Source organism: Kitasatospora sp. NPDC057198, from assembly GCF_042670125.1.
Lineage (GTDB): Bacteria > Actinomycetota > Actinomycetes > Streptomycetales > Streptomycetaceae > Kitasatospora.
In genome coordinates this window covers 1-56,563 of sequence record NZ_JBHUWH010000001.1, presented here as the reverse complement: position 1 = coordinate 56,563, position 56,563 = coordinate 1, and the positions used below count along the sequence as shown (strand labels likewise).

General features: G+C 74.5%; 53 protein-coding genes, 1 tRNA gene and 1 pseudogene (1 of these 55 cut by a window edge). 15 read left to right on the top strand and 40 right to left on the bottom strand.

All coding sequences use genetic code 11. The features are described from left to right. Positions 1-532, top strand: the 3' end of a protein-coding gene (locus ACFUEL_RS00275; protein WP_380233599.1) for a lysylphosphatidylglycerol synthase domain-containing protein. It extends 1,886 nt beyond the left edge of the window; only the last 532 of its 2,418 coding nucleotides appear in the window; its start codon lies off the left edge, out of view; the stop codon is at positions 530-532. A gap of 11 nt (positions 533-543) precedes the next feature. On the opposite strand, the gene ACFUEL_RS00270 is transcribed toward ACFUEL_RS00275, so the two are convergent. From ACFUEL_RS00270 to ACFUEL_RS00255, 4 genes are all read right to left on the bottom strand, one after another. Beyond that, positions 544-777, bottom strand: a complete 234-nt coding sequence (locus ACFUEL_RS00270; RefSeq protein WP_380233598.1) for a hypothetical protein — start codon at positions 775-777, stop codon at positions 544-546. 84 nt (positions 778-861) lie between these two features. Continuing rightward, positions 862-1,689, bottom strand: a complete 828-nt coding sequence (locus ACFUEL_RS00265) for an ABC transporter ATP-binding protein (RefSeq protein WP_380233597.1) — start codon at positions 1,687-1,689, stop codon at positions 862-864. A gap of 122 nt (positions 1,690-1,811) precedes the next feature. Beyond that, entirely contained in the window at positions 1,812-2,837 is a 1,026-nt protein-coding gene (locus ACFUEL_RS00260) for a FecCD family ABC transporter permease (protein WP_380233596.1), read from the bottom strand. A 100-nt stretch (positions 2,838-2,937) separates the two neighbouring features. Continuing rightward, entirely contained in the window at positions 2,938-3,966 is a 1,029-nt protein-coding gene (locus ACFUEL_RS00255; RefSeq protein WP_380233595.1) for a FecCD family ABC transporter permease, read from the bottom strand. Between the two features lie 173 nt (positions 3,967-4,139). Between ACFUEL_RS00255 and ACFUEL_RS00250 the strand changes: the two genes are divergently transcribed. From ACFUEL_RS00250 to ACFUEL_RS00240, 3 genes are all read left to right on the top strand, one after another. Beyond that, a complete protein-coding gene (locus tag ACFUEL_RS00250; protein WP_380233594.1) occupies positions 4,140-5,195 on the top strand; it encodes an ABC transporter substrate-binding protein in 1,056 nt (351 codons plus the stop codon). 11 nt (positions 5,196-5,206) lie between these two features. Further along, a complete protein-coding gene (locus tag ACFUEL_RS00245) occupies positions 5,207-6,049 on the top strand; it encodes a siderophore-interacting protein (RefSeq protein ID WP_380233593.1) in 843 nt (280 codons plus the stop codon). 157 nt (positions 6,050-6,206) lie between these two features. Next, positions 6,207-6,809 carry a superoxide dismutase gene (locus ACFUEL_RS00240; RefSeq protein WP_380233592.1) on the top strand — a complete coding sequence of 201 codons (603 nt, stop codon included), beginning with the start codon at positions 6,207-6,209 and terminating at the stop codon, positions 6,807-6,809. A gap of 320 nt (positions 6,810-7,129) precedes the next feature. Here the strand turns inward: ACFUEL_RS00240 and ACFUEL_RS00235 are convergent, their stop codons facing one another. Continuing rightward, a complete protein-coding gene (locus ACFUEL_RS00235; RefSeq protein WP_380233591.1) occupies positions 7,130-8,644 on the bottom strand; it encodes an MFS transporter in 1,515 nt (504 codons plus the stop codon). 64 nt (positions 8,645-8,708) lie between these two features. On the opposite strand from ACFUEL_RS00235, the gene ACFUEL_RS00230 reads away from it, so the two are divergent. The 4 genes from ACFUEL_RS00230 (at position 8,709) to ACFUEL_RS00215 (ending at position 12,083) form a co-directional block, all read left to right on the top strand. Then, a complete protein-coding gene (locus tag ACFUEL_RS00230) occupies positions 8,709-9,482 on the top strand; it encodes an ArsR/SmtB family transcription factor (RefSeq protein ID WP_380233590.1) in 774 nt (257 codons plus the stop codon). Continuing rightward, complete coding sequence (gene sigJ / locus ACFUEL_RS00225; protein ID WP_380233588.1) at positions 9,479-10,447, top strand: RNA polymerase sigma factor SigJ; 969 nt, start codon at positions 9,479-9,481, stop codon at positions 10,445-10,447. Before ACFUEL_RS00230 ends, sigJ begins: the two co-directional genes overlap by 4 nt. 27 nt (positions 10,448-10,474) lie before the next feature. After that, a complete protein-coding gene (locus ACFUEL_RS00220) occupies positions 10,475-11,281 on the top strand; it encodes an SDR family oxidoreductase (protein WP_380233587.1) in 807 nt (268 codons plus the stop codon). Positions 11,282-11,675: 394 nt separating this feature from the next. Continuing rightward, positions 11,676-12,083: a DUF6907 domain-containing protein gene (locus tag ACFUEL_RS00215; RefSeq protein ID WP_380233586.1), complete on the top strand. Its 408-nt coding sequence runs from the start codon at positions 11,676-11,678 to the stop codon at positions 12,081-12,083. Positions 12,084-12,613: 530 nt separating this feature from the next. Here the strand turns inward: ACFUEL_RS00215 and ACFUEL_RS00210 are convergent. The 14 genes from ACFUEL_RS00210 to ACFUEL_RS00145 all read right to left on the bottom strand — a co-directional run bounded on the left by ACFUEL_RS00210 (position 12,614) and on the right by ACFUEL_RS00145 (position 19,543). Next, on the bottom strand, positions 12,614-12,802 hold the full coding sequence (locus ACFUEL_RS00210; protein WP_380233585.1) for a hypothetical protein: 189 nt from the start codon (positions 12,800-12,802) through the stop codon (positions 12,614-12,616). Next, complete coding sequence (locus tag ACFUEL_RS00205; protein WP_380233584.1) at positions 12,799-13,038, bottom strand: hypothetical protein; 240 nt, start codon at positions 13,036-13,038, stop codon at positions 12,799-12,801. The genes ACFUEL_RS00210 and ACFUEL_RS00205 overlap by 4 nt, the downstream gene beginning before the upstream one ends. A gap of 179 nt (positions 13,039-13,217) precedes the next feature. Continuing rightward, positions 13,218-14,057 carry a helix-turn-helix domain-containing protein gene (locus ACFUEL_RS00200; protein WP_380233583.1) on the bottom strand — a complete coding sequence of 280 codons (840 nt, stop codon included), beginning with the start codon at positions 14,055-14,057 and terminating at the stop codon, positions 13,218-13,220. Continuing rightward, positions 14,054-14,593 (bottom strand): DUF6879 family protein, encoded by a 540-nt coding sequence (locus ACFUEL_RS00195; RefSeq protein WP_380233582.1) that lies wholly within the window; start codon positions 14,591-14,593, stop codon positions 14,054-14,056. Before ACFUEL_RS00195 ends, ACFUEL_RS00200 begins: the two co-directional genes overlap by 4 nt. 2 nt (positions 14,594-14,595) lie before the next feature. Further along, positions 14,596-14,799 (bottom strand): hypothetical protein, encoded by a 204-nt coding sequence (locus tag ACFUEL_RS00190; RefSeq protein WP_380233581.1) that lies wholly within the window; start codon positions 14,797-14,799, stop codon positions 14,596-14,598. Positions 14,800-14,997: 198 nt separating this feature from the next. Continuing rightward, complete coding sequence (locus tag ACFUEL_RS00185; RefSeq protein ID WP_380233580.1) at positions 14,998-15,168, bottom strand: hypothetical protein; 171 nt, start codon at positions 15,166-15,168, stop codon at positions 14,998-15,000. Between the two features lie 212 nt (positions 15,169-15,380). Further along, on the bottom strand, positions 15,381-15,938 hold the full coding sequence (locus ACFUEL_RS00180) for a hypothetical protein (protein WP_380233579.1): 558 nt from the start codon (positions 15,936-15,938) through the stop codon (positions 15,381-15,383). After that, entirely contained in the window at positions 15,935-16,129 is a 195-nt protein-coding gene (locus ACFUEL_RS00175) for a hypothetical protein (protein WP_380233578.1), read from the bottom strand. Before ACFUEL_RS00175 ends, ACFUEL_RS00180 begins: the two co-directional genes overlap by 4 nt. Next, complete coding sequence (locus tag ACFUEL_RS00170) at positions 16,104-16,286, bottom strand: helix-turn-helix domain-containing protein (protein WP_380233577.1); 183 nt, start codon at positions 16,284-16,286, stop codon at positions 16,104-16,106. Before ACFUEL_RS00170 ends, ACFUEL_RS00175 begins: the two co-directional genes overlap by 26 nt. Positions 16,287-16,497: 211 nt before the next feature. Then, positions 16,498-16,854, bottom strand: coding sequence for a hypothetical protein (locus tag ACFUEL_RS00165; protein ID WP_380233576.1), 357 nt, complete (start codon positions 16,852-16,854; stop codon positions 16,498-16,500). 336 nt (positions 16,855-17,190) lie between these two features. Beyond that, positions 17,191-18,255, bottom strand: a complete 1,065-nt coding sequence (locus ACFUEL_RS00160; protein ID WP_380233575.1) for an AAA family ATPase — start codon at positions 18,253-18,255, stop codon at positions 17,191-17,193. Then, positions 18,252-18,539 carry a hypothetical protein gene (locus ACFUEL_RS00155; RefSeq protein ID WP_380233574.1) on the bottom strand — a complete coding sequence of 96 codons (288 nt, stop codon included), beginning with the start codon at positions 18,537-18,539 and terminating at the stop codon, positions 18,252-18,254. The genes ACFUEL_RS00160 and ACFUEL_RS00155 overlap by 4 nt, the downstream gene beginning before the upstream one ends. Positions 18,540-18,552: 13 nt before the next feature. After that, positions 18,553-19,197 carry a hypothetical protein gene (locus tag ACFUEL_RS00150; RefSeq protein ID WP_380233573.1) on the bottom strand — a complete coding sequence of 215 codons (645 nt, stop codon included), beginning with the start codon at positions 19,195-19,197 and terminating at the stop codon, positions 18,553-18,555. A gap of 151 nt (positions 19,198-19,348) precedes the next feature. Then, on the bottom strand, positions 19,349-19,543 hold the full coding sequence (locus tag ACFUEL_RS00145) for a helix-turn-helix domain-containing protein (RefSeq protein ID WP_380233572.1): 195 nt from the start codon (positions 19,541-19,543) through the stop codon (positions 19,349-19,351). Between the two features lie 135 nt (positions 19,544-19,678). Between ACFUEL_RS00145 and ACFUEL_RS00140 the strand changes: the two genes are divergently transcribed. Both ACFUEL_RS00140 and ACFUEL_RS00135 read left to right on the top strand, forming a co-directional pair. Next, positions 19,679-20,242: a hypothetical protein gene (locus ACFUEL_RS00140; RefSeq protein ID WP_380233571.1), complete on the top strand. Its 564-nt coding sequence runs from the start codon at positions 19,679-19,681 to the stop codon at positions 20,240-20,242. Between the two features lie 68 nt (positions 20,243-20,310). Beyond that, entirely contained in the window at positions 20,311-21,552 is a 1,242-nt protein-coding gene (locus tag ACFUEL_RS00135) for a tyrosine-type recombinase/integrase (RefSeq protein ID WP_380233570.1), read from the top strand. Positions 21,553-21,633: 81 nt separating this feature from the next. On the opposite strand, the gene ACFUEL_RS00130 is transcribed toward ACFUEL_RS00135, so the two are convergent. From ACFUEL_RS00130 to bldG, 12 genes are all read right to left on the bottom strand, one after another. Beyond that, a tRNA-Thr gene (locus tag ACFUEL_RS00130) sits at positions 21,634-21,707 on the bottom strand. A gap of 126 nt (positions 21,708-21,833) precedes the next feature. Next, on the bottom strand, positions 21,834-22,484 hold the full coding sequence (gene leuE, locus ACFUEL_RS00125) for a leucine efflux protein LeuE (RefSeq protein WP_380233569.1): 651 nt from the start codon (positions 22,482-22,484) through the stop codon (positions 21,834-21,836). Positions 22,485-22,682: 198 nt separating this feature from the next. Next, positions 22,683-24,302 (bottom strand): alpha/beta hydrolase, encoded by a 1,620-nt coding sequence (locus tag ACFUEL_RS00120; protein WP_380233568.1) that lies wholly within the window; start codon positions 24,300-24,302, stop codon positions 22,683-22,685. 257 nt (positions 24,303-24,559) lie between these two features. Beyond that, complete coding sequence (locus ACFUEL_RS00115) at positions 24,560-25,645, bottom strand: hypothetical protein (RefSeq protein WP_380233567.1); 1,086 nt, start codon at positions 25,643-25,645, stop codon at positions 24,560-24,562. A 182-nt stretch (positions 25,646-25,827) separates the two neighbouring features. Further along, positions 25,828-27,033, bottom strand: a complete 1,206-nt coding sequence (locus tag ACFUEL_RS00110) for a DNA polymerase III subunit delta' (RefSeq protein WP_380233566.1) — start codon at positions 27,031-27,033, stop codon at positions 25,828-25,830. A 201-nt stretch (positions 27,034-27,234) separates the two neighbouring features. Then, entirely contained in the window at positions 27,235-30,378 is a 3,144-nt protein-coding gene (tmk, locus tag ACFUEL_RS00105; RefSeq protein WP_380233565.1) for a dTMP kinase, read from the bottom strand. 78 nt (positions 30,379-30,456) lie between these two features. Next, complete coding sequence (gene topA / locus ACFUEL_RS00100; RefSeq protein WP_380233564.1) at positions 30,457-33,333, bottom strand: type I DNA topoisomerase; 2,877 nt, start codon at positions 33,331-33,333, stop codon at positions 30,457-30,459. Positions 33,334-33,669: 336 nt separating this feature from the next. Continuing rightward, a complete protein-coding gene (locus tag ACFUEL_RS00095; RefSeq protein ID WP_380233563.1) occupies positions 33,670-34,167 on the bottom strand; it encodes a DUF3592 domain-containing protein in 498 nt (165 codons plus the stop codon). A gap of 422 nt (positions 34,168-34,589) precedes the next feature. Continuing rightward, positions 34,590-36,095, bottom strand: a complete 1,506-nt coding sequence (locus ACFUEL_RS00090; RefSeq protein ID WP_380233608.1) for a methyltransferase — start codon at positions 36,093-36,095, stop codon at positions 34,590-34,592. Between the two features lie 157 nt (positions 36,096-36,252). Further along, positions 36,253-36,981, bottom strand: a complete 729-nt coding sequence (locus tag ACFUEL_RS00085) for a small secreted protein (RefSeq protein ID WP_380233562.1) — start codon at positions 36,979-36,981, stop codon at positions 36,253-36,255. Positions 36,982-37,321: 340 nt separating this feature from the next. Continuing rightward, on the bottom strand, positions 37,322-37,741 hold the full coding sequence (locus ACFUEL_RS00080; RefSeq protein ID WP_380233561.1) for an ATP-binding protein: 420 nt from the start codon (positions 37,739-37,741) through the stop codon (positions 37,322-37,324). A gap of 158 nt (positions 37,742-37,899) precedes the next feature. After that, positions 37,900-38,241 (bottom strand): anti-sigma factor antagonist BldG, encoded by a 342-nt coding sequence (bldG, locus tag ACFUEL_RS00075; protein WP_014136695.1) that lies wholly within the window; start codon positions 38,239-38,241, stop codon positions 37,900-37,902. A gap of 222 nt (positions 38,242-38,463) precedes the next feature. Here bldG and ACFUEL_RS00070 point away from each other — a divergent pair, with 222 nt between their 5' ends. Then, complete coding sequence (locus tag ACFUEL_RS00070) at positions 38,464-40,824, top strand: DEAD/DEAH box helicase (protein WP_380233560.1); 2,361 nt, start codon at positions 38,464-38,466, stop codon at positions 40,822-40,824. 114 nt (positions 40,825-40,938) lie between these two features. Here ACFUEL_RS00070 and ACFUEL_RS00065 read toward each other — a convergent pair. The 7 genes and pseudogenes from ACFUEL_RS00065 to ssd all read right to left on the bottom strand — a co-directional run. Then, a pseudogene (locus tag ACFUEL_RS00065) lies at positions 40,939-41,163 on the bottom strand (Rv3654c family TadE-like protein); the annotation flags it as partial. A gap of 135 nt (positions 41,164-41,298) precedes the next feature. Then, complete coding sequence (locus ACFUEL_RS00060; RefSeq protein ID WP_380233559.1) at positions 41,299-41,637, bottom strand: TadE family type IV pilus minor pilin; 339 nt, start codon at positions 41,635-41,637, stop codon at positions 41,299-41,301. 22 nt (positions 41,638-41,659) lie between these two features. Further along, positions 41,660-41,932, bottom strand: coding sequence for a DUF4244 domain-containing protein (locus ACFUEL_RS00055; protein ID WP_380233558.1), 273 nt, complete (start codon positions 41,930-41,932; stop codon positions 41,660-41,662). A gap of 89 nt (positions 41,933-42,021) precedes the next feature. Then, the gene (locus tag ACFUEL_RS00050) at positions 42,022-42,819 is read right to left on the bottom strand and encodes a type II secretion system F family protein (RefSeq protein ID WP_380233557.1); all 798 of its coding nucleotides are present in this window, start codon (positions 42,817-42,819) and stop codon (positions 42,022-42,024) included. A gap of 195 nt (positions 42,820-43,014) precedes the next feature. Next, the gene (locus tag ACFUEL_RS00045; RefSeq protein WP_380233556.1) at positions 43,015-44,085 is read right to left on the bottom strand and encodes a type II secretion system F family protein; all 1,071 of its coding nucleotides are present in this window, start codon (positions 44,083-44,085) and stop codon (positions 43,015-43,017) included. A gap of 94 nt (positions 44,086-44,179) precedes the next feature. Then, the gene (locus ACFUEL_RS00040) at positions 44,180-45,532 is read right to left on the bottom strand and encodes a TadA family conjugal transfer-associated ATPase (RefSeq protein ID WP_380233607.1); all 1,353 of its coding nucleotides are present in this window, start codon (positions 45,530-45,532) and stop codon (positions 44,180-44,182) included. Positions 45,533-45,925: 393 nt separating this feature from the next. Continuing rightward, positions 45,926-47,026 carry a septum site-determining protein Ssd gene (ssd, locus tag ACFUEL_RS00035; RefSeq protein ID WP_380233555.1) on the bottom strand — a complete coding sequence of 367 codons (1,101 nt, stop codon included), beginning with the start codon at positions 47,024-47,026 and terminating at the stop codon, positions 45,926-45,928. 639 nt (positions 47,027-47,665) lie between these two features. Between ssd and ACFUEL_RS00030 the strand changes: the two genes are divergently transcribed. Continuing rightward, positions 47,666-48,466, top strand: a complete 801-nt coding sequence (locus tag ACFUEL_RS00030) for an HAD family hydrolase (protein WP_380233606.1) — start codon at positions 47,666-47,668, stop codon at positions 48,464-48,466. A gap of 393 nt (positions 48,467-48,859) precedes the next feature. On the opposite strand, the gene ACFUEL_RS00025 is transcribed toward ACFUEL_RS00030, so the two are convergent. Then, positions 48,860-49,741, bottom strand: a complete 882-nt coding sequence (locus ACFUEL_RS00025; RefSeq protein ID WP_380233554.1) for an oxidoreductase — start codon at positions 49,739-49,741, stop codon at positions 48,860-48,862. A gap of 202 nt (positions 49,742-49,943) precedes the next feature. Here ACFUEL_RS00025 and ACFUEL_RS00020 point away from each other — a divergent pair, with 202 nt between their 5' ends. Then, positions 49,944-50,930 (top strand): ATP-binding protein, encoded by a 987-nt coding sequence (locus tag ACFUEL_RS00020; protein ID WP_380233553.1) that lies wholly within the window; start codon positions 49,944-49,946, stop codon positions 50,928-50,930. Between the two features lie 333 nt (positions 50,931-51,263). After that, entirely contained in the window at positions 51,264-53,600 is a 2,337-nt protein-coding gene (locus ACFUEL_RS00015) for a SulP family inorganic anion transporter (protein WP_380233552.1), read from the top strand. A gap of 141 nt (positions 53,601-53,741) precedes the next feature. On the opposite strand, the gene ACFUEL_RS00010 is transcribed toward ACFUEL_RS00015, so the two are convergent. Then, positions 53,742-54,248 (bottom strand): hypothetical protein, encoded by a 507-nt coding sequence (locus ACFUEL_RS00010; RefSeq protein WP_380233551.1) that lies wholly within the window; start codon positions 54,246-54,248, stop codon positions 53,742-53,744. 311 nt (positions 54,249-54,559) lie between these two features. Between ACFUEL_RS00010 and acs the strand changes: the two genes are divergently transcribed. Next, positions 54,560-56,515 (top strand): acetate--CoA ligase, encoded by a 1,956-nt coding sequence (acs, locus tag ACFUEL_RS00005; protein WP_380233550.1) that lies wholly within the window; start codon positions 54,560-54,562, stop codon positions 56,513-56,515. The last annotated feature ends 48 nt before the right edge of the window (positions 56,516-56,563 follow it).

Genomic DNA, 56,563 nt, shown 5'->3' with positions numbered 1-56,563 from the left:
GGACGCCGCCGAGGCCGGCGGCGGGTCGTCCTCCCCGCTGGCCGGCGGCTGGGTGGTCTGGCTGGCCGGCGCGGCCACCGCCGTCATCGCGGTGTCGGTCGCCGCGGCGCCCTCGCTGCGGCGGCGCGCTCAGACCCTGCTGCGGCCGCTGCGCGCCGAGGTGCTGCCCCGGCTGCTCGACCTGGCCCAGCGGCCCGGCCGGCTCGCCACCGGCGTCGCCGGGCAGCTGCTGGTGTCGATGTGCTTCGTGCTCTGCCTGTACTGCTGCACCCGCGCGGTCGGCCAGCACCCGGGCTTCAACGCCGTCGCGATGACCTTCCTGGCCGGCAACGCGATGGGCAACGTGGTGCCGCTGCCCGGCGGCGCGGGCGGCGTGGAGGTACTGATGCCCCACCTGCTGGAACTGACCGGCGGCATCGACCTGGAGAGCGCCAAGGACTCCGTGATGCTGTTCCGGCTGCTGACCTTCGTGCTGCCGGTGCTGCCGGGCTGGGCCGCCTTCACCTGGCTCAAGCGCCGCGGACAGGTCTGAGGCCCGCCCGACTACTCGCGGTAGTCCTCGTCCTCCAGGGCGACCTCCCGGACCTGCTCCACCGCGTCCCCCTCGTCCGCGGGGTCGGCGCCCCGCTCGCGCCGCTGCCGCAACACCTCCAGGTCGTCCACCTCCGGCTCGACGGCCGCCCGCTCCTCGTCGGCGGCCTCCAGCACGGTCGGGGACTGCTCGTCCGCGTCCTCGGGGTACTCGGGGTTCTCGGGGTTCTCCGCATTGGCACGCATACCGCCAGTATCCGACCGAACCCGCGGGAACCCGAGCCTTTCCGGCGGCGGGTCCCGCATCCGGGCCCGGCCGACCGGGCGGGCTCACGCCTTCACGGCCGACGCCTTCGCGGGGGCGCGGCGGTTGGCGGCGGGGACGACCAGCGGGGTGCCGGTCTCGGGGTCGGGGATGACCCGGCAGGGCAGCCGGAACACCTCCTCGACCAGCTCGGCGGTGACCACCTCGCCGGGCGGCCCGGCGGCGACCAGCTTCCCCTCGCGCAGCGCGACCAGGTGGGTGGCGTAGCGGGCGGCCTGGTTGAGGTCGTGCAGGACGGCGACCAGGGTGCGGCCCTGCTCCCGGTGCAGGCGGGCGCACAGGTCGAGGACCTCGATCTGGTGCGCGATGTCCAGGTAGGTGGTGGGCTCGTCGAGCAGCAGCAGCGGGGTCTGCTGGGCCAGCGCCATGGCGATCCAGACCCGCTGGCGCTGGCCACCGGAGAGCTCGTCCACCGGCCGGTCGGCGAGTTCGGCGACACCGGTGTCGGCCATCGCCCCGGCGACCACCCGCTCGTCCTCGGCCGACCACTGGCGCAGCACGCCCTGGTGCGGGTAGCGGCCGCGGGAGACCAGCTCGGCGACGGTGATGCCGTCCGGGGCGATCGACGACTGCGGGAGCAGGCCGAGGGTGCGGGCGACCTGCTTGGCGGGCAGCTCGGCGATCGACCGGCCGTCCAGCAGCACCTGCCCGGCGACCGGCTTGAGGGTGCGCGACAGCGCGCGCAGCAGGGTGGACTTGCCGCAGGCGTTCGGGCCGACCACCACGGTGAACGAGTGGTCGGGGACGTCGACGGTCAGGCCCTCGGCGATGGTGCGCTTGTCGTAGGCGAGGGTCAGGTCGCGGCCGGCCAGGCGCGGCTCGGGCTGGGCCATCGGGGGCTCCGTTCGGGACGACGGGACGGGCGGGGACGGGTGCGCGGGCGGATGTGCGGACGGATGCGGGGACGGGCGCGCGGACGGATGCGGGGACGGGCGCGCGGACGGGTCGGGGGCGTTCACAGGCGGCCGGAGCGGCGCTGGGTGGCCAGCAGCCAGACCAGGTAGCCGCCGCCGAGCACCCCGGTGACCACGCCGACCGGCAACTGGCGCTCGCCGAACAGGTGTTGCGCGGCGAAGTCGGCGGTGACCAGCAGCGCGGCGCCGGTGCACATGGACGCGGCCAGGTTCGGGCCCGGCGAGCGGGTGATCCGGCGGGCCAGCTGCGGGGCGGTCAGCGCCAGGAAGTTGACCGGACCGGCGGCCGCCGCGGCCAGCGAGGCGAGCAGCACGGCCGCGCCCAGCAGCACGATCCGCAGCCGCTCGGGGCGCACGCCCAGCCCGCTCGCCGCGTCGTCGCCGAGCTCCAGGGCGCGCAGCGCGGGCCCGCAGCCGATCAGCACCAGCGGGACGAGCACCGCCAGCGCGACCAGCAGCGGACGGGCCTGCTCCCAGCCGCGGCCGTCCAGGCTGCCGGTCAGCCAGAGCACCGCGCGGGCGGCGTCCATCAGCTGGGTGCGGGTCAGCAGGTAGCCGTTGACGCCGGTCAGGATCGCCGCCGTCCCGATGCCGACCAGCACCAGCCGGGCGCCCTGCACGCCGCCGCGCCAGGCCAGCGCGTAGATCAGCACGCCGGTCGCCAGGCCGCCCGCGACCGCACCGCCCGCCAGCGCGGCGCTGGACCCGCCCGCGACCACGACCAGCAGCGCGCCGGTGGCCGCGCCCTGGGTGAAGCCGAGGATGTCCGGGCTGCCCAGCGGGTTGCGCACCAGGGTCTGGAACAGCGCCCCGGCCAGCGCCAGCGCCGCACCGACCAGCAGCGCGGTGACGACCCGGGGCAGCCGCAACTGGTTGACGACGAAGTCCTCGGCGGGGCCGCCGTCACCGAACAGCGCCCGCACCACCTCGCCGGGCGCGATCGGATAGTCCCCGCGCCCGAGCGCGAACACCGCGACGGCCGCCGCCACCAGCAGCGCCCCCAGGCACACCGCCAACCCGCGCACCCGGTACCGCACCGAGAACCGCCCCACCCGCAACGTCCTCACGCCCGCACCTCCCCGGCCCGGCCCGCAGGCCGCACTCCCGATGCCCCCGCCTGGTCCGCCCCGGCACCGGCCGCAGGCCGCCCGGTCCGTGTCGTCGTCCTCATGCGCGGGCCTTCCCCCGTCGTGCGAAGTACAGGAAGAACGGGCCGCCGAGGACGGCCGTGACGATGCCGACCTGGAGTTCGCCGGGGCGGCCCAGGACGCGGCCGAGGACGTCGGCGCCGAGCAGCAGGACGGGCGCCAGGACGGCGCAGTAGGGCAGCAGCCAGCGCAGGTCGGGCCCGGTGAGGGCGCGGACCAGGTGCGGGACCATCAGGCCGACGAAGACGATCGGTCCGCAGGCCGCGGTGGCCGCCCCGCACAGCAGGGTGACGGCGACGATCGCGGCGGCCCGGACCGCGGCGGGCCTGGCGCCGAGCGCCCGGGCCGCGTCGTCGCCGAGCGCCAGCGCGTTGAGCGGGCGGGCCAGGCCGAGCGCGAGCAGCACGCCGGCGACGACGAACGGCAGGATGCCGAGCACGGTGGAGGTCTGGGCGCTGGCGAGCGAGCCGACCGTCCAGAAGCGCATCTTGTCGAGCGAGGCGGTGTCCAGCAGCATCACGGCGCTGACGTACGAGTAGAGGGTGGCGTTGAGCGCGGCGCCGGCCAGGGCGAGCCGGGCGGGGGTGGCGCCGCGTCCGCCGCCGACGGCGTAGACCAGGACGGAGACCAGGGCGGCGCCGGCCAGCGCCCACCAGACGTAGCCGGTGAAGGAGGTGACGCCGAGTACGGCGGCGGTGGCGACGGCGGCGGAGGCGCCCGCGTTGATGCCGAGCAGGCCGGGGTCGGCGAGCGGGTTGCGGGTGAGCGCCTGCATGACGCCGCCGGCCAGGCCGAGCGCGGTGCCGGCGAGCAGTCCGAGCAGGGTGCGGGGCAGCCGCATCCGGTGGACGACGGTGTAGCCGGGGGCGTCCGGGTCGAGGAGGCCGTGCCAGACCTCGGCGGGGCCGAGCTGCTTGGCGCCGAGGCCGAGGCTGAGCACCAGGACGGCGAGCAGCACGAGCAGCCCGGCGGCCAGGCCGAGCGCGCGGGGTGAGCCGCGGCGGGCGGGGGCGGCGCCGGGTATCGGGAGGGAGCCGGTGGTGCTCAAGGGTGCTCCGGATCGGTCGGGGAAGGGGTCGGCGGACCCGGGGGTCCTCCGTGCCACAACTTAGGTTAGGTTAACCTGCGTAATCCCGGCGGCTACCGCCGGGTACCGCGCCCCGGCTCCCCGCCGGCGTGCGGCTCCCCCCTGCTCCGAAGCGTTCGAACCGAGGTACCGCCATGCCGTCTTCCCCCCGCCTGACCCGCCGCGGCCTGCTCGCCGCGGGCGGGGCCACCGCCCTCGGCGCGGTGCTCGCCGCCTGCGGATCCTCCGGCGACTCCGGCGGCTCCGGCGGCAAGGCGTCCGGCGGGTCCGGGTCCGGGGGCGCGGCAGGCGGCGGCGCGTGGAGCTTCACCGACGACCGCCCGCAGACCGTCACCGCGAAGAGCGTCCCCGCCCGGGTGGTGGCCTTCACCGGCGCCGCCGCCGCGCTCGCCGACTTCGGCCTGGACAAGCAGCTGGTCGGCGTCTTCGGCGAGACCAGGACCGCCGACGGCAAGGCCGACCCGCAGGCCGGCAGCCTGGACGTCGACAAGGTCGAGGTCATCGGCAACGCCTGGGGCGAGTTCTCGATCGAGAAGTACGCGGCGCTGCGCCCCGAACTGCTGGTGACGCACATGTACGACCCGGGCGCGTACTGGTACGTGCCGGACGAGTCCAAGGACAAGATCCTCCAGCTCGCCCCGCAGGTGCTGGTCTCCACCGGCCGGGTCACCATCACCCAGCCGATCGAGCACTACGCCAAGCTCGCCGAGTCGCTGGGCGCGGACCTCGAGGCGCAGCCGGTCGTCGACGCCAAGGCCCGCTTCGAGAAGGCGTCCGAGGAGCTGCGGCAGGCGGTCAAGGCCGCCGGCGGCGTCAGGGTGATGGCCTGCTCCGGCAGCGCCGACCTGTTCTACGTCTCCAACCCGAAGATCTCCTGCGACCTGATCTACTTCGCCGAGCTGGGCGTCGAGTTCGTTCAGCCGGAGAAGACCGACGGCGGCGACTACTACGAGGGTCTGAGCTGGGAGAACGCCGGCAAGTACCCGGCCGACCTGCTGCTGCTCGACCAGCGCTCCACCGCCCTGCAGCCCGCGGACCTGACCGCCAAGCCCGCCTGGGGCCAGCTGCCCGCCGTCAAGGCCGGGCAGATCACCCCGTGGGACGCGGTGCCGCGCTTCTCCTACGCCGGGTTCGCCCCGCTGATCGAGCGGCTGACCGCCGCGATCCAGAAGTCCCGCAAGCTGAGCTGAAGGGCCGTCCGATGAGCGACCTCGCCCAGGAGTACGACTTCTTCCCGGCACACGTGGTGCGCACCCGGCGGCTCGGCCCGACCATGCTGCGGGTCACCTTCGGCGGCGCGGCGCTGCGCGGCTTCGCGAGCGGCGGGCGCGACCAGTCCTTCTCGCTGTTCCTGCCGCACCCCGGCCAGGACGAGCCGAACCTCCCGTACGCGGAGGGCGAGGGCTGGTTCGCGGCCTGGCGGGCGATCCCGGCCGGCGAGCGGGCCGTGATGCGCTCGTACACGATCCGCGCGCAGCGGGCCGAACCGCCGGAGCTGGACGTCGACTTCGCGCTGCACGGCAGCGGGCCGGACGCCGGACCGGCCACCGGCTGGGCCTCGGCCGCCGGGCCCGGCGCGCGGGTGGTGCTGCTCGGCCCGGCCGTCGCCGACAACCGCTCGGTATCCTTCCGGCCGCCCGCGGACGCCGACCACGTGCTGCTGCTGGCCGACGAGACGGCGCTGCCCGCGGCGGGCGGCATCCTGGAGTGGCTGCCGCCCGGCACCCGCGGCCTGGCCTGGATCGAGGTGCCGGACGCCGCCGACGTCCAGGACCTGGCCGCCCCCGAGGGGGTGCGGATCAGCTGGCTGGTGCGCGCCCCCGGCGCCCCCTCCGGCCTGCTGCCCGCCCTGCGCGCGGCCGAACTGCCCGGCGGCGCCCCGTACGCGTGGATCGCCGGGGAGTCCGGCACCGTCAAGGAGCTGCGCCGGCACCTGGTGCGCGAACGCGGCGTCGACCGGCGGGCGGTGGCGTTCTCCGGCTACTGGCGGCGCGGCGCGTCCGAGGACCGGCTGCGCGAGGAGGCGTACGCCGGGCAGTCCTGACCCCGTCCCCGCCGAAGGCCCGTCCGGTCCCACCGGGCGGGCCTTCGCCGTGCGGCGACACCGGACCTTAATGCCCCATCAGTGCTACTGCAATCAATGTGCAATAAGGTGGCTCTCGCAACTGACCCTCCGTCCGAACGAGAAGGGCTGCTCAGCCATGGGTGCCTACACGCTGCCTGACCTCCCGTACGACTACTCCGCCCTGGAGCGGGCGATGTCCGCCGAGATCCTCGAACTGCACCACTCCAAGCACCACTTGGCGTACGTCAACGGCGCCAACTCGACCCTCGACCAGCTCGCCGAGGCCCGCGACAAGGAGCAGTTCGGCGCCCTGGTCGGCCTGCAGAAGACGCTCGCCTTCCACCTCTCCGGCCACGTCCTGCACTCGCTGTTCTGGGAGAACCTCTCCCCCGACGGCGGCGACCGCCCCGAGGGCGCCCTCGCCGACGCCGTCACCGAGCACTTCGGCTCCTTCGACGCCTTCAAGCAGCAGCTCACCGCCGCCACCGTCGGCGTCCAGGGCTCCGGCTGGGGCATCCTCTCCTGGGAGCCGCTCGGCAAGCGCCTGATCGTCGAGCAGGTCTACGACCACCACGGCAACGTCGGCCAGGGCACCGTCCCGCTGCTCGCCTTCGACGCCTGGGAGCACGCCTACTACCTGCAGTACCGCAACGTCCGCCCCGACTACGTCACCCGCCTGTGGGACGTCGTCAACTGGCAGGACGTCAGCGACCGTTACACCGCCGCCACCCAGGGCTGACCGGCCCGGCAGCGCCCCCGCCGCCCGGTCGGCGGACGTCCGCGCCGGACGGTCCAGCACCCGCTCGACGTCCGGCCGGACCGCGGGCCCCTCCGGCCCGCGGCCCGCTCGGGGGTTCGCCCAGCACCTCGTCCCGCCGACGCGGGGGGACGGCTTCCACCTCGGCCGAACGCCCCGAACGCCACCCGCCGGTGCGCGCCAACTACCCTCGACAGAACGCATGTTGGGTGTGAACGGCCCGGCCGCCGAACCGCCCCGCCCACCGCGCCCACCCCGACCGCCCGGCAGGACCGGCACCCGCCCGCCGCCCGCGGCCGACCTCAGGACCGTCCGCCGCGCGCCGACCGCCGCAGGACCCGCAGCACCAGCAGCGCGCCGAGCAGGAAGGCGCCCGCCGCGACGAGCGCCGAGGCGTGCAACCCGGGCACCGGGCCCAGGCCGCCCAGCAGGGTGCCGAACAGCGCCACCCCGAGCGAACTTCCCACCTGGCGGGCGACGTTGAACACCGCCGAGGCCGTGCCCGCCGCGCCCGGCGGGGCCGCCTCCAGCACCGCGACGGTCGCCGCCACCACCGTCACCGGCGTCGCCAGGCCGGTCGCCACCAGCGCGAACAGCAGCACCGGGTACGGCGTGTCCGGCCCCGCCGCCAACCAGCCCAGGAACCCGGCCGCCCCCAGCAGCAGCGCCCCCGCCATCGGCCGGTACGGGCCGTACCGGGCCGACAGCCGGCTCGACAACGGGGCCGCCGCCAGACCCGCCCCCACCGAGGGCAGCAGCGCCAGGCCCGTCCCCAACGCGCCGTAGCCGCGCACCAGTTGGAAGTGCAGCGCCAGCACGTACAGCATCCCGTAGTAGCCCAGGCCGAGCAGCAGGCCGACGGCGTCCACCGCGGCGAGCCGCCCGTCCCGCAGCAACGCGGGCGGCAGCAGCGGCACCCGGCCGCCCGGACCCGCCGACCGCCGCTCCAGCCGCCACTCCAAGCCCAGCTCCACCCGGGCGAACCCGGCCAGTGCCGCCGCCCCCGCCCCGAACGCGCCCAGCACCCACGGCGAACCCCAGCCCCGCGTGCCCGCCTCGTTCACCGCCCCGACCAGCGCCACCAGGCCCACCGTGCCCAGCAGTTGGCCCACCGGATCGCCCCGCCGCCCCGACCCCCGCACCGACCCTCGACCCTGCCTCCGCCCCGACCCCCGCCCCGGCCTCCGCACCGTCCACCGTTCCGGCCCCCGCTCCGCCGACGCGGCGACGTGCCGGCGGGTCAGCACCGCCGCCAGCGCCGCGACCGGCAGGTTCGCCCAGAACACCCACCGCCAGCCCGGCCCGGCCACCAGCAGCCCGCCCACCGCGGGCCCCGCCCCGAACGCCACCGCCGAGACCAGCCCCCACACCCCCACCGCCCGGGCCCGCAGCGCCCCGTCCGGGTACGCCGCCCGCAGCAGCGCGAACGAGGCCGGCACCAGCAGCGCCGCCCCCGCCCCCTGCCCGAACCGGGCCCCGACCAGCACCGACCCCGACGGGGCCGCCGCGCAGAGCGCCGAAGCCGCCGCGAACAGCCCGAGCCCCGCCAGGTACAGCCGCCGGTGCCCGAACCGGTCGCCGAGCCCGCCGCCGAGCAGCAGCAGCCCCGCGAACACCGTGCTGTAGCCGTCCACCACCCACTGCAACCCCGCCGCCCCCGCCCCCAGCGAGGCCCGCACGGCCGGCACCGCGACGTTCACCACCGTCACGTCCAGCATCACCAGGAAGGAGCCCAGGCTCACCGCGACCAGCGGCGGCAGGGCGAGCCGCGCCGCCGGCGGCCGGACGGGCGTCCGCGTCATCAGTACGAAAGGCATGACGGCAGTCTCGGCGCGGAACACTTCGCCACCCGACGAACCGTGCCCGCCGTAGGCTGGCCCCGTGCCCGCTCCGCTCACCCCCTCCAGCGGCCAGCCCGACGTCGCCAGGGCCGCCGCGCTGCTCGCCGACCCGTCCCGGGCCCGGATGCTGAAGGCGCTCGGCGACGGCCGCGCCCTGTCCGGCGCCGTCCTCGCCGCCGAGGCGGGCATCGGCGCGCCCACCGCCAGCGCCCACCTGGCCCGGCTCCTCGACGCCGGGCTGATCACCGTCCGCAGCAGCGGCCGCAACCGCTTCTACCGGCTGTCCGGCCCCGAGGTCGGCCACGCCCTGGAGGCCCTCGCGCTGATCGCGCCCCCGCTGCCGATCACCTCGCTGCGCGAGAGCAGCACCGACAACGCGCTGCGCCGCTCCCGCACCTGCTACGACCACCTCGCGGGCCGACTCGGCGTCGCCCTGATGGGCGCCCTGCTCGACCGCGGCCTGCTCACCGGCCACGACGGCACCCACCGCCCGGCCGCCGCCGTCCGCGACCGCGCCAGCGGCTACGGCCACGACCACCACTACCGGCTCACCCCGCCCGGCCGGGCCGCCCTGCAACGGCTCGGCATCGACCTCGACGCCCTCCCGCCGCGCCGCCCGCTGGTCCGCTACTGCGTCGACTGGAGCGAACGGCAGCACCACCTGGCCGGCGCCGCCGGAGCCGCCCTCACCGCCCGCCTGCTCGCCCTCGGCTGGATCCGGCACGGCGCCGGCCCCCGCGTCGTCCACCTCACCCCGACCGGCGCCGACGGCCTCGCCGACTGGATCGGCCTGCGTCCTAGCATGGCTCCGTGAACGTTCGACAGGACGAATCAGCACGGGAGTTCGAGAGCCACCGGGGGCGGCTGTTCGCGCTGGCCTACCGGATGCTCGGGTCCGCCGCCGAGGCGGAGGACACCGTGCAGGACGCCTACCTGCGCTGGCACGGCACCGAACCCGGGCAGGTCGCCGCGCCCGGACCGTGGCTCAACAAGGTGGTCGCCAACCTCTGCCTGAACCGGCTCACCTCGGCCCGGGCCCGCCGCGAGGAGTACCCGGGCACGTGGCTGCCGGAGCCGGTGGCGAGCGGGGCGCTCGGGCCGATGGAACGGGCCGAGCAGCGCGAGATGGTCTCCTTCGCGGTGCTCACCATGATGGAGCGCCTCTCCCCGCCCGAGCGCGCCGCCGTCGTCCTGCGCGACGCGTTCACCTACAGCCACCGGGAGATCGCCGGCGTCCTGGACTGCACCGAGGCCGCCGCCCGCCAGCTCTACCACCGGGGCCGCAAGCACCTCGCCGCCGAGACCCAGCCCCGCGCCGCCGAAGCCCCGCACCCCGGCAGCACGGCCTCGCATCCCGGCAGTGTGGACGCCGAGCAGAACGCCGCCCTGCTCGGCCGCTTCCTGCGGGCCGCCTCCGAAGGGGCGCTGGACCAGCTCGAACAGCTCCTCGCCGAACAGGTCGTGGTCTGGTCGGACGGCGGCGGCAAGGTCCGCGCCGCGCTGCGGCCGGTGCACGGCCGCGACAACGCCGCCCGCTTCCTGGCCGGCCTGTTCGAACGGTTCACCGCGGGCGTCCGGTTCGAACTCGCCGAGGCCAACGGCACCACCGTCCTGCTCTGCTGGGAGGGCGACGCGCTCACCTCCGTCGGCGCGGTCGACGGCGGACCCGACGGCGTCACCGACATCCGGATCCTCCGCAACCCGGACAAACTCACCCACTACGCGCAGCGGCACCGCGCGCTGTCACAGAACGGCCGACCGCCCGGTTCCTCCTGGTGAGACCACCCACCGGAGAGGAACCCGACCATGAACCCCCAGGCCCCGAACTCCCCCGCCCCGGACACCGCCGCCTCCCACCCCCTGCTGGTGACCGGCGCGACCGGCGTCCTCGGCCGCGAGGTGCTGCGCCACGCCCGCGCCACCGGCCGTCCCGTCCACGCCCTCACCCGGCGCACCGCCCTCCCCGCCGGGGACGGCATCCACTGGCACACCGGCGACCTCACCACCGGCACCGGCCTGGACGCGGCACTGGCCGGCGCCGACGCCGTGATCCACTGCGCCAGCGACCCGCGGCACCCGAAGCACGACCTGCCCGCCCTCCGCCACCTGCTGGAGGCCGCCCGGCGGGCCGGGGTCCGGCACGTCGTCAACATCTCCATCGTCGGCGTCGACCGGGTCCCGATGCGCTACTACCGGATCAAGCTCCAGGGGGAGGAACTCCTCGCCGCGTCCGGCCTCGGCTGGACCAACCTGCGCGCCACCCAGTTCCCCCAGCTCCTCGACGGCATGCTCACCCCCCTCGCCAAGCTCCCCGTCCTCCCCATGCCCTCCCGCACCCCCGTCCAGCCCGTCCACCCCGCCGAGGTCGCCGCCCGCCTGGTCGAACTCGCCCTCGCCGAACCCGCCGGCCACGCCCCCGACTTCGCCGGCCCCGAGACCCGCCCCGCCACCGAACTCGCCGCCGACTGGCTGCGCGCCCGCGGCCGCCGCCGCCCGGTCCTCCCCCTCCACCTCCCCGGCCGCACCGGCCGCACCCTGCGCGCGGGCGCCCTCACCGCCCCCCAGAACGCGTACGGGACCCGCACCTGGGAGGACTTCCTCACCGAGAAGTGAGAGGCCCCCACCGGGGAGCACCACCCCTCCCTGAAAAGCGGGCCGGCCCGCAAGGTCCCCACCCAGCCGCCGGGAGAACACCAAAAAGGCCCAGGTCAGCGACTATCCGACCTGGGCCTTCACTGAGCCGCCTATGGGATTCGAACCCATGACCTACGCATTACGAGTTTCTCGGGCCAAAGGTCGCAACGGGTCACCAGAGACCGTATCACCTGGTCAGAGGGCTTTTCCGACCTCCCTGACCGTTCTCGACCGAGGACGAACCGCAACTACGAATGCAACTGCAACTGCTCGGGCTCCGCCCGGTCCTCCGCACAGACAGAACAGCGCCGCCCGGTGTGTCACCACCAGACAGCGCCTAGGACCGGACGCCTCTCACGTAGGAGCCCAACCCATGACGCACGACCCTACCCCCGCCCTGCCCGACCAGCGGCCCATCACCGTTCAGACCAGCGACCGCGGCCCCGTCGCGGTCACCTGCCCGTCCTGGTGCGCGGGCCGCCACGAGGACGGCGAGCAGCTGGTCGACCTCGGCCACGTCAGCGAGAACACCGAACTCCTCGTACACACCGAGCGCGGCCCGGCCGAGCTGGCGCACCTGCTGTTCGCCAGCTACCCGTTCGCCACGCAGGACACCGACCACGGTCCCGCAGTGGCGGTCAAGCTCGCGTACGACTACTTCAGCTTCCGGACGGACACGGCCCTGTACCAGCTCGCCGACGAGATCGCGGCTCACGCGGTCCGTATCCGAGCCATCGCCCGACAGCTGGCCGAGCTGCAGGCCGCAGAGGTCGACCGATGACCGCGGCGCCGATCAGTAGGGGCGGCCTCGCTGACGCCATCGCCCGGGTGCTGGCCGGGCCCTTCACCTGGCGCACGGTGATGCCGCCGCAGGGCGGGCCGGAGCTGGGTGAGTCAGGCAGGGTGAGTCAGGTGAGTCAGGCTCAACGAAGCCTTTCCACCGCCGCGCTGATCGTCTTGCATGGCTGCTGGCGACGTGGTGACTCGACGCGCCAAGCCGCAGCCAAGACGGGGGTGAGTCAAGCGACTGCATCCCGCTACTACCGTCGGTTCGAAGTTGGGTAGGTGTTGGCCTTGATGATGTCGAGGTGTTACTTCCCTGAGTAGCTGACGCGCGTTGAGGGGGCATGGCTACTCGTGAAGAACGTCTACGCATCCTGGGCCCAGAGGGTGTGGCGGCTGCCCGCCGTATCGCCGACGCCGCACCCCCGCCATCGCCTGAACTCTGCGCGATTCTCAGGCCGATCCTTGCCCCGGCGATGGCGCGGGTCCTCGCCGAGAAAGCTCGAAAAGCACAAGAAGCCGAACAGCTCAGCGATCAGTGCGATGCTGAAGCACCGGCCGATCATCAAGCTGGCAACCCGGGTGATTGCGGATCGCCTCCGCGTAGCTGTTGATCTGTCCGACGTACTCACCGCGGGTGTAGCTGCCGCACCGCAGGCAGTACCCAAGCGCCAATTCAGGCTCTGGCTCCGGCTCGACCTGCTGGCGGGCGGTCATACGGTGATTGCGAGATGCACCTCGCGGGTGCGGCCGTCGAGCGTGAACGCGAGCCGCTGCGGACCCCGGGCAAGGTGCATCTCCATCAGGCCGGGGTCGTGCAGCAGCACCCGGTACGCCTCGGCCTGATCCCAGCCCAGGGGCAGTGCCCGAAGTGTGGCCCACAGCGTTCGGCCGGCGGCCTCCACGGTGGGGCAGGTGCGCTCGGCCATGACGCCCGGGATCGACACGGTCACACCGGAGTTGGTCGGAGCCACCGGAGTTGCGGACGATAGCCGGGGCACGAGGCTGGGAAGCATGTGGAACCTCCGCTACGAATGGAACGGGATACCTGGAAGGTACCCGCGAGGTTCCGCGGCCGACCTGCGTGTTTCTCGCTGCTTCTCGTGCGGTTCGGCGGGTTTCTCGGCGCTTCTCACGCAGCCAGCAACAAGGCCACGGATGACAGCAGCCGATGGGCCTCGGTTCCGAACACGGCCACTGCCTGGTACATCTCCCAGGCCCGCAGATACAGGGCGACGTCCGTCGGGCTGTCGAGATACTGCTCGGCGCTGATGGTTTCGACGGTCACGTACTGGTCGTCCTGAATCCAGAACGAGTGCCTGAGCCCGAGGGTGAGTTGGGTTGCGAACGGGATGATCCCAAGAGAGACGTTCGGCAGGCCGATCGCGCCGGCCAGTCGGTAGACCTGGGCGACCATCGCCTCGCGCGGGCAGATCAGTGAGCGCAGCGCGGCTTCGGAGACGATGAACTCGAACCGCTTCCCCGGTTGGTACAGGGCTTCCTGGCGGCGCATCCGTTCCATGACCGCAGCGTCGGTGTCGCGCGGCGACTGGTGCAGTACCGCGTTCGCGGCGAACACCGCGCGTGCGTACTCCGGGGTCTGCAGCAGTCCGGGCACGGTGAGCGGCTCGTAGGCGCGGGTGTGCCCGACCACCTGCTCGGCCTTCCGGATCGCTTCCTGAATCGGTTGGTGGCCCTTCGCTAGCCGCCGGCGCCACGACTGGTAGTTCGTCTCCAGGCCCCGCAGGTCCGCCACCAGCGAGGCGGCGGCCCCGGGTTGCCCGGTGGCCTCCGCCCAAGCGGTCAAGTCGGCTGCGGTGGCGGTCTGCTGGCCGTTCTCTAGCTTGCTGATCTTCGAGTGCGCCCACCCGAGCGCGGCGGCGAGCTGGCGGCCTGTGAGGCCGGCTTCGCCGCGCAGTTGGTGCAGGCGCTTGCCAAGAGCCTCACGGGCCCGCTGGTAGTCGGTGCTCACGCCCCGGAGAGTACTCGGGCGGCGAACTCGGCGCGGACGACTGCGCGCGGCCACGCCAAGTCCCGGATCCGACATGCCTCCGCGACCGCGGCCGGGTCTTCGATCAGCTCGGTGCCGAGGTAGTTGTCCTGCTGGTCGAAGTGCAGCTCCAGGACGGTTGCGGAGTCGAACAACCAGAAGTCCCGCATGGGAAGACCAAGTTCGTCGGCAGCGGCGCGGGTCAGGTGCCTGATGTCCTCGCCGGCCAGGACGTTGGCCCAGCCGGTCGCCAGGAGGTACGCCTGCCCTTCGGCGATCGGCTCGTCGGCGATCCGCACCCGCCGGATCGCCTTGCCGACGGCGACCTGGGCGGAGATGTTCCGGCACCACGGCCGCCCCGGGTCGACGGCAGGGTCCTCGCCCCGGACCCACTGCTGGTAAGCGGCGTCCTCACGGTCCGAGGCGTACCCGCGGCGGCTCTCCAACCGCCATGCCTCGCAGGAGAAGCCGTCGCCGAAGAAGTGGTCGAACTGCTCGTCGGTGATGAACTCCGGCATAGTCAGTCCTTGGGCCCGTGGTCGGTCAGCAGGGCGCGTGGGACAACGACGAAGGTCTCGCCCGGCAGCACGTCCTTGAGCTGGTCGAGCGCCTCGGGGTCAGTGAGCCGGTAGCCCTGGACCACGATGTCGCCGGTCTCCTCTACCTCGTACAGGGTGGGGCACTTGCCGTCGCTGGAGGTGGTGCCGAGCATCCGCAGCTTCATCTCGCCGCTCTCCTCTGCTGGTTGGTGGACACAGCATGGCGCGGGCATACCCAGAGCCGCAGCGGTTCGCGGATTCCCAGCCGAACGGAAACTGGCAGCAACCGGTGTTGAGTTGATGAGTAGCGTGCGGGTGCGCGAGCTGGCCGGCGAGACCGGCCTGCCCCGGAAACCGCACCGAGAGCAGGCCGGTGGAGCCCGCTAGAAACCGTGGAGCTTGTTGCTCTGGGAAGCGCGCTTCTCGTCGCGGATGCGCTCGGCCGTGGCCTCCAGGCCCGGAAGCCGCTCTTCGAGGGCCTCGTGCCAGGTGCGGTGCCGGGCGTAGTTGTCGACCAGCGCGCCGCAGACGCGGCAGGTCGTGGGATCCGCCATGTACTTCCTCCTCCGGTTGGTGCAGGGCGCCACCGTAACGCTTCGGCCGCCAGGTGCGGCCGGGAACCCCGAGGCTCGCCGGGAGCGGGCCCGCCATGTAGTACCGGCCCGCCAGGCGCGGGCCCCGACGCTCCCCAGGAGGGCGCGACGGGGCCAACAGCAGCAATGCGCCCGGCCGCCGTGGTGGCAGCCGGGCGCGCATCGTCGGCAGATCAGCCCGTACGGCGGCCCTGGTCGGCGTACATGTGCCGGGTAGCGGCGCCATTCATCGCCCGGTCGACGATCGACTGCCCACCGATGGGCGCGTACACGGTCCCGTCGACGGTGACCGTGCCGTGTTCGTAGCTGCCGCTGACGGCAAGGTCGGAGTCGACGCACAGGTGGGCGGCCAGCTGCGGCACGGCCGCCTGGATGGCAAGGTTGCGCCGGTCGGCCAGCTGCAGCAGGTCGAACAGGGCCTCCTCGGCGCGCTTGGCTGCGGCCTGGATGGCCTCCGGGGTGCAGTCGGCGACGGAGGCGAGGAAGGCGTCACGGCGCCGCGCCGTCTCGGCGTTGGCCTCGGCCTTGCGGGCGGCCTCGGCCTTCCACTGGGCAGCCTCACGACGGAGTTGGGCGAAGCGACGCAGACCGCGGGCCCCCTCGACCTGCTCGGCGGTCACGCTCTCGTCACCGCCCCGCACGCGGTCTTCGAGGGCCGCGAGCAGCTGCTCGGCCTCGGCGACTTCCTGCTCGGCGACGGCAGTGATCTGGTCGGGCGTCTCGGTGCTCACGGGTTCCTCCGTGCTTCTCGGCGTGCCTGGACGATGGCGCCGACGGCCGCGGCGCCTTCCTCGCACTGCTTGCGGTACTCCGCGAGGGCTTCCTCGCGGTCTTCGGCGCGCTGGCGGGCGACTTCGAGGTCGGCCTCGATCTCGCGCTGGCGGGCGGCGAGACGGTCAGCCTGTGTGGGCGGGGTGGGCATGGTGTGCTCCGTGGCGGTAGGTGTCGAGGGAGTCGCGGTTGATGAGCCAGGCCCAGCCGGCGCGGCGGCCAACGAGCCGGCCGGTCCGGGCGAGGCGCCGCACGTACTCGGGGCTGCAGGCCAGGAGTTCCGCGGCCTCGGGTGCGGTCAGTTCCACCGTGGCAGGTACGGGTGCGGGAGTTCCGTCAGCGGAACTGGGGTGGTGCTCAGCGGAGTTGTGAAGGGCGTGCAGCAGGCGGACGGCACGCGGGCTGAGTGCAGTGCCGTCGGCCCGGCAGCGGGCCGCCAAGCCAAGCACCAGGGGCCGCAGCAGCTCCCGTGCGACGTCAGGCGGGACGAGGACGCTGCCGTCCGCCTGCAGCAGGCTGTCAGGCGGCGTCGCCACCGCGGGGCCCGTCGAACGGAGCCAGGTTCATCGGGCGCCCTTGGCGGGTGGCCTTACGCTGCAGGCGGGCGACGTTCGCTTCGAGCTTGCGCATCTCGGCCTGGTGAACGGCAGAGTTCTCCTGCGCCTTGCGGGCCTTGGCGGTGACGGCGTCGATCGCGGCGACGACCTCGGCGACCAGGTCGGCGGCCTTCGCGGATGTGGCGGGGTCGTGGTCGCGGAACACCTTGGCGATCTCGCGGCGGAGGCTGGCGTTCGCGCGGTCGAGGTCGTTGCGTCCGGGGTAGTGCCGGCCGCCACGGGACGGCAGGTTGGTGGGGGCGGTGGGGGTGTCGGGCATGAGGGTTGTCCTTCGTACATGTACGCGCGCCTACACGCGACGGGCGTCGGGACCGGTCGCGCGCACGAGGTGCCAGTTCGGTGATGGCTGGGAGTTGCGGTGGAACGCCCTGGCTGCTGGGCTCTGGATCCGCTGGCACTCGGGGGTTCTCTGGGGGTCGCTCACGCTCTCCCCCTCTATAGAGGGGGGAGAGATCGTGAACCTGGGCGTGTGAGCGTCGTGAACCTGGACGTGAAGCTGTGACCTGCCGTTTTGGCTCTGGCGTGAAGCTTGACGGCTGTGCGTGAGGCTTCACGGTCAAACCGGTGCGTGAACCTGTTCGTGAAGCTGCGTGAGCTACCTCCCGAGGTTGGCGAGACGGAGGAAGTAGCGGGCCGGGGTGTTCTTCGTCGTGCCGTCCACCCGGGTGAGGTACCCGGCCTCGGTCTGCTTCTCCAGCCGTCGGCGCGCTTTCTCTCGCTGGGCCGGGCTGGGGTTCTTGGTCTCGAAGAGGGTTTCGGCGGCCTGAGCTGCTGTCAGGCCGTTGACCCCGTTGGCCCGGATCAGGTCGAACAGGTCAGCCACCTGCGCGACCGTGGTTGTCCCGGCTGCATGGTCGTGGACAAGCCGCAGGGGGCCGACTTCGTCCATCGGCTGCTTGAGGTGCCGGAAGGTCACCACGGGGTCACCAGCCTCGCCCCACAGCAAGATCACAGAACCGGTGCCCGAGGTGATCCACGTCGACCCGTAGATGTCCGCCATGGTGTTGGGGGCGGCACCGTTTGGTCCCCGCTTCACCAGGTGGTGGTTCTCCAGCACCTGGACGCCTTCGGCGAGGGCCCTTTGTCGGGCCCTGTTGTAGCCAGCGCCGACAGCGTCGTCCGAGAGGCCGATGGCACCGTCCTTGATCGAGTCGATGACCACCGTGTCCGCGTCCGCCCTTGCACACATGAGCGCGAGGATGTCCGTGCGTTTGGCCATGTCGTACGGTGGCGGTCCTTCCCAGATGACCAAGTGCTCGTTCAGGAAGGCGAGATCGTCTTTGGCGAAGATCCGGCTTCCGGCACGCCGGGTCTGCGCGGGGCGGTCCATGGCCAGCAGGAGAACTCGCTTGCCGGGCTGGACGGGGTAGCCGAGCACGCTCTCCTGCAGGCCGAGTCGGGCCCTGATCAGCTGGTGTGCCAGCGTGGTCTTGCCGACACCTTGAGGCGCTGCGATGAGTAGGGCCTCGCCTTCGGCCCATAGGACGTCGCTCCCGGTGCCCCAGACGGCCGCTGGGATGTCAGGGACGTTGTGGAAGAACGCGCCGCCTGGCCGGAAGAGACTGGGCGCTTCTGGCTCATGAGGGCCGCCCTCGGGCGGCTCGTCGGGGAAGTCCTCCCCGGCGAACCACCGTGTGGCTTCTTCGTCGGTGACGGTCACGCTGCGTCTTGCCTGTCTTGGTCGAGGGTGAGGTACCTGCCGGGCTGACCTGGGATGGCGATGGGCGGCCAACCCGGGGTGGGCTTGAGGCGCGTGGGCGGCGGAAGCCGCTGGCGCTCGGCGAGTTCGGTGAGCGTGGGCTGGCCGCGAAGTGCGGCGAGCCGCTGGCGGACCGGCTCCCACGCGGCGGCTTCGGCGGCATCCTGCTCGGCGGTCCACCGGTCGAACAGGTGGTGTTCGAGGTGGAGGACGAATGCGTCGGTGATGACGGGGCTCAGTTCCATGGCCGGGGCGTCATCAGCTTTCGCCGAACAGCTCGGGGTCCGTGTGCTCGGCGGTGTAGAGGTTGCAGGCCGCGAGCAGGCCGCGCCGCATCTCCTTGGCGGCGTCGGCGGCGCTGATGCCGTCCATCTGCGCGCCCTCGACGTGGCGGCGGATCGTCTCGCCGGTCAGGTCGCAGGCGATGAGGTAGAACGGCGAGGAGGCCCGGTGCGCGGCGGGCCATGTGTTCCGGCCGGGGCTGGACTCGGCGAGTTCGGTCTCCTCGACGACGGCGATGACGAGCTGGGTGGCGATCCGGCGCCTGGCGTGGCGGTCCGGGGCGTCGGTGAGCGCGTACCGGATGGCGGCTTCGGCACGGGCCAGGCCCGCGGGCAGCAGCTCGGCCGGGGGCGGGCAGGCGGGGTAGCAGGCCCGCAGGACGTCGCCGTCAAGGGTGATCGAGTGGTCCCGCATCTCGACGTCGGGGCCGTTGTCGGTGCGGCAGTTGACGCACTCTCCGCCTTCGAGCTGCAGGCCGGTGAACGGCCCGGCGGGGGCCGGGGGGAGGGCGGCGGCGTTGGCCGCGCACTGCTCGATGGTGGTGCTGGTGGTGCGCCGGTCGGCGTCGTGCCAGGCATGGTCACCCCCGAGGGCGATCAGGGCGGACTGGCTGGTGCTCACGCGGGGACGAGCAGTACGGTGCATGGGAAGCTCCTTGACGGCGGCGCAACGGGTGTAGGGCCCGCGCCGCCGTTCGGCTGTTCAGGGATGGACGGTGGGGTGCTTCGTGGTCTCCAGCGGGATTGCCGTCCTGCTGGGGGCCGTTCGCGTTTCAGGCCGCGGCCTGGCCGTTCTGCTCGGCGTCCAGTCGACGAACGAACTCGCGCAGCGCATCGTCGGGGACGCGGCGCGAGCGGCCGATCTTGATGCTCCGGAGTTCGCCGGAGCCGATCAGGGCTTTAGCGGTGGTCAGGCCGACGCCCAGCTGCTCGGCAACCTCGCCTGCCCGGTAAAGGATTCGGGACATGCATGCTCCACTAGGCTTGATGCATAGCCATCGCGGCTATGCATCAAACCGTAGCGGCTCGCTATCGGTCGCGCAAGGCCATCATGGCTATGCACTGTGGTTGCGCAACCGCCTACTCGCTGGCACTCTGAGGGAATGCTTGAGCTTCAGCAGTGGTCCCTGCGCGTAGCGCCCGGCGGATGGGTTCGCGCCCACAGCCCAGAAGAAGAACGGACCGTCTACCTGCAACTTCGCGTGACCGAAGGAGACGAAGCCGACCGGCTGAACACGCACTTGGCTCTCATGGATAGCGAGAAGCCGATCAGCGTCCACGCCTGGAGTCGCTTCCCCTTTGCGCGTATCGAGACCCTGATGAACCGCGACTTCCACGAGGTACTCACTGAGCGTGTGGTGGGGCCAGAGCCGAGCCTCGATACCCTCGTGGAGTTCTTCGAAGCAGAGAGCATCCCAGTCACCATCTCGATGGTCGTCGGCGAACAGGCGGAACCCGCCCCGTTGGAGAATCCTCAAGGCCAGATCACCGACGAGTTCCTGCGTGCACTAGCCGACGTCTACCGCTGGCACGCCGCCCGCGGCGGGGCCCCCGGTCCGGTGATTGCCGAACAGACGGGTGCCCCACTGGGCACAGCACGGCGATGGATCAACACAGCCCGCAAGCGCGGCTTTCTCCCGCCCGGTCGACCGGGGCGTGCGGGGTGAGTGGCCGGCGGGCGAATGGTGAGTCGTCGGTCTACTTCTCCGAGGCCGACGGGAAGTGGCACGGCTGGGTGACCGTCGGCACGAAGCCGAACGGCAGCCCGGACCGTCGGCACCGCATGAGCTCGGACGAAGCTACGGTGCGGGCCAAGGTCAAGGAGTTGGAGAAGCTCCGGGCGGCGAGCAAGGTCCGCAAGGCAGGCCGGCCGCCGACGGTTGAGCAGTGGATCACCACGTGGCTTGAAACTGCATGCGCGCGGAAGGTCGCCGACGGCTCGATGGCGCCCCGGACGCTGGATGACTACTGGTCGAAGTGTCGCCTGTACGTCTTCCCTGGCATCGGCAAGCACCGGGTGGACAAGCTCACGCCCGAGCACCTCGATGCCCTGTACCTGGGCATGCTGCAGCGCGCCCTGGCATCGGGCACCGTCTTGAAGACGCACCGGATCGTCTCCCGTGCACTTCGGGTGGCAATGCAGCGGGAGATCGTCACCCGGAACGTGGCAACGCTCATCGACGCGCCAACGGCGGTCGAGACAGAGATCGAACCGTTCAGCCGGGAGGAAACCAGGGCCGTCCTGGTCGAGGCCGATAAGCGGCGCAACGGCGCCCGCTGGTCCGTCGCACTCGCCGAGGGCCTGCGGCAGGGAGAGGCGCTCGGCCTGCGCTGGCAGTACATCGACCTCGACACGAGCGTGATCAAGGTGTGGTGGCAGCTGCAGCGGCTCACGTGGCGGCACGGCTGCGAAGACCCGCACGCCTGCGGCGAGAAGCACCACAGGAAGGGCTGCAAGCCCACCTGCAAGCAGCACGCGAAGCTGAAGAACGGGTGCCCGAAACCGTGCCCGAAGGGCTGCGCCGCGCACGCCAAGGTGTGCCCGGAGCGTACGGGCGGTGGTCTGGTCTTCCGGGAGCCGAAGGGGAAGAACAAGCGGATCGTGCCGATCCCCCCGCCCCTGGTGCCGATCCTGCGAGCGCACCGCGCTGCCCAGCTGCGCGAGCGGATGGCGGCCGGGGAGCTGTGGGAGGAGAACGACCTGGTGTTCGCCCAGCCGGACGGGAAGATGATCGACCCTCGTGCGGACTGGGAGGAGTGGAAGGACATCCTCACCGCAGCCGGTCTTCGTGACGCCCGGGTCCACGACGGCCGGCACACCGCCGGGACACTGCTCATCGAGAGCGGGGTGAACCCGCGAGTGGTGATGGAGATCCTGGGTCACTCGTCGATGCGGATGATGACCCGCTACACCCACGTGGCGTCCGCACTGGCGGCCGATGCGGCCTCGAAGATGGGGGACGCGCTGTGGGGTTGAGGCAGGCAATGGCAACTAGAACTGCCACTGGAAAGCAAAATGACCTGCGCACTCTCGAAAGAGTCTGCAGGTCAAACGCCGAGCCGCCTATGGGATTCGAACCCATGACCTACGCATTACGAGTGCGTTGCTCTGGCCAACTGAGCTAAGGCGGCACCGCTGCCGGTGACCCGGCCCGCAGGGGCAAGGGTCGCATCGGCAACGCGCGCCAGTCTACACAGTTTCCGGGGGTGATCCGTACGCGGCGGTCTGCGGGCGGCCGGTGGGCGGGACGGGCGGGGTCAGGCGGAGGAGACGGCGAGCTTGGCGGCGAAGCCGGCGAAGAGGACGGCGACGGAGGAGGTGAGGCCGGCGGAGAGGCGCTTGCGGCGGCGGAAGGCGTTGGCGAGGGTGGTGCCGGTGAAGATCAGCAGGGAGAGGTAGAGGAAGGAGAAGGTCTGCAGGACGGCGCCGAGGAGGGCGAAGGAGAGGACGGGGGCGCCGTAGGAGGGGTCGACGAACTGGGTGAAGAAGGAGAGCAGGAAGAGGATCGCCTTGGGGTTGAACAGGCTGATGACTAGGGCGCGGCGGAACGGCCGCTCGCCGTCCTCGGCGGGGGCCTCCTCGGCGGCGCCCGCGGCCAGGGCCCGTTCGCGCCACATCCGCCGGGCGGCGCGCAGCATGCCGTAGCCGATCCACAGCAGGTAGGCGGCGCCGCCGAACTTGACCACCGCGAAGACCGCCGGGTTGGCCCGGAGCAGGGAGGCCGCGCCGAGGGAGGTGAGGCTGATCAGGGTGAGGTCGCCGAGGAAGACGCCGCAGGCCGCGCGGTAGCCGGTGCGGACGCCCTTGCGGGCGGCGACGGAGAGCACGTAGAGGGAGTTGGGTCCGGGCAGCAGGACGATGACCAGTGCGCCGAGGACGTAGGTGGCCAGGTCGTGGACTCCGAGCACTGCGGTCTCCAGGAAACGGGCGGGCGGGGACGCCGGTGGGGTGTGCGGGCGGGAACGCCGAAGGGGCTGCGCCATGGTAGCTGCCAGCCCCTTCGGCCAGGAACACTCCTGACACCCGCCTGATCCCCGGAAGGGCCCCGGAAGGACACCGGGAGGACCCCGGAGGGACCCCGGAGGGACCCCGGAAGGGCCCGCGGGTCAGTTCTTGCAGGTCTTCCCGTTCGCGGGGGCCTCCCCGCCGAGCAGGTAGTCGTTGATCGCGTTGTCGATGCAGGCGTTCTGCCGCTGGTAGGCGGTGTGCCCGTCGCCCTCGTAGGTGAGCAGCCGCCCGTTCTCCAGCTGCCCGGCCAGCGACTTCGCCCAGGCGTACGGGGTGGCCGGGTCGCGGGTGGTGCCGACGACCACGATCGGGTCGGACCCGGCGGCGCGCACGGTGTGCGGGGCGCCGGTGGCCCTGTCCGGCCAGTAGGCGCAGCCGAGCGCCATCCAGGCCATGTCGCGGCCGAAGTGCGGGGCGGCCTTCTCGAAGGCGGGGACGGCCGCGGTGACCGCGGCCGGGTCGGCGAACGGGGCGGGCAGGTCGAGGCAGTTGACCGCCATGTTGGCGTACATCAGGTTGTCGTAGCTGCCGTCGCTGTCGCGCCCGTAGTAGCTGTCGGCGAGCTTGAGCAGCCCGCTGCCGTCGCCCGCCCCGGCGGTGGTCAGCGCCTCGCGCAGGTAGGGCCACATCGACTGGGAGTACATCGCCTGGGCGACGCCGGTGAGTGCCTGGGGCTCGGTCAGCGGGCGGTTCTGCTCGGTCGGCAGCGGCTTCGCGTCGAGTTGCGCGAACAGCGCGGTGAGCTTGTCCCCGGCCTCCTTCACGCTGTGGCCGACGGGGCAGTCGTCCCGCTTGGCGCAGTCCTCGGCGAAGGCCGTCCAGGCGGTCTCGAAGCCGCCGGCCTGGGTGATGTTGCCGGTGGCGGCGTCCAGCGCGGGGTCCATCGCGCCGTCCAGCACGACCTTGCCGACCTTGCCCGGGAACAGGCCCGCGTACATCGCGCCCAGGAAGGTGCCGTACGACTTGCCGACGTAGTTGAGCTTCCGGTCGCCGACCAGCTGCCGCAGCACGTCCATGTCGCGGGCCGCCTCCACCGTGGAGACGTGGCCCAGCAGGTCGCCCGCCTCGGCCCGGCAGCCGTTCGCGAACTCCCGGTCGGCGGCCACCACCGCGTCGACCTCGCCCTGGTCGTCGGGGGTCAGGTCGGTGGCGGTGTAGGCGTCCATCCGCGGACCGGTCAGGCAGGTGATCGGCGCCGAGCGCCCGACCCCGCGCGGGTCGAAGCCCACCAGGTCGTAGCCGGCCCGGACGCCCGCGTCGTAGCGCGCCGCGACCCGTTCCGCGTAGTCGATCGCCGACCCGCCCGGACCGCCCGGGTTGAGCAGCAGCGAGCCGATCCGGTGCGACGCGTCGCCCGCGGGCTTGCGGACCGCGGACAGCTCCACGTCGTGCCCGTCCCCGGGGTGCGCGTAGTCCAGCGGCACCTTGAAGGTGGTGCACTCGAACCCGGAGTCGCACGCCTTCCAGCTCAACTTCTGTGCGTAGTACGGGGCGAGGGCGGCCGGCTGCTCGGTCGGCAGCGGCTCCAGCGGGGTCGCCCCGGACGGGGCCGGGCTGCCCGGCACACCGCCCGGCACGCTGTCCGTCGAGCTGCCCGGGGAGCCGGACGGCGTGCCGGCGGAGGTCGGGTGCCCGGAGGTGCAGCCCGCCAGCAGCAGCGAAACGGCGGCGGCCAGCGCGGCGGCGGACGCCGTCCGACGGGACCGGGCGACTCTCATGGCGGTGGATCCTCTCCCCTGGGAAACGGCGCGGCGGCCGGGGCCGACACCGGGAGGCCGAGCCTAGCGGGCAGCACCGCCACGCCCGGCGACTCGCCCCGGCCACCACCCCGCCCGGCCGACCGCCGCACCGCCGATCGCAGCACACTCCCGCACCGAACGGCCCAGCCCCGCCCCGGACGGACCGTCCCCACCCCGAACGGACCGTCCCCACCCCGAACGGACCGCCCCCACCCGGGACGGCCCGCCCCCACCCGCTACTTGGCCAGTTGCTCCGCCAGGTACTGCACCGCGACCCGCACCAGCCGCAGCCGCTCCCGCTCCGGCGTGTAGTCCTGCACCACCTCCGAAGTGCGCACCTGGGCAGGCGACTTGGCGTCCCGCAGCGCCGCCTGCACCGCCCGCCCGGAGGCCAGCGCGTCGGTGTCCCGCTTCGCGGCGGCCAGCAGCAGCCGCGGCGCCACCGCCCCGGGGGATTCCGCCGCCGCCCCGGCCAGCGCCTTCGCGTCGTACCGGCCGGAGACCGCCGCGGCCGCCCCGTACAGGTCCGGGCGGGCCAGCCCGGCCGCGGCCGCGCAGGGGGCGCCGCCGTCCACGCCGAGCACGCTCCAGCCGCCCGGACCGGCCGGCAGGGTGCGGAAGGCCGTGCCGACGGCCGCGCGCAGCGCCGCGTCGTCCGCGACGGCCTGCGGGGCGGCCGCGACCAGGTCGCAGGGGTGGCCGGTGCCGCCGGGCGCCTCGGGGGCGACCACCACGAACGGGCGCGCCTTGCCCTGCTGCACCGCCGACGCCACGCCGTCGAACACGTCCGGCAGGTCGGTGTCGGCGGTGTGTCCGGGTGTCCCGGAGTGCAGCACGATCACCGGGAACCGGTCCGCCGGGTTCTTCCCGTACTCGGCCGGCAGCCACACCCGCACCGTCCGCGCCCGCCCGTCCGGACCGGGCACCGCCCCCTGCATCAGCTCCCCGCCCGCCACCCGGCCCGCACCGGCGAAAGCCACCGGGGCGGCGGACGAGGGCAAGGGCGAGGACACGGGTGCCGGGCCGGAGGAGGACGCGGTCGGGGCCGGCACCACGGCCCGGTCCGCGCTCCCGGCCTCCGCCGCGACCGCCCGGACCGGCCCGCCCCGCTCCCCCAGCAGCACCGCCACCCCCAGCGCGCTCACGCACGTCAGGCACAGCGCCGCCGCCCCCGCCCGCACCAGCACCGGCCGCGCCTCCGCCGCCAGCTCGTACCTCTGCGCGGCCCGCAGGTCCCGCCAGCGCACCATCGCCGAACGGGCCAGCCAGCTGCCCGCCACCGCGGCCACCAGCAACGACAGGACGAGGAGCGAACGGGGCATGGGGACGCACCACCTCGGGGAAGGACCGGCCGCCGGACGCTGGCGCGTGGTCAGTGCACAGGGTGCAAGACCGGGTGCCCGCTCGCCCGGGGGCGGTACGGGCGTCCGCACACGTTCACTCGAACGAGCGACGGCCGGACGCCGCGGCGGGGAGCAGGACCCAGCCCGCCCGCAGCCCGCGCTCAGCCCGCCCGCAGCGCCACCGTCATCGCCTCCACCGCCAGCAGCGGGTCCACGTTCCGCTCCAGCGCCCGGCGGCAGGCCAGCACCGCCTCGATCCGGCGCAGCGTGTTCTCCGCCGCGCCCTGGCCCGCGACCCGCTGCAGCGCCGGCCGCTGGTCGTCGTTGGCCAGCGCCCCGCCCGCGCCGAGCTGCAGGGCCAGCACGTCCCGGTAGAAGCCCAGCAGGTCGCCCAGCGCCACGTTCAGCGTCTCGCGGCGGGTGCGGGTGGCCCGGCTCTTCTGCCGCTTCTCCAGCTCCTTCACCGCCCCGGCCATGCCGCGCGGCGCCCGGCTGCCCTCCGCGGCGCCGTACGCGGCCCGCAGGTCCTCGGTCTCCCGGGCGTCCTGGGTCTCGACCAGCGCCTCGGCGTCCGCCTTCGCGGTGTCCACCAGCCGCTGGGCGGCCGCCAGGCAGCCGCCCAGGTCGGCCACCTCGAGCGGGATCCGCAGCACCTCGGCCCGCCGCGACCGGGCCTGCTCGTCCACCGCGAGGCGCCGCGAGCGGTCGATGTCGCCCTGCCCGGCCAGCGCCGCCAGCCGGGCCGCCTCCGGTTCCACCCCGTCCCGGCGCACCAGCATGTCGGCGACCGCCTCGGCGGCGGGCGTGCGCAGCACCAGCAGCCGGCAGCGCGAGCGGATCGTCGGCAGCACGTCCTGCACGGACGGGGCGCACAGCAGCCACACCGTCCGCGGCGAGGGCTCCTCGACGCCCTTGAGCAGCGCGTTCGCCGCCGCCTCGGTCAGCCGGTGCGCGGCGTCCACCAGGATCACCGACCAGCGGCCGCCGGTCGGGTAGCTCGCCGCCCGCAGCACCAGGTCGCGCATGTCGCCGACGCCGATCGACAGGCCGTCGGTGCGCACCTGCTTCACGTCCGCGTGGCTGCCCGACAGCACGGTGTGGCAGCCGTCGCAGAACCCGCAGCCCGGCACGCCGCCCAGTTCCAAGTCCGGGCTGGTGCACTGGAGCGCCGCCGCAAAGGACCGCGCCGCCGTCACCTGGCCGGCGCCGGGCGGGCCGGTGAACAGCCAGGCGTGCGTCATCAGCGAGGCGTTCCCCGCCGGGGCCTCCCCCCGGCCGGCCAGCACGCTCGCCCGGGCCGCCCGCGCCGCCGCCTGCAGCTGCTCGACCACCCGGTCCTGCCCCACCAGGTCGTCCCACACACTCACGCCGCGCTCCTCGTCACCACTGCCGCCGCTGCCACCGCCCCGCCGAGCCTAACCCCGCCCGGCGACAGCCCGGACGCGGCAGGGGCCGTACGCCGGCGAGGCCGCGACGCGGGCAGTGCACCTGCCGTCCCGTCGCGGCCCCGCCGCACACCCAGTTCCGCCCCGCGCTGCTGCGCCCCGCTCCGTCCCGTTCCCGGGCGGTCAGTCCTTGCGGCGCCGCCAGCCACCCTTCTTCGGCTGCTCGTCCGCCCTGCCCTCGGGCTCGTCCGCCTCCCAGCGGGACCACTCCTCGCGGGAGCCGAGCAGGCTGTCCGTCAGACTGGGCAGGTCGTCGAGCGGCGTCTCCTCCGCCCACTCGGGCCGGGGCCGCAGCTCGCGGGTCTGCGCGGAGTCGTTCTCGTCCCGGAACAGGCCCTTGGGCACCCGCGCGGTCGGGTCGCCCGCCTTGGGCAGCACCGCCGTCTCCTCGACGTCCGCGCCCCGGCCCCCGTCACCGTCCCGGTCCTCGACCACCGGCAGCACCGCGGTCTCGTCGACCGCCGGAGCGGGCGCCGGAGCGGCCGGCGCGGGCCTGGGCAGCTCCCGGGTGGTCTCCGCGTCCGCCCCGGCCGCCGCACCGTCCTCGACCTTCGGCAGCACCGCGGTCTCGTCGGCCGGAGCCGGAACCGATACCGGCGTCGGGGCCGGAGCCGGGGCAGGAGCCTCCGCCGCCAGCGCCGCGGCCGCCTCCGCCTCGGCGGCCCGCCGAGCGGCCTCCGCCCGCTGCAGCGCCTCCTCGGCACGCCGCCGCTGCTCCTCCCGCTGCAGCTCGCGCTGCCGGGCGAACTCGACCCGGGCGGCCTCCTCCGCGGCGGCCTTGCGCGCGGCCTCCGCCGCCGCCTCGGCCCGGGCGGCTTCCGCGGCCCGCCGCTCGGCGTCCTCCTCGGCGCGCCGCGCGGCCTCCGCCTCGGCGGCGATCCGGGCGGCCTCGGCGGCCTTGCGGGCGGCCTCGGCCTCGGCGCGGGCGGCTTCCTCGGCGGCGAGCCGGTCCTTCTCGGCCTGCTCGGCGCGCAGCTGCTCCAGCAGTTCGAGGCGCTTGCGCTCGGCCTCCTCGGCGGCCTTGCGGGCGGCCTCGGCCTCGGCGGCGCGCCGGGCGGCCTCCTCGCGGGCCTTGCGCTCCTGCTCGGCCTTGGCGGCCTTCTCCTGCCCGGAGAGCGGCAGTTCGCGGTCGAGCCGGTGCCGGATCGAGGTGGTGACGACGGCGGGCGTCTGGCTGCCGTCGACGACCAGGTAGCGGGCCGGGTCGGCGGCGGCGAGCGCCAGGAACCCGGAGCGGACCCGCTGGTGGAACTCGGTGGGCTCGGACTCCAGCCGGTCCAGCGCCTCGGTGAAGCGGTCCCGGGCGGCGGTCGGGTCGACGTCCAGGACGACCGTCAGGTCGGGGACGAGCCCGCCGGTGGCCCAGCGGGAGATCCGGGCGACCTCGGTGGCGGCCAGGTCGCGGCCGGCGCCCTGGTAGGCGATGGAGGAGTCCATGTACCGGTCGGTGATGACGACCGCGCCGCGCTCCAGCGCCGGGCGGATGACGTTCTCGACGTGCTCGGCCCGGTCGGCGGCGTAGATCAGCGCCTCGGCCCGGTGCGAGAGCCCGGTGTTGCCGACGTCCAGCACGAGGGCGCGCAGCCGCTGCCCGATCGGGGAGCCGCCGGGCTCGCGGGTGAGCACGACCTCGTGGCCCTTGGAGCGGATCCACTCGGCCAGCGCCTGCGCCTGGGTGGACTTGCCGGCGCCGTCGCCGCCCTCCAGGGCGATGAAGTAGCCCTTGCCGGCGGCGCGGTGCGGGGCCGTCTCGGCCTGCCCGCGGACGGCCTGGGCCAGCTCGCGGCCGAACGGGACGACGCCGCGCTGGTCGTCGGTCTTGAGCAGCACGACGGCGGCCAGCACCAGGGTGAGCAGCCCGGCGGTGGAGACGGCGAGCGCGGCGCCGTCGTGGATGAAGGTGAAGTGGCCGCGGCCGACCTCGCCGAGGCTGACCTGCCCGTACGCGGCGGCCAGCAGCGGCATGCCGATCAGCGCGGCGCCGACCACGGTCCGCAGCACGGCGTACAGGTGCTCGGTGACCTTGCCGAGCCGGATCTCCTCGATCTCCTGGGCGAGCAGGCCGCGCCCGGTGGCGATGACCACGCCGGCGGCCAGGCCGGCCAGCACGGTGAACAGCAGCACCAGGACGAAGTCGAGGACCAGGCCGGCCAGGATCAGCGCGACGCCGGAGGTGACCAGGCCGAGCGCGAGCAGCCGGCGGCGGGACAAGCCGGGCAGGGTGGCCCGGCTGAGCCGGACGCCGATCGCGGGGGCGCCCGCGGCGGCCAGCACCAGCAGGCCGTAGCCGATCGGCCCGGCCAGGTGCTCGCCCGCGGTGAGCAGGCCGAGCGCGGCGACGCCGGCCATCGAGGCGTACGCGGCGGCGATCGAGAAGGTGAAGTACGGGGCGGAGCCGGTGCGGCCCTTCTTCAGCGAGGGGCCGGGCGTGGCGTCGGTGGGGGCGCGCAGGCCCTGCAGCGGGGAGCGCGGGGCGGTGCTGGCCCCGGCCGGGAGCTCCTGGAGGTACAGCAGCGCGGCGTTGGTGGCGAACAGCGCGGCGGCGCCGAGCGCGGCGGCGGTGAGCTGGTGCGCGTGCAGCCACTCCAGGCCGATCGCGGCCAGCACGTTGTTGAGCAGGGTGAGGCCGATCAGCCCGCCGGCGGCCAGCGGCAGCGCGGCCCAGCCGGTGCGCGCGTCGAGGGTGCGGACGGCGTCCAGCGCGGCGGCGGGCGCTGGGCCGGGCTGTTCGGGGACGGTCAGCAGGCCGGGCACGGCGGCGGCCTTGCCGATGGTCCAGATCCGTTCGGCGGCGCCGGCCAGGAAGGCCGTGGCGAGCAGCGGCCAGGTCGCCGAGCCGGGCGCCCAGACCGCCCACCAGGGGGCCAGGCCGATCAGCAGGGCGCGGAACAGGTCGGCGCCGAGCAGGCTCCAGCGCCGGTCGAGCTTGCCGCCGACCAGCGCGTGCACCGGGCCGAGCAGGGCCGCGCCGACCAGGACGGTGGCCAGCAGCCGGGCCGCGAACACCGCGGCGACGGCGAGCGCGAGCGCCCGGTAGCCGTGCCCGAACTGGCCGCCGAGCGCGGCGGCCACCACGGTGAGCGGCACCAGCACCAGCACGGCCAGCCGGTCGGCGGCCCCGCCGAGCAGCTGGGTGGTCCACAGTTTCCGGTAGGGCCGGAGCCTCAGCAGCGCACGGGCCCGCTCGCCGGGCGTCCCGGCGGGGGCGACCTCCGGGAGGCCGGGGGCGGCGGTGCGTGCGGTGGGGGGCAGCTCCTCGCTCGTCATACGGTCAGCGTAGCGACTGCGGGTGCCCGCCCTTAACGGGCCCGCCCGGATTCGAACAGGCCCGTTACGGAGTGTCCGTCAGCTCTCCTCGGAACCGCCGTCCGCGGCGCCGGTCTCCCGGGCGGTCGCGGCCTTGGCGGTGGTCTTCTTCGCCGCGGTCTTCTTCACGGTCGCGGTCTTCTTGGCCACGGTCTTCTTGGCGGCGGTCTTGGTCGCCGTCGCCTTCTTGGCCGCGGTCTTGGTCGCGGTGGCCTTCTTCGCCGGGGCCTTCTTGGCGGTCTTCTTCACCGGCCCGCGGGCGCGCTTCTCGGCGAGCAGCTCGTAGGCCCGCTCGGGGGTGATGGTCTCGACCTCGTCGTCCTTGCGGAGCGTCGCGTTGGTCTCCCCGTCGGTCACGTACGGGCCGAAGCGGCCGTCCTTGACCACCACCGGCCGCTCGCTGACCGGGTCGTTGCCGAGCTCCTTGAGCGGCGGCGCGGCGGCGGCCCGGCCGCGCGCCTTGGGCTGGGCGTAGACGGCCAGCGCCTCGTCCAGGGTGATGGAGAGCAGCTGGTCCTCGCTGGTCAGCGAGCGCGAGTCGGTGCCGCGCTTGAGGTAGGGGCCGTAGCGGCCGTTCTGCGCGGTGATCTCGTTGCCCTCGGCGTCGGTGCCGACGACCCGCGGCAGCGAGAGGAGCTTCAGCGCGTCCTCCAGCGTGACGGTGTCCAGGTCCATCGACTTGAACAGCGAGGCGGTGCGCGGCTTGACGGCGTTCTTGCCGGTCTTCGGGGTGCCCTCGGGCAGCACCTCGGTGACGTACGGGCCGTACCGGCCGGCCTTGGCGACCAGCGGGTTGCCGCTGACCGGGTCGGTGCCGAGCTCGCGCTCGCCGCTGGGCTTGGCGAACAGCTCCTCGGCCAGCTCGACGGTCAGCTCGTCCGGCGGCAGGTCCTCGGGGACGTCGGCGCGCTGCTCGGTCTCGCCCTCCGGGGTGGGCCGCACGACGTACGGGCCGAACCGGCCGACCCGGAGCACGATGCCGTCGCCGATCGGGAAGGAGCTGATCTCCCGGGCGTCGATCGCGCCCAGGTCGGTGACGAGCTCCTTCAGGCCGCCGAGGTGGTCGCCGTCGCCGTTGCCGGCGTCGGCGGCGACGCCGACCGCCGCGTTCGCCGCGCCCGCGCCGAAGTAGAAGCGCTTGAGCCACGGCACGGACTCGGCCTGGCCGGCCGCGATCCGGTCGAGGTCGTCCTCCATCTTCGCGGTGAAGTCGTAGTCGACCAGCCGGCCGAAGTGCTTCTCCAGCAGGTTGACCACCGCGAAGGACAGGAAGGACGGCACCAGGGCGGTGCCCTTCTTGAACACGTACTTGCGGTTGATGATCGTGTCGATGATCGAGGCGTAGGTGGACGGGCGGCCGATCTCCCGGTCCTCCAGCTCCTTGACCAGCGACGCCTCGGTGTAGCGGGCCGGCGGCTTGGTGGCGTGGCCCTCGGGGGTGAGCTTCTCGGCGGCCAGCGGGTCGCCCTCGGCGACCTGCGGCAGCCGGCGCTCGCGGTCGTCCAGCTCGGCGTTCGGGTCGTCGGCGCCCTCGACGTACGCCTTCAGGAAGCCGTGGAAGGTGATGATCTTGCCGGAGGCGGAGAACTCGGCGTCCCGCCCGTCGGCGGCCCGGCCGCCGACCTTCACGGTCACCGACTGGCCGACCGCGTCCTTCATCTGGGAGGCGACGGTGCGCATCCAGATCAGCTCGTACAGCCGGAAGTCGTCGCCGCCCAGCCCGGTCTCGGCGGGCGTGCGGAAGCGGTCCCCGGACGGGCGGATCGCCTCGTGCGCCTCCTGCGCGTTCTTCACCTTGGAGGCGTAGGTGCGCGGCGCGGACGGCAGGTAGTCGGCCCCGTACAGCTGGGTGACCTGGGCGCGGGCCGCGGTGACCGCGGTCTCCGACAGCGTGGTCGAGTCGGTGCGCATGTAGGTGATGAAGCCGTTCTCGTACAGCTTCTGCGCGACCTGCATGGTCCGCTTCGCGCCGAAGCCCAGCTTGCGGCTGGCCTCCTGCTGCAGCGTGGTGGTGCGGAACGGCGCGTACGGGGAGCGGCGGTACGGCTTGGACTCGACGCTGCGGACGGCGAACGCGGTCTGCTGCAGCGCGGCGGCCAGCGCGCGGGCGGCCTGCTCGTCCAGGTGCAGGGTGGTCGCGGCGCTCTTCAGGCGGCCGTCCGGGCCGAAGTCGCGGCCGGTGGCGACCCGCTTGCCGTCGACCGAGACCAGCCGGGCCCCGAAGGACTCCGGGTTGGCCGCGTCGGCCGCGCTGCGGCCGGTGCCGAAGGTGCCGACCAGGTCCCAGTACGAGGCCGAGGTGAAGGCGATCCGCTCGCGCTCGCGCTCGACCACCAGGCGGGTGGCCACCGACTGGACGCGGCCCGCCGAGAGCTTCGGCATGACCTTCTTCCACAGCACGGGGGAGACCTCGTAGCCGTAGAGGCGGTCCAGGATGCGGCGGGTCTCCTGGGCGTCGACCAGGCGCTTGTTCAGGTGCCGCGGGTTGCGCACGGCCTCCTGGATCGCGTCCTTGGTGATCTCGTGGAAGACCATCCGGTGCACCGGCACCTTGGGCTTGAGCACTTCCTGGAGGTGCCACGCGATGGCCTCGCCCTCGCGGTCCTCATCGGTGGCGAGGAAGAGCTCGTCGGACTCCTTCAGCAGCGACTTCAACTTGGTGACCTGGGACCTCTTGTCCGGGTTCACCACGTAGATCGGAGCGAAGTCGTGGTCCACGTCGACGCCGAGGCGGCGCACCTCGCCGGTGTACTCGTCCGGGACCTCGGCGGCCGTGCCGGGCAGGTCGCGGATGTGACCGACACTGGCCTCGACGATGTAGCCGGGCCCGAGGTAGCCCTTGATCGTCTTGGCCTTGGCCGGCGACTCGACGATGACGAGTCGCTTGCCGTGCGCGGTCTCGCTGCTCGGGGACACCTTCGCTCTTCTCTCCCGGTCGTTTACCAGAACTCCTGGGCCACCGCAGCGCGACGGCTCCACCAGCGGAGTGTGACCGTACCCTGGCCACCCTTGTCAAACGGACGGATCCTGCTTTTTCACCGGCAAGGCCGACCGACGCCACTCGAACGGTAACCCGATGGCAGGCCCCGGGGCATGTCTTTCCCTGGCAACCGCCCCAGTCACCGGGTGCGGGCGGGCCGCTCACCGAACGGCCGGAACCCGTCAACGTGGCCGGTGGGCGCCCCCGTCCGGGGATCCGGAGGAGTGCGTTCCGCGACCGGGCGACGCGCTCCGCCGCCCCGGCCCGGCGGGTCAGCGCAGCGCCAGGGCCAGCAGCGTCAGACCGCCGGCCAGGGCGGACGTGGCGAGCAGCGCCCAGAACAGATCGGCGGGCAGCGAGGGGAGCTCCTCGTGCGCGGCCAGCACCATCCGGTCCGGCCGGCGCGGGTCGTAGGCGACCCGGACGGCCGCGCCGGGAGCCAGCCGGGCCGGGCGACGCAGCGGCGTGTTGCCCCGCGGCCGGGCCAGCACCAGGCGGTGCGGACCGTCCGGCTCGGCGGCCGGGTGCAGTTCGCGGACCGTCCCGGCGACGCCGGCGCCCCCGCCCGGGGCCGCCACCGGGTAGGACAGCAGCGGGCTGCCGTCCAGCGCGCCAACCCGGTCCGGATCGGCCACCACCTGCGCGGTGGCGGACACGCCGCGCCGACGCAGGCGGTGGCGAAGACGCAGTTCCACGGCGCACCAGAGCAGCAGCGCGCTCCCGAAGACCGTCAGGACCGCCCCGCCCACCAGCGCCGTCGGCGTCTCCACCCGGTCCTCCCCCGCGTTTCCACAGCTTGTGGACAGCACCCTGGCACCCGGTGGACAACCGGCGGCGGACACCCGGAGTACGCCCGGCCACGCACGGGGAACGGGCGGGTGAACACGCCCCGCCCGGGGCGTGCCGGACGGGGGCGGGCCGGACGGACGGCGGGCGGACCGGACGGCGGACACCCCGAGCGGGGGGCGGGCGCGGGCCTCGGCGCGGCCCTGGGCGCCGCGGCCCGGCCACCGTGCCCAACGAGGGCGGGCCGCACAGGTCACCGCACCCGCCGGGTGATCAACGTCACCGTCGGGCGGGCGCGGGCGGCCGGGACTCCGGGGCCCCGAGACGCCCCGGGCCGGGGCCGGAGCCGGAGACGCGGTTGGGGCCGGAGCCGGAGTCGCGGCCGGGGTCGGAGTCGCGGCCGGGGTCAGCGCACCGGCTCGACGAAGCCCTGCTCGGTGAGCAGCCGCAGCGACTCGGGCACCCGCTCGCGCAGCTGCGCCGCGTCCTCGCCGAGCAGCTGGGCGATCGCGTCGACGATCTCCCCGGCGGCGAGGGTGCCGTCGCAGACGCCGACGAAGCCCGCGCCGACGGTGTCGACCTTGGTGGCCCGGCGCATGCCCCGGTTGTGCCGGAGCACCACGTGCTCCGGGTCCTCCGAGCCGGGGTCGCCGATCTGCTCCTGGACCACCTCGTCGGCGAGCAGGTAGCGGGCGGCGAGCAGCCCGGCGTCGTCGTGGGAACGCAGGAAGTCCTGCCGGGCGAACCACTCCTCGATGTGCGGGCCGAGCGGCTGCTCGACGGGGTGCGGCCACTCCTCGATCCGCACCACGGGCTCGGCCGCGCCGGAGGCCCGCAGGGTGATCCAGCCGAAGCCGATGCCCTCGACGCCCGCCGCCTCGAAGCCGTCCAGCCACTCCTCGTAGCGGGCGGCGTACTCCTCGCCGCGGTGGTCGCCGCCGTCGCGCAGCCACAGCTCGGCGTACTGGGCGACGTCCTGCACCTCGCGCTGCACCACCCAGGCGTCCAGGCCGGTGCCGGCCACCCAGCCGGCCAGCCGGTCGTGCCAGTCCTCGCCCTTGACGTGCTGCCAGTTCGCCAGCAGCTGGCAGTAGCCGCCGGGCGCCAGGTGGGCGGCCGCGCCGCGGACCACGCTGCGGCACAGCTCGTCGCCGGCCATCCCGCCGTCCCGGTAGGTGAACCGGCCGGCCGGCGAGATCACGAACGGCGGGTTGGAGACGATCAGGTCGAAGCGCCGGTCGCCGACCGGCTCGTACAGGCTGCCCTCCGCCGTCTCCACCTGGTCGAAGCCGGAGAGCGCGGCGGTCAGCCGGGTGAAGTGCAGGGCGCGCGGGTTGAGGTCGGTGGCGGTGACCCGCTGGGCGTGCCGGGCCGCGTGCAGGGCCTGCACGCCGGAGCCGGAGCCCAGGTCCAGCACCTCGCGCACCGGCCGGCGCACCGTCAGGTTGGCCAGCGTGGTGGACGCCCCGCCCACCCCGAGCACCAGGTCGCGCCGCTCGACCCCGGCGGCCGTCCGACCCGAGCCGATCCCGCCCGCGCCGCCGACGGCGCAGCCCAGGTCGGACACCACCCAGGCGTCCGCGCTCGGCAGCCCCGCCACCTCGTCGGCGTACGGCCGCACGTCCACGGTGGCGCGCAGCCCGTCGCCGTCGGCCACCAGCCAGCCGTCGGCCAGCAGGCCGTCCAGCAGCCCGCCGCCCCCCAGCGCGGCGGTCGCCGACGCCCCGGGCACGGCCCGTTGCAGCAGGAACAGCCGCACCAGGGTCTCCAACGGCGAACCGCCGCGAGTCGCCCGCAGCGCGGGAACGGCCTCGCTGCGGGCCAGCGCCGCGTACGCGGTGGGGCCGAGCAGGTCCAGCAGTCCGTCAGCGGTGAAGGAGGCGCTCAGCAGCGCCTCGCGGAACTCCGCCATCCGGCCGGAATCAAGAACGGGGCTGTTCGTCACCCCGCCATTCTCCCCCGCCCGCCGCCCCACCCGCCCCGCTGCCCGGACGGGTGCGGGCCCCGCCGCCCGGACGGGTCCGACGGGTACGGGGACGGTTGCCGAGCCGTCCGGAGGCGGGCCCGGCTCAGCTCGCGCCGGGCGAGGGCGTGGGCGAACCGGACTGCGCGGCGTCCCCGGACGGGCTGCCCGAGGCTGCCGGGGAGGCGCCGTCGGTGGCGGTGCCGGTGGCGCCGCCGTCGGTGGCGCCGGGCGTGCTGGCCGCGTCGGTCGCGCCGGCGGACGGCTCGGCGGAGGCGGTGCCCGTCCCGGTGCCGCCGGCCCGGCAGCCGGGCTGCTTCTTCATCGCGTCGCCCAGGTCGCCGCTCTGCAGGGTGGCCAGCGCGGAGGTCGACACCTGGGAGAGCTGCTGCACCTGGTCGCCGACGCTGCGCAGGCCGTCCGCGAACTTCGCCTGGTCGTCACTGGCCAGCCCGTCGAGCTTCTTCTGCGCGTCCTGGTAGCCCTGCGCCACCTGCTTCAGCTCGTTGACGGCGTCCTGCTGGACCTTCGCCCCGTCGTCGATCTTCGGCGCGCCGGCCTTCTGCACCGCATCGGCCAACTGCTGGTTGGTGGTGGCGAGCGAGGCGAAGTCGGTGGAGAGCCGCTTCTGCAGGTCGGCCGGGGACTCGCCCTCCTTGACGTTCGCGGTGTCCGCGAGGGCCGCCTTGGACTGCGCGATCGGATCCTTCGCCGCGTCGCAGACGCTCTTCGCCCAACCGTCGAGCTTCGCCGCCGAATCGTCGGCGGAGCAGCCCACCGCAGCGAGCGCGAGCAGCGCGCCGAGCGCGGAGACGGTCACCAGTCGCTTCTTCACCGGGGCCCTTTCGGTCACTGACGCCCAGCTCTGGGCATCGCCAGCGAACCTACACGCCCGCCCGGACCGCCCGGCCGGGAAGGCCGCGGCCCACGGCATCCGCGCAGCTCGACGGCGGGGTACCGGCCGGGGAGGAGCCGTGCGGCGGCAGGGGCGACGGAGAACGGCCCCGGACAGCCCGGCAAGGCCCCGCGGCAAACCACGGCCATCCACGGCAGCCTGCGGCGTGCCGGGGCGAAAGGCACCCCGGAGCGGGAGGAGGCCCGGAGCGGGAGGAGGTCCGGGGCGCGAGAAGGCGCGGCCCGGTGCGGGAGAAGGTCCGGAGCGGAACGAGCCCGGTTCAGACCGCGACGGAGACCGGGGAGAGCGGCCAGCTCATCCGGATCACGCCGCCGTCGGAGCCGTTGCCGACCTCGACGTCCTCGACCAGGCCGGTGATCACCGCCAGGCCGAGCGCGTCCTCGTCCTCCGGGCTCCCGCCCGCGGCGTCGGCACCGGCGGCGTGCGCCGGGCCGGCCTCGTCGGCGACCTCGATGAGGAACCGCTTCTCCTGCTCGGTCAACGCCACCCGGACCGCGCCGTCCCGGCCGTTGCGCTGGTGCAGCGCGACCGCGCGGGAGCAGGCTTCGCCCACGGCGAGGCGCAGCTCGTCGAGCACCGACTCGTCAACCCCGGCCCGTCTGGCCACCGCGGCGGCCACCAGCCGGGCGGTGCGCACGTGCTCGGGAAGCGCACTGAATCGAAGTTCGACGGTTGCCATGTCTCCCCTCCGGGGTCGCTCCCCGCCGCAGGGCGCAGTGGCCCGCACGGCGGAGGCAGGGACACCGGCCGCGCCAGCCGGGCAGGGCACTGGGCCCGGCCGACCGGCGGCGGTCGGTCGAAGTGACTCGGTTGGTACGGCCGATCGACGAGAGGTCGTCAGTCGGTCGCGGCGACGGCCTCGTCCACGGAGTTGTGGATCGGGAACACCTTGGTCAGACCGGTGATCCGGAAGATCTTGAGGATGCGCTCCTGGTTGCACACCAGGCGCAGCGAACCCTCGTGCGCACGCACCCGCTTCAGGCCGCCGACCAGCACACCGAGGCCGGTGGAGTCGAGGAAGTCGACGCCCTCCATGTCCACGACCAGGTGGTAGTTGCCGTCGTTGACGAGCTCGACAAGCTGCTCGCGCAACTTGGGGGCGGTGTACACATCGATCTCGCCGCCAACCTCGACGACCGTGCGATCGCCGACAGTACGGGTCGACAGGGACAGGTCCACGGAACCTCCAGCACCTTGCCTTGCTACGTCATTGCGATCTTCAACCCGGCGGCTGCCACCGCAGGGTCGCAGGGCCGGGGCGCGGCAAACCGGCAGGTCGGAGCCTCAGCGTTGCGGCCCTCGGCCATGCGGCCGTCACGGGCTTCATTCAACCACCTGCGACCACGGGCGCACGATGGTTAACAGCGATTCTCCGTCACGCCGGTGACACACTGGGTCTTCATGCCGCCCCGTCACCACCAGCCCGAGGCCCTGCTCGCAAGCCTTTCCACCGAGCGCGGCAGGTCGGACCGCCTCACCCATACGGAGCACCTGCCCGCCCGCGAGGCCCGGTATGCACCCTGGCCGGAAGGAATCCGTCAGGAGGTGGTCGCCGCGGCCTCCGGGCTCGGCGCGGTGCTGCCCTGGGCGCACCAGGCGGAGGCGATGGACCTGGCCGCCGCCGGGCGGACCACGGTGATCGCCACCGGCACCGCCTCGGGCAAGTCGCTGGGCTACCTGGCCCCGCTGCTGAGCGACCTGCTGACCGGCACCGAGGCCCGCAACGGCCGCGGCGCGACCGCGCTGTACCTGGCCCCGACCAAGGCGCTGGCCGCCGACCAGCGCCGGCGCGCCGCCGAACTCGTCCCCGACCGCGTCCGGGTCGCGCTGTACGACGGCGACACCCCGCCGCAGGAACGCGAGTGGGTCCGCCAGTACGCGTCCTACGTGCTGACCAATCCGGACATGCTGCACCGCGGGATACTCCCGGCCCACCCGCGCTGGTCCTCCTTCCTGAAGGCGCTGCGGTACGTCGTGGTCGACGAGTGCCACACCTACCGCGGCGTGTTCGGGTCGCACGTCGCCCAGGTGCTGCGCCGGCTGCGGCGGCTGTGCGCCCGCTACGGCTCCGAACCGACCTTCCTGCTGGCCTCGGCGACCACGGCCGAGCCGGCCGTCACCGCCGAACGGCTCACCGGCCTGCCCGCCACCGCCGTGACCGAGGACCACTCGCCACGCGGCCCGCTGGTGTTCGCGCTGTGGGAGCCGCCGCTGACCGAGAACACCGGCGAGCACGGCGCGCCCGTCCGCCGCAGCGCCACCGCCGAGGCCGGGTACCTGCTCACCGACCTGGTGCACGGCGGCACCCGGACGGTGGCCTTCGTCCGCTCCCGGCGGGCCGCCGAACTGGTCGCGCTGCAGGCCCAGGAGCAGCTCGGCCAGCCGCTCGCCGCCCGGGTCGCCGCCTACCGCGGCGGCTACCTGGCCGAGGAGCGCCGCGCCCTGGAGCGCGACCTGCACACCGGCCGGCTGCTCGGCCTCGCCTCCACCTCCGCCCTGGAACTCGGCGTGGACGTCTCCGGCCTGGACGCCGTCCTGCTGGCCGGCTACCCCGGCACCCGGGCCTCGCTGTGGCAGCAGGCCGGGCGCGCGGGCCGGGAGGGCCAGGGCGCGCTGGCGGTGCTGATCGCCCGGGACGACCCGCTGGACACCTACCTCGTCCACCACCCCGAGGCGCTGTTCGACACCCCGGTGGAGGCCACCGTCCTCGACCCGGACAACCCGCACGTGCTCGCCCCGCACCTGTGCGCCGCCGCGGCCGAACTCCCGCTCACCGACGCCGACCTGGAGCTGTTCGGCCCGTCCACCGCACCGCTGCTGCCGGTGCTGGAGCGGCGCGGCCTGCTGCGGCGGCGCTCGGACGGGTCCTGGTACTGGACCCGCCGCGAACGCGCCGCGGACGGCGTCGACCTGCGCGGCAGCGGCGGCAGCCCCGTGCAGATCGTCGAGGCCGACACCGGGCGGCTGCTGGGCACCGTGGACGCCGAGGCCGCGCACACCACCGTGCACACCGGGGCCGTCCACCTGCACCAGGGGCGCACCTACCTGGTCCGGGAGTTCGACCTGGAGTCCTCGGTCGCCCTGGTCTCCCCCGCGAACCCGCCGTACACCACCTCCGCCCGGGACGTCACCTCCATCGCGGTCCTGTCCACCGACACCAGCGAGGAGTGGGGCGAGGGCCGGCTCAGCTTCGGCTCGGTGGAGGTCACCAACCAGGTCGTCGGGTACCTGCGCAAGCGGATCTCCACCGGCGAGGTCCTCGGCGAGAGCAAGCTCGACCTCCCGCCGCGCACGCTGCGCACCCGCGCCGTCTGGTGGTCCGTCACCGAGGACCAACTCCTCGACGCGCTCGTCCCGTTCGACCAGCTCCCCGGCGCCGCCCACGCCGCCGAGCACGCCTCCATCGGCCTCCTCCCGCTGTTCGCCACCTGCGACCGCTGGGACATCGGCGGCGTCTCCGTCCCGCTGCACCCCGACACCGGGCTGCCCACCGTCTTCGTGTACGACGGCCACTCCGGCGGCGCGGGCTTCGCCGAGCGCGGCTTCCGGCGCGCCGTCGAGTGGCTGACCGCCACCAGGGACGCCATCGCCGCCTGCGAGTGCGAGCGCGGCTGCCCGTCCTGCGTCCAGTCGCCGAAGTGCGGCAACGGCAACGAGCCGCTCGACAAGGCCGCCGCGATCCGCCTGCTCACCGTTCTCCTCGCCGGGGCCCCGGCCCGGCCCGCGCCCGCCACCGGGGAGGGCCCGGCCCCGACGGACTGACCCGGCGCCCGCCACCGGCACGGCCGCGCCGTCCCCGTCGCCCCAGGCCCACAGCGGGCCCGCCCGGGCGCGGGCCAGGGCCGGGGCCAGCGGCACCGGGGCACCGCGGACCGGGGCCCGGACCACCACCTCCACCGCGTCCTGCCCGGGGAGCGGTCGGCAGGAGACCAGTTCGACCCCCTCCTGGGCCCTCGTCAGTTCCGCGGCCCGCCCGCAGCCGCCGTCCTCGTCGAGCAGCAGCCGGCCGGCGGCGGCCAGGGCCGCCAGGTCGGCCGCCGATTCGGCGCGGTGGCGGGCGGCCACCGCCGATCCCAGCGTCAGGCAGGCCGAGAACGCCACCACCCCGAGCGCCCCCAGGGCCACCAGCCACACCGTCGCCGAGCCGCGGTCGCCCGCCGCCCCCGGCCGCGCCCCGCTCCACCGCGTCCACCGCGTCCACCGCGTGCGCACGGTTCCACCTCCTTCCGTCGGTTGTCAGCCGCCGTCGGCCGGCACGTCCTCCCGGGCCCCCACCGCCGTGGCCGTGAGCCGGACGGACAGCAGGGCGGCCAGGCGGCCCGGCCCCGGGCAGGGGGCCTCCACGGTGGCCCGGGCGGTGGTGGCGCCCAGGTCGATGGCGACCTTCGCGCCGCGCGGGGCCGCCGCGGCGGCCTGGGCCAGCGCGTCGGCGTCGCCCCGGGCGGCGGCCCGGGCCCCGACCCGGGCCGCGTCCACGCAACGGATCTGGGCGCCCGCCGCCACCACGCCCCAGATCAGCATCGCCACCAGCAGCACCAGGGCGGGCAGGCCGACCGCGGTCTCAGCCGTGACCATCCCGCTGTCCGCCGCCCTCCGGTCAGACCGCATGCAGGGCCCGGTCGAGCATCCCCGACAGCGCTCCGGAGACCGTGCTGCTGGTCACCACCTTGTAGAGCGCGGCGGCGAAGGCGCAGGCCGCGACCGTGCCGATCGCGTACTCGGCCGTGTTCATCCCGGCGTCCGGCGGACCGAGCGCCGCCTTCCGGCAGCGGTACCGGAGCCAGCCGCCGAGCCTTCCTCCGAGCCTGCGGGCGGCGCGCAGCACGGTGGCCGGCCGAGCGGCCCGCACGGGCTTCGTCGTGTTCGTCATGGTGGGATCCCTTCGTCGGAAACGGACTTGAATGAACTCGGACTCGAGTGGACTCGGGCTCGAGTGGACTCGGACGGGACGGCGGCGCCTCACAGGTGCCGGGAGAAGGCGGTGGTCAGCCCCGTGACCACCGGCACCACCCCGATCAGCACGAACGCGGGCAGGAAGCAGAGCCCGAGCGGCGCGGTCGCCAGCACGCCCGCCCGGCGGACCCGCGCGTGCGCGGCCCGGGCGGCCGCCGCCCGCTGGGACTGGGCCAGCCCGGCCAGCGCGGCGGCCGGCGGGGTGCCGCTGAGGCTGGTGCGGGCCAGGCAGCGGGCGAGCGGAGCCAGTGGCGGGCAGTCGGTGGCCAGTCGCTCCCAGCAGCGTTCCGGCCCGGCGCCGAGGGCGAGTTGGGCGGCGACGTGGGAGAGGCGGTCCCGCATCGGGGAGGGCACGCTGTCCGCGACGGCCGCCGCCGCACCGGCCGGGGAGCCGCTGGACCCGAGGCAGGCCGCCAACAGCTCGGCGGTCAAAGGGAGCTGACGCACCAGCCGGTCGTGCTCCGCCGCCCGCCCGCGCGCGTCCGGCGAACGCACCCGGGGCAGCAGCCGCCAGGCGGCCCAGCCGGTCAGCAGGCCGGCCACCGGGCCTGCCCAGCCCCCGACCAGCGCCCAGGCCGCCGCGCCCAGCAGCGCCGCCAGCGGGCGGTCTCCCGAGGCCCTCCCGAGCCACCGCCGCACGGTCGCCGCCGCCCGACCGCGCGGCCCACCCCGTACCGCGGCCACCCGCGCCACCGGGACGCACCGCTCGACCCGCCGGCGCACCGCCCGCCGACGCGCCACCACCAGCGCCTCGCCGACCAGCCCGGCAGCCGCCGCCGGAACCAGGACCGCCACCGCCTCCACCTCGCCTCCTCGATCATCGACACCGGCCCCGCCTCTGGAGCCCGCGCACCCGCCCCGGACCACCCGGCCCGCCCTCGCCGCACCGCCGCACCACCGCACCGAATCGGCGCACCGAACCGGCGCCCACCGCGCGCCCGGAAGGCCCCGCAGCGGGCGGTGGCGGGCCCGCCCTCCGCCCTCGTACGCCCGGCGTGCTCACCCGCACCGGGCCACCCGCCCCTCCGCCCACCGCACCGGCTCGCCGCCCCGGTGCCCACCGCGCGTCCGGGAGATCCCGCAGCGGGCGACGGCGGGCCGAACCGGGACGGGGCGAACCGGGGCGGGCCGGACCGGGGCGTCTTCCGCAGCCCGGACGATCCGGGCCGTCCAGACAACGCCGGCCGTCTCCAGGGCCGCCCCGGCCAGCAGGCCGAGCAGCCCTGCGGGGGTGTGCAGCAGGACGTGGACGGGGTGCGCCCCGAGCGCCGCGCCCAGGCCGAGGCCGACGGCGGGCAGTGCCGCGAGCACCACCACGGTGGTGCGCGGGCCCGCGAGTTCGCCCGCGATCTCCTCGGTGAGGGCGCGTTCGGCCCGTAGCGCGTCCGCGACCTGCTCCAGCCCGGCCGCCAGGCCGGTGCCGCTCTCGGTGCTGACCCGCCAGCAGGCCGCCATGGCCGCCGCGCCCTCGCCGCCGGGCAGTTCGGCCACCAGGCGAAGTGCCGCCGGCAGGTCGGCCCCGTAACGGCCCGCCGCCAGCCGGGCCGCGGGTTCGGCCCCGAGCCGGCGGCCCCAGTCGGGGGCACCCCGGGCGAGGACGGCGTGCATGGCCTGTTCGGGGGTGGCGCCGCTGCGCAGTTCGGCCGCCAGGCCGGTGGACAGGTCGATCACCGCCGCGGCCCGCCGCCGCGCCGCCCGGGCCGCGTTCCATCCGGCCCGCCGACGCCGGAGCGGCAGCACCGCACAGGCCGCCCCGACCAGCGGAAGCACCGAGGAGGTGCCGTGCCCGACCACCGCGCCGAGCGGCAGCAGGAACAGTTCGGGCACCAGCCAGCGCGGGCACCGGCGCCGCCACAGCGCCCGCGCCCGGCCGAGCCGGCCGCCCGGCCCGCCGCTGCCCCGCCGCCCGCCCAGCACCCGCCGCACCCGGCCGCCGCCACGGGCCCGGCGGCGCACCGCGAGCAGCCGCCCCGCCCCCAGCAGGCCGCCGGCCAGCCCGGCGGCCGCTCCCAGCGAAGTCACCGCACAGGCCGCGCCGTACGCCTCGGGCATCCCGTACTCCCCCGCCATCACGGCCTCCTGACCGCGGAGCGCAGCAGGTGCCACGCCACCGCCCCGATCACGCACAGCCCGAGCACCCAGGCGAACTCCAGCCGCCCCGCCGTCATGCCGTCTCCCCCGCGGTCCGCCCGGCGGCCGCGCCCCCGGGCGCCCCCGCCGCCGGACCGGTCACCGGACCCGCCACCTGCCCGCCGCGCCCGGCAACCGCCTCGTCCGCCCGGCCCGTCCCGCCGCCGTCCGCCCCGGGGCCGTCCGGCCCGCCGCCGTCCGTCCCGCCCCGGTCCGCCGCGTCCGGGCGCGGTGGCAGGTCGACGCCGCGTTCGGCGCACAGCTCCCGCAGCCGGGCCCAGCCGGGGCCGGGGCGGACCCGGCCGTCGCGTTCGAAGTGGACGGCGGCCGCGGTGGCGGTCAGGCCGTCGGGCGCACAGGTCAGCAGGTGCAGGCCGGTGACCCGGCGGCGGCCGTCGGCGCGGTCCCGGCCGAGGTGGACGATCGCGTCGAGGCCGGCCCGCAACTGGCTGTGCAGGGACTGCCGGTCGAGCCCGGCGAGCGAGCCGAGCGCCTCCAGCCGGGCGGGCACGTCGGCCGCGGTGTTGGCGTGCACGGTGCCGCATCCGCCCTCATGACCGGTGTTCAGGGCCGCCAGCAGGTCGACCACCTCGGCGCCGCGGACCTCGCCGACCACCAGCCGGTCGGGCCGCATCCGCAGCGCCTGCCGGACCAGGTCGCGCAGGGTCAGTTCGCCCAGCGACTCCTGGTTGGGCGGCCGGGACTGCAGCCGGACCACGTGCGGGTGGTCCGGGCGCAGTTCGGCGGAGTCCTCGGCGAGGACGATGCGCTCGTCACCGGGGACGAGGCCGAGCAGGGCGGCGAGCAGGGTGGTCTTGCCGGTGCCGGTGCCGCCGGAGACCAGCAGGGAGAGCCGGGCCCGCAGGACGGCGGCGAGCAGGTCGGCCCCGGACGGGGGCAGGGCCCCGGCGGCGACCAGTTCGGGGAGGGTGAAGGGCCGGCTGCGGCTGGTGCGCAGCGAGATGTGGGTGCAGTCGGCGGCGATCGGCGGGAGGACGGCGTGCAGCCGGGTGCCGTCGGGCAGCCGGGCGTCCACCCAGGGGCGGGCGTCGTCGAGGCGGCGGCCGGCGGCGGTGGCCAGCCGGTGGGCGAGCCTGCGGACGGCGTCGGCGTTCGGGAAGCGCACCTGGGTGGCGCGCTCCAGGCCGCGGCCGCGGTCGACCCAGATCCGGTCGGGGCCGTTGACCAGGACGTCGGTGACCCCGTGTTCGGCCAGCAGGGGGTCGAGCGGGCCCGCGCCGACGATCTCGGCGCGCAGGCTGCGTACGGCGGTCAGCACGTCGGCCCCGCCGAGCGGGGGCCCGGAGGCGCGCAGGGCGGCGGCGACCGGTCCGGCGGTGGGCGGTGCGCCCGCCTCGGCGAGCCGGATCCGGACGGCGTCCACCAGTTCGGCGGCCCCGTCCGGGGCCGGCCCGGTGCCGCGGCCGGCCGGGGGCCCGCCGTCCGCCGGGGCGGCGGGTGGCTGCCGGCGCACCAGCAAGCGCACCGGAGGGGCCTGTCGGCGGTCGGGGGCGGGCGGGTCGTCCCCGACCGGGAGGGCGGCCTCCGCGGGCCCTGCGGGGGCACTGGAGAGGCTGCGGGGGCGCGGTACGGCGATCCGGCGGTGGGTGCGGGCGATCGGCCGCCGGAGGGCCCGCAGGGCGCCCTGGTGGCCGCCCTCGACGCGGCCGTCTCCGGCGTGCGCGTCGGCAGGGTGCGCGTCGGCGGCGTGCGCGTCGGCGGCGTGGATGTCGGCAGCGTGGATGTCGGTGGCGTGCAGGTGCTTGGTCACGTGCTCTCCTCAGGCCGCCACGACGGGCGGCATCGCTTCGGTCAGGAACCGCCCGCAGAACCGGGCCAGCGGCCCGTGCTCCCGCAGGCCGGGCGGGACGCCGCGTTCGGCGTCCAGGGCGAGGCCGGGCTCGGGAGCCAGCTCCCCGGCGAGCCGCAGCCGCAGGCCGCGGGCCACGTCGGCGGCGGTGAGCCCGGACGGGCCGGGGGTGCGGACGACGGCCCGCAGGTCGGTGAGCCGCATCCGGACGGCGGCGGCGACCCGGTCCGCGGCGGCCAGGGCGCGCAGTTCGGCGGGCACCACGAGCAGCCCGGTGTCGGTCTGTTCGAGGGCCTGGGCGGCGGCCGCGTCGAGCTGTCTGGGCAGGTCGAGGACGACCAGCCCGCCGCGTCTGCGGGCGGCCGCCAGGACGCTGCGCATCGCCTCGGCGGGGATGGCCAGGGTGTCGGACCTGTCCCAGGACAGGGCGCTGAGCCGGTGCGGTTCGGGCAGTGCCCGGACGAGTTCGGCGCCGCTGATCCGGCCGCGGGAGGCCGCCAGGTCCGGCCAGCGCAACCCGTCGTCCTGTTCGGCGCCGAGCAGGACGTCGAGCCCGCCGCCGAGCGGGTCCCCGTCGATCAGCATGGTGCGGTGCCCGGCCCGGGCGGCGCGGACCGCCATGGCGCAGGCCAGCGTGGAGGCCCCGGCGCCGCCACGCCCGCCGAGCACGGCGACGGTGAGCGCGGGCGGTCCGACGCCCTCGGTGGCGTCGGCGATCCGGTCGAGCAGCCAGGACTGCGCGTCCGGCAGGAAGAGCACGTGCTCGGCGCCGAGCCGGACGGCGCGGACCCAGACCTCGCCGTCGTCGAGGTCGAGGCCGAGCAGCAGGACGCCGGGGCGGCGGGCCAGGCCGGCGCACTGCTCGGCGAGGTCGTCGCCGACCAGCACCAGCGGGGCGCCCTCCCACAGCCGGGCGGGCGGCGGGGCGCCGCCGAGCAGCCGTGGTTCGGCTCCGGCGGCGGCGCACAGGCGGGTGAGCTGTTCGGCGAGCGCTTCGTCGGCGGTGAGGATCAGCGGCCCGGGCGGGGGCTCGGGCGGGCCGGCGTGCGGGTCGGTGACGGAGGCGGACAAGGCGGTCCTCCCGTGGCGCGGGGACGGTCTGACGGCGCCACGGCCGCGGTGGCCCGGACGGGCTCCGCGGGGCGGCGCGGACACCACGGTGAAGGACTGCGCGGAATGCGTCAGCCGACTTCCGATTGCCTGTGGATAACTCGCCCCTGTGGATAACCGGGGTCACTCGGACGGGGGCTAAAGGGGCTCGGAATTGACGCATCGGGTATACCGATATGACACTCGAACAACTACGCAGAGTGACAAAAACTTGGGGGGCGAAGGAACCTCGACAACGGCCGGCGAACCGCTGGAGCACCCCCCGCAACCACTGGCACCACCACTCCCTGGAGGCTCAACTGCCAAGGGAAATGGGCCCGGACATGCGACGACCCCCGCCGGGGGGGAGAGCGGGGGTCGTCTATCCACGGCCCGGCTCGGGGGGGAGGAGCCGGACCGGGTTAGCACGGTCGCGCGAACGATCCGTGACTTCCATGGTGTACCCGACCGGCCAGAAACACAAACCCGCACGCCCACGGGTCCACCGAATGGCCCTCCCTTTTGGTCGCCCCTCTATCCTCGGTTCCCGTGGACACCACCGAGAACGCCGACGAGAACGCCGACTTCACCGAGCGCCGACCGGACCGGACCGGCTACGGCGTGCCCCGCACCGCCGCCTTCTTCGACCTCGACAAGACGATCATCGCCAAGTCCAGCGCGCTCGCGTTCAGCCGGCCGTTCTACCAGGGCGGCCTGATCAACCGCCGCTCGGTGGTGAAGAGCGCGTACGCCCAGTTCGTCTTCCTGATCGGCGGCGCGGACCACGACCAGATGGAGAAGATGCGGGCCTACCTGTCCGCGCTGACCCGCGGCTGGAACGTCCAGCAGGTCCGCGAGATCGTCGCGGAGACCCTGCACGGGATGATCGACCCGATCATCTACGACGAGGCCGCCTCGCTGATCGAGCAGCACCACGCGGCCGGGCGCGACGTGGTGATCGTCAGCAGTTCGGGCTCCGAGGTGGTCGAGCCGATCGGCCAACTGCTGGGCGCGGACCACGTGATCGCCACCCGGCTGCACGTCGAGGAGGGCCGCTACACCGGCGAGATCGAGTACTACGCGTACGCCGAGAACAAGGCCGCGGCGATCCGCGAACTGGCCGAGCGGGAGGGCTACAACCTCGCCAACTGCTACGCGTACAGCGACTCGTCGACCGACCTGCCGATGCTGGAGGCGGTCGGCCACCCGGCCGCGGTGAACCCGGACCGGGCGCTGCGCAAGGAGGCGACGGCCCGCGAGTGGCCGGTGCTGGTGTTCAGCCGCCCGGTCGAACTGACCCGCAGGCTGCCGGAGTTCCACGCGCCGAGCCGTTCGGTGGTGGCCGCGGTGGCGGTCGGCGCGGCGGTGCTGACGGCCGGGGTGCTCTGGTACAGCGCGCGGCGGCGGCGCCCGGCGGCCTGAGCGGCGCCCCGGGCGGGCCCGCGGGGCGCCCGGTGGGTTCGCCAAATCGGACAAACCTCGACGCGAACCACCAAAAGCCCCGTTTTCGGGTTCCTCTTTCGGGCGATCTGAGGTAGAAATGGGTTACGGCCCGCGAGACCCGGTAAGGACCCCAAGAGGTCGAACCGACAACGCAGTTAAGGCCCCACGGACCGATGTACGGACGATCGGGCACCCACATGCAGCCGACCCGCTGACGGGCCGCCGCACCAGGTGAACGGGCACAGGACCCCGCCTGATGGGCATTGAAACGGTGCATGCACTGGTAACCCGGCATCCGTGCCAGCGGCGGCGCCCGGAAGTTTCGGGCGCCGCCGCAACCGCGTTCCGGCCGGAGCCGGTCGGGGCCCGGTCTCAGACCATGCCGCGCTGCATCGCCTCGCACACCGCGGTGCTCTCCCGCACGCCCAGGCCGAGCGCGGCGGCGCAGTGCACCAGCCAGCGGGAGACGCCCTCGGGGGTGCCTTCCAGGTAGCCGAGCAGGGCGTGCCGGTAGGCGGCGGTGCCGAGTTCGGCGAGGCCGACCTCGGCGGGGCAGATCGCCTTCGGGTCGAGGCCCTCGGCGGTCAGCACGATCCGCTGGGCGGCCCGCGCGACCAGGCCGTTGTGGGTGCCGAACGGGCGCAGCGCGAGCAGTTCGCCGTGCACCACGGCGGCCGCCACCAGGGCGGGCGCGCCGCCGGTGGGGCGTTCGGCGCGGGCGGCGAGCAGCCCGGCGAGCTGGTCGAGGCGGGCGGCGGCCTCGGCGGGCGGGGGCGGCGGCGGGAGTTCGCCGACCGGGCCCCCGGGGGCCTCGCCCTCGGTGGCCCCGAGCTCCAGCGGGAACAGCGGCGCGGCCGTCTCCCCGTCCCGGCGCGGCCGGCCGGCCGCGGGGTCGCCGTCGCCGGCCGCGAGCAGGTGGAGCCGGGCCAGCACCTGGAGCGGGGAGGTCCGCCAGACGCCGAGCAGCTGGCCGGCCTCGGCGGACAGCCGGAGGGCGGCGCCGACCGTGCGGGCCCCGGGGTCGGCGCCGAAGTCGGTGCGGCGGCGGACCTCCTCCAGCGGCCAGTCGGCGCCGTCCAGGGCGGCCGAGGCGCGGGCGCCGCGCAGGGCGGCTTCGGAGGTCACCTCGCCCGCCCGGCGCCGCATCACGCGGTGCCCGTAGAGGCGGTCGACGTTCTTGCGCACCTCGACGACGGCCTCGGGGACGCCGTCGAGCTGGGCCAGCGGGGCGAGCGGGTCAGTTCCTGTGGTCACCTACCCGAGGGTAATGAGTCCGCGGGGCGACCGGGGGACAACCCCCGGGTCACCCTTTCGTGGCAATCCGCCCTTCCCTCATGTGCGGCACCCCAAACCACCGCTAGCATGACCCCTAATCGGTGACGATAACGGTTTCCAACAAGCGCCCGGCCCGGCGAGGACCGGCAGGCGCCAGAGCCAGAGAGCCGGAGACTCAGAGATGAAGATCGCCTTCGTCGGCAAGGGCGGCAGCGGCAAGACCACCCTGTCCGCACTGTTCATCCGCCACCTGGCCGCGGCCGGCCTGCCGGTGCTCGCCGTCGACGCCGACATCAACCAACACCTCGGCCCCGCCCTCGGTCTGACGGACGAACGGGCCGCCGCGCTCCCCTCGCTCGGCGCGCACCTGCCGGAGATCAAGGAGTACCTGCGCGGCAACAACCCGCTGATCCGCTCCGCCGAGGAGATGATCAAGACCACCCCGCCCGGCCCCGGCTCCCGGCTGCTGCGGATCGTCGAGGAGAACCCGGTGTACGCGGCCTGCGCCCGCCCGGTCGCCCTGGACGAGGGCTCGGTCCGGCTGATGGCGACCGGCGCGTTCACCGAGGAGGACCTCGGGGTGGCCTGCTACCACTCCAAGGTCGGCGCGGTGGAGCTGCTGCTCAACCACCTGCTGGACGGCCCGGACGAGTACCTGGTGACCGACATGACGGCCGGCTCCGACTCCTTCGCCTCCGGCCTGTTCACCCGCTTCGACCTGACCTTCCTGGTCGCCGAGCCGACCCGCAAGGGCGTCTCGGTGTACCGCCAGTACAAGGAGTACGCCCAGGACTTCGACGTCCACCTGCGGGTGGTCGGCAACAAGGTGCAGGGCCCGGACGACCTGGACTTCCTGCGCCGCGAGGTCGGCGAGGACCTGTACGCCTGCTTCGGGCAGTCCGGCTGGGTGCGCCGGCTGGAGCGCGGGGACGAGCCGCCGCTGCGCGAGCTGGAGCCCCCGAACCGGGAGGTGCTGGCCCGGCTGCAGACCGCCGCCGACACCGCCCACGGGCTGCGCGACCCGCGCCGGTACAGCGCCCAGGCGGTCCGCTTCCACCTGCGCAACGCGGAGAGCTGGGGCAACGCCAAGGTCGGCACCGACCTGGCCGGCCAGGTCGATCCGGACTACGTGCTGGGCGCCGGGCAGCCCCGGACCGCCGGGGTCTGAACCCGCCCCGCCCCGCTCCGCCGACCCCGAGGGGCCGCTCCGACCACCACGGCCGGACCGGCCCCTCGAGCGTTCCCACCAGGAAATTCCCGCCCGGCCGGGGTGCCACACGATGTGGTGAACGCCCCTATTTGTACTGGCACTCGAAGCGCACGCTGTGCAAAGGTTCCATTACTCTCGGTTTACCAACTCTTGAACCACAGGTCGCCGCAGGCCGTCGTCGCCGCGCGCCGCCCCGCCACACCCGCTGTGACCCACGACAGCCGATCCGACCAGGCACAACCCGCCGGACCTGACTGCGTTCGTTCCCCCGGAAGAAGACGGGAAGACCCCATGACACCCGATGTCTCCAGCGCCCCCATCGCCTCCGACACCACCGACCACGCCCCGCCGCAGGCCGGTCCGGCCCCGGGCCGGGCCCGCGCCCTGCTGGCGCACGACCTGCCCGCCTCCCTCGCGGTGTTCCTCATCGCGGTGCCGTTCTCGCTCGGCATCGCCCTCGCCACCGGCGCCCCGCTGACGGCCGGCCTGGTCGCCGCCGCCGTCGGCGGGCTGGTGGCCGGCCTGCTCGGCGGCACCCACCTCCAGGTCAGCGGCCCCTCCGCCGCGCTGACCGTGGTCACCGCCGGGCTGATCGCCCAGTACGGCTGGCAGACCGCCTGCCTGGTCACCGTCGCCGCCGGCCTGCTGCAACTGCTGCTCGGCTCGCTGCGGGTGGCCCGCGCCGCGCTCGCCGTCTCGCCGGCCGTGGTGCACGGCATGCTGGCCGGCGTGGGCCTGACCATCGCGATCGCCCAACTGCACGTCATCCTCGGCGGCACGCCGCACAGTTCGGCGCTGGCCGACCTGGTCTCGCTGCCCGGCGAGCTGGCCGGTCCGCACCTGCCCGCGCTGGTGGTCGGCCTGCTGGCGCTGGCGGTGCTGTACGGCTGGCCCCGGCTCGGCCTGCTGCCCGGCCCGGCCGGCCGGGTCGGCGCCCGGCTGGCCCGGCTGCCCGCCGCGCTGGTCGCGGTGGCGGCCGCCACCACGCTGTCGCTGATCGCCGAACTGCGGCTGGCCCGGGTCGAACTCCCGGTCTGGGAGCACCACCAGTTCTTCTCGGCGCCCCCGCTCGGCCTGCTGTCCGACCACTGGGCGGCGCTGCTCGGCCTGGTGCTGACCGTCACCGCGGTGGCCGGCGTGGAGTCGCTGCTGTCCTCCGTCGCGGTCGACCGGATGACCCGCCGCAGCGGCGACCTGGATCGCGAGCTGCGCGCCCAGGGCGCGTCCAACCTGCTCTCGGGGCTGCTCGGCGGTCTCCCGGTGGCCGGCGGCGCCGTCCGCTCCACCGCCAACGTGCAGGCCGGCGCGGCCACCCGGGCCTCCGCGGTGCTGCACGGCTGCTGGGTGCTGGTCGCCGCGCTGGTGCTGACCGCCGGGCTGCGGCGGATCCCGCTGGCCGCGCTGGCCGCACTGGTGCTGGTGGTCGGCGTGCAGATGGTGAGTTTCGCGCACATCCGCCGGGTGCACCGGCACCGCGAGTTCCCGGTGTACCTGGCCACCGTGCTCGGGGTGGTGCTGCTCGGCGTCCCGCTCGGGGTGGTGCTCGGCGGCTCGGTCGCCGTGCTGCTCGCCCTCTACCGGCTGACCCGCGCCCACGTCGAGGTGCTGGCCGAGGCGGACGGCTCGCACACCGTCCGCACCCACGGCCCGCTGACGTTCGCCGCCGTGCCCGAGCTGAGCCGGGTGCTGGGCCGGATCCCGGCCGGGGCGCGGGTGACCGTCCACCACGACGGCTCCTTCCTGGACCACGCCGCCTACGAGGCGCTGCACGCCTGGCGCACCGGCCACCAGGCCACCGGCGCGCAGGTCGTGATGCTGACGGAGCGCCAGCCGAAGGACGTGCTGGATCCGGACGGCACCGTCCGGGCGGGCAGCTCCCCCGGCCCGCACCGCTGCCGGGCCTGGACGCCCTGGGTCGGCCACCACTGCATCGAGCAGAACGAGGACGACCCGCACGTGCGCCTGCTCGACGGCGTCCGCGGCTTCCAGCAGCACACCGCCCCGCTGGTCCGCCAGGAGCTCGCCCGCCTCGCCCGGGACGGCCAGACGCCCTCGCAGCTCTTCGTGGCCTGCGCGGACTCCCGGATGGTCACCAGCATGATCACCAGCTCCGGCCCGGGAGACCTGTTCACCGTCCGCAACGTCGGCAACCTGGTCCCCGCCCCGTACGAGCCGGGCGCCGCGGACGACTCGGTGGCCGCCGCCGTCCAGTACGCGGTGGAGGTGCTGGAGGTCGCCTCGATCACGGTCTGCGGGCACTCCGGCTGCGGTGCGATGAAGGCCCTGCTGGACGGCGTCACCGAGGCGGCCGGGCCGCCCACCGCGCTGGCCCGCTGGCTGCGCAACGGGCGCAGTTCGCTCGACCGGCTGCGGCGCGCGCCCGCCGGGTTCGAGGGCCGCCCCGCGGCGGACGTGGTGGAGCAGCTGTGCGTCACCAACGTGGTGCAGCAGCTCGACCAGCTGATGGCCAACCCGGCGGTGGAGCGCCGGGTCGCGGACGGTTCGCTGCGGCTGGTCGGAATGTACTTCGACTTCGCCACCGCGCAGGCGTACGTGCTGGACGCGCGCACCGGCAACTTCGCGCCGGTGCACGCGCGGGTCGAGCCGGAACAGGACCTCGCCGCTTAGGCCCTGTCCGGCCGATCTTGCCGGGCGCCCGACGCCGCGCGCTGATCCGACAAGACCGACCGGACAGAACCTAGAAGGCACGGCACTCGCAGCACGGCAGTGCCCCGCCGCGGCCGTGCCCCCGCCGCGGTGGCGCTCCGGTCACAGCAGCAGCCGGGCCAGGTCGGCCGGGGTCACGTAGCCGGGCCAGCGGTGGTCGGTGAAGAGGTGGACCCCGGCGTCCTGGTAGCACTGGTCGACGAGTTGGGAGCAGATCATGTGCCGGGTGCTGGCGACGAAGCGCCGCAGCGGGGGGCCCACCGGGAGGTGCAGGCGGGCGGCGGCGAGGGCGAGGTAGTCGGCGAAGCTGTAGGGGGTGCCGAGGTAGGAGCGGGCGGCCGCGACGATCGCGGCGCGCTGTTCCTCGGTGAGCGGGATCCGGCCGGTGGACCAGCGGGCGGGGACGCCCTCGTACGCGGAGAGCGGGCCGAGCAGCGCCCCGCCGGGCTGGGCCTCGATCAGCAGGCCGTCGCCGACGTGGACGAAGGCGTGTTCGTAGTCGGCGAAGCCGTCGCCGTTGAGGAACTGGCCGATCCGGATCAGGCGGCCGATGCGGCCGCCCATCCGGACGACCGCGAAGTCGCCGGGGAGGGGAGGGGTGGGGTTCATGGCGGTACCCCCGTCACGAATGCGCACAGTGATTGAATGACCACTGTCAGTGGAGTACCGGTCGGCGGGGGCGTCAAGGTGTCGTGCGGGATTGACCGGCTCGGGGGACGGGAAGACGACGGGAGGGCCGGCGGGAGGCTCGGGGCCGCGCCCACCTGGGCGGGAGGCTCCGGCCGATCAAAGGTCTACACCAATTTCCCGGCAGCTCTTGTCAACGGAGCTGTTGGCCTGGTGAGCTGTGCGCTGGGACACACGGGACAATCCCTCCGCACGGGGTTCCCCGGTATTTGAGACTCGATGAGGAGTGCGCGTTGAGCAACGAGAGCCTGGCCAATCTGCTCAAGGAGGAGCGGCGTTTCGCCCCGCCCGCGGAGCTCGCCGCCTCCGCCAACGTCACCGCCGACGCCTACGCGCAGGCTTCCGAGGACCGGCTGGCCTTCTGGGCCGAGCAGGCCCGCCGGCTCAGCTGGGCAGTCGAGCCCACCGAGACCCTGGACTGGTCGAACCCCCCGTTCGCCAAGTGGTTCGCCGACGGCAAGCTGAACGTGGCCTACAACTGCGTGGACCGCCACGTCGAGGCCGGCAACGGCGACCGTGTCGCCATCCACTTCGAGGGCGAGCCCGGCGACAGCCGCGCCATCACCTACGCCCAGCTCAAGGACGAGGTCTCCAGGGCCGCCAACGCCCTGGAGCAGCTCGGTGTGGCCAAGGGCGACCGGGTCGCCGTCTACCTGCCGATGATCCCCGAGGCGGTCGTCGCGATGCTGGCCTGCGCCCGGATCGGCGCGGCGCACTCGGTGGTCTTCGGCGGCTTCTCGGCCGACGCGGTGGCCTCCCGGATCAAGGACGCCGACGCCAAGGTCGTCATCACCGCCGACGGCGGCTACCGCCGCGGCAAGCCCTCCGCGCTCAAGCCCGCCATCGACGAGGCGCTGACCAAGGTCGACGGCGTCAGCAGTGTCCTGGTGGTGCGCCGCACCGGCGAGGAGGTGGCCTGGACCGAGGGCCGCGACGTGTGGTGGCACGAGCTGGTCGACGGCCAGTCGGCCGAGCACACCCCCCAGGCGCACGACGCCGAGCAGCCGCTGTTCATCCTGTACACCTCGGGCACCACGGGCAAGCCCAAGGGCATCCTGCACACCTCGGGCGGCTACCTCACCCAGGCCAGTTTCACCCACAACGCGGTCTTCGACCTCAAGCCGGAGTCCGACGTCTACTGGTGCACCGCCGACATCGGCTGGGTCACCGGTCACTCGTACATCGTCTACGGCCCGCTCTCCAACGGCGCCACCCAGGTGATCTACGAGGGCACCCCGGACACCCCGCACCAGGGCCGGATGTTCGAGATCGTGCAGAAGTACGGCGTGACGATCCTCTACACCGCGCCCACCCTGATCCGCACCTGGATGAAGTGGGGCGACAGCATCCCCGCCCAGTTCGACCTGACCAGCCTGCGGGTGCTGGGCTCGGTCGGCGAGCCGATCAACCCCGAGGCGTGGATCTGGTACCGCGAGCACATCGGCGCCGGCAAGACCCCGATCGTCGACACCTGGTGGCAGACCGAGACCGGCGCCATCATGATCAGCCCGCTGCCGGGCGTCACCGAGACCAAGCCGGGCTCCGCCCAGCGCCCGCTGCCGGGCATCGCCGCCACCGTCGTCGACGACGAGGCCCGCGAGGTGCCCAACGGCTCCGGCGGCTACCTGGTGCTCACCGAGCCGTGGCCGTCCATGCTGCGCACCATCTGGGGCGACGACCAGCGCTACATCGACACCTACTGGTCGCGCTTCGAGGGGCGCTACTTCGCCGGCGACGGCGCCAAGAAGGACGAGGACGGCGACATCTGGCTGCTCGGCCGCGTGGACGACGTGATGCTGGTCTCCGGCCACAACATCTCCACCACCGAGGTCGAGTCGGCGCTGGTCGGCCACCCGGCGGTCGCCGAGTCCGCGGTGGTCGGCGCCACCGACGCCACCACCGGCCAGGCGATCGTGGCCTTCGTGATCCTGCGCGGCACCGCCACCGACAGCGCGGAGCTGATCGCCGACCTGCGCAACCACGTCGGCAGGACGCTCGGCCCGATCGCCAAGCCCAAGCAGATCAAGGTGGTCTCCGAACTGCCCAAGACCCGCTCCGGCAAGATCATGCGCCGCCTGCTGCGCGACATCGCCGAGGGCCGCGAGGTGGGCGACACCACCACGCTGGCCGACTCCTCGGTGATGAACCTGATCCAGTCCCAGCTGCCGGCCGCCGGCTCCGAGGACTGATCCACCGCGGGTCACGGCACCGGGCCCCGCTCCGCACACCGCGGAGCG

Excerpts from the sequence above, each read along its gene's own strand:
- ACFUEL_RS00265 (WP_380233597.1), bottom strand. The coding sequence starts at position 1,689 with ATGGCCCAGCCCGAGCCGCGCCTGGCCGGCCGCGACCTGACCCTCGCC.
- ACFUEL_RS00240 (WP_380233592.1), top strand. The coding sequence starts at position 6,207 with ATGGGTGCCTACACGCTGCCTGACCTCCCGTACGACTACTCCGCCCTG.
- ACFUEL_RS00060 (WP_380233559.1), bottom strand. The coding sequence starts at position 41,637 with ATGGTCACGGCTGAGACCGCGGTCGGCCTGCCCGCCCTGGTGCTGCTG.
- ACFUEL_RS00015 (WP_380233552.1), top strand. The coding sequence starts at position 51,264 with ATGACACCCGATGTCTCCAGCGCCCCCATCGCCTCCGACACCACCGAC.
- ACFUEL_RS00245 (WP_380233593.1), top strand. The coding sequence starts at position 5,207 with ATGAGCGACCTCGCCCAGGAGTACGACTTCTTCCCGGCACACGTGGTG.
- ACFUEL_RS00070 (WP_380233560.1), top strand. The coding sequence starts at position 38,464 with ATGCCGCCCCGTCACCACCAGCCCGAGGCCCTGCTCGCAAGCCTTTCC.
- ACFUEL_RS00045 (WP_380233556.1), bottom strand. The coding sequence starts at position 44,085 with ATGGCGGGGGAGTACGGGATGCCCGAGGCGTACGGCGCGGCCTGTGCG.
- ACFUEL_RS00235 (WP_380233591.1), bottom strand. The coding sequence starts at position 8,644 with ATGCCTTTCGTACTGATGACGCGGACGCCCGTCCGGCCGCCGGCGGCG.
- ACFUEL_RS00055 (WP_380233558.1), bottom strand. The coding sequence starts at position 41,932 with ATGACGAACACGACGAAGCCCGTGCGGGCCGCTCGGCCGGCCACCGTG.
- ACFUEL_RS00220 (WP_380233587.1), top strand. The coding sequence starts at position 10,475 with ATGAACCCCCAGGCCCCGAACTCCCCCGCCCCGGACACCGCCGCCTCC.
- ACFUEL_RS00155 (WP_380233574.1), bottom strand. The coding sequence starts at position 18,539 with ATGGAACTGAGCCCCGTCATCACCGACGCATTCGTCCTCCACCTCGAA.
- ACFUEL_RS00215 (WP_380233586.1), top strand. The coding sequence starts at position 11,676 with ATGACGCACGACCCTACCCCCGCCCTGCCCGACCAGCGGCCCATCACC.
- ACFUEL_RS00165 (WP_380233576.1), bottom strand. The coding sequence starts at position 16,854 with ATGCCCGACACCCCCACCGCCCCCACCAACCTGCCGTCCCGTGGCGGC.
- ACFUEL_RS00145 (WP_380233572.1), bottom strand. The coding sequence starts at position 19,543 with ATGTCCCGAATCCTTTACCGGGCAGGCGAGGTTGCCGAGCAGCTGGGC.
- ACFUEL_RS00175 (WP_380233578.1), bottom strand. The coding sequence starts at position 16,129 with ATGCCCACCCCGCCCACACAGGCTGACCGTCTCGCCGCCCGCCAGCGC.
- tmk (WP_380233565.1), bottom strand. The coding sequence starts at position 30,378 with ATGACGAGCGAGGAGCTGCCCCCCACCGCACGCACCGCCGCCCCCGGC.
- ACFUEL_RS00250 (WP_380233594.1), top strand. The coding sequence starts at position 4,140 with ATGCCGTCTTCCCCCCGCCTGACCCGCCGCGGCCTGCTCGCCGCGGGC.
- ACFUEL_RS00120 (WP_380233568.1), bottom strand. The coding sequence starts at position 24,302 with ATGAGAGTCGCCCGGTCCCGTCGGACGGCGTCCGCCGCCGCGCTGGCC.
- ACFUEL_RS00090 (WP_380233608.1), bottom strand. The coding sequence starts at position 36,095 with ATGGCGGAGTTCCGCGAGGCGCTGCTGAGCGCCTCCTTCACCGCTGAC.
- ACFUEL_RS00080 (WP_380233561.1), bottom strand. The coding sequence starts at position 37,741 with ATGGCAACCGTCGAACTTCGATTCAGTGCGCTTCCCGAGCACGTGCGC.
- ACFUEL_RS00190 (WP_380233581.1), bottom strand. The coding sequence starts at position 14,799 with ATGAAGCTGCGGATGCTCGGCACCACCTCCAGCGACGGCAAGTGCCCC.
- ACFUEL_RS00185 (WP_380233580.1), bottom strand. The coding sequence starts at position 15,168 with ATGGCGGATCCCACGACCTGCCGCGTCTGCGGCGCGCTGGTCGACAAC.
- ACFUEL_RS00010 (WP_380233551.1), bottom strand. The coding sequence starts at position 54,248 with ATGAACCCCACCCCTCCCCTCCCCGGCGACTTCGCGGTCGTCCGGATG.
- ACFUEL_RS00195 (WP_380233582.1), bottom strand. The coding sequence starts at position 14,593 with ATGCCGGAGTTCATCACCGACGAGCAGTTCGACCACTTCTTCGGCGAC.
- ACFUEL_RS00140 (WP_380233571.1), top strand. The coding sequence starts at position 19,679 with ATGCTTGAGCTTCAGCAGTGGTCCCTGCGCGTAGCGCCCGGCGGATGG.
- ACFUEL_RS00020 (WP_380233553.1), top strand. The coding sequence starts at position 49,944 with ATGAAGATCGCCTTCGTCGGCAAGGGCGGCAGCGGCAAGACCACCCTG.
- ACFUEL_RS00270 (WP_380233598.1), bottom strand. The coding sequence starts at position 777 with ATGCGTGCCAATGCGGAGAACCCCGAGAACCCCGAGTACCCCGAGGAC.
- ACFUEL_RS00210 (WP_380233585.1), bottom strand. The coding sequence starts at position 12,802 with ATGACCGCCCGCCAGCAGGTCGAGCCGGAGCCAGAGCCTGAATTGGCG.
- ACFUEL_RS00115 (WP_380233567.1), bottom strand. The coding sequence starts at position 25,645 with ATGCCCCGTTCGCTCCTCGTCCTGTCGTTGCTGGTGGCCGCGGTGGCG.